Here is a 57671-nt window from a genome sequence, read left to right as displayed (position 1 = left end):
ACTGATAGCCGACACCCTTCACATATTTGTAGGCCTCGGGATCACTGAGAACCACGCCTGCGTAGGCGTCATAATCAGAGGTCTTTTGCTTGATTAACTCTTCCCAGGGGTCCGGCGCATTGATCGTGCCGAGCCAGATCTCTGTATCCAGCCCATGGGCCTCGAACGCAGGGCCCAGATAATCACGGATGAATTCTCTAAGCTGCTCTCCGGTCCAGACACAGGAAGGGAATTTCTGGTCAGCCACCACCTCATTCTGTACATGGACCTGGTGAATGGTGATCCCTTCTTCCCGGTAGGCCTGCACGAACTTCACGAAGTACAAGGCATAAGCAGCAAGAATCTCCGGTTCCCACCGCAGCGTACCGTAATTATAAGCCTTCGGGAACTTCATCCAGGTTGGCGGGCTCCACGGGGAGGCGAACAGCTTCAATTCAGGATTGAGTGCCAGCGCCTCTTTGATATATGGAATCAGGTACTTCCGGTCACGTTCAATGGAGAAATGCTCCATCGCATAATCGCCGTCTGTCTCATTATGGCTGTACCATTCCAGGGCATAGTCACTGGCCCCAATTGGCAAACGGCAGATGCTCAGCCGCTGTTCCCCTTGCGGATGAAACAGTGCGTGCATGAGCTTCGCCCGCTCCTCCTCCGGTAAAACAGACATGGCCTCATAACCCAGCTCGTTGAAGCATCCTCCGAAGCCTTCAAGCGTTTGATAGCTGTCCGGTGTAATTGTCAGATTAGGTATCGTTCCGGCAGGTGCTTGTTCCGGCGCTTTCCGTGCCACCCATTGCGCCTGCTCGGAGCTGGTGTACCATTTCAATGCAGATATTGACATCCTTCTAATCACCTCTTTATATGATTACGCTTACATTGTAACGGATTGGCTTCACTGCAGTATTGGACAATTCTAGGGTCTGGTATTGGAGAATATTAATCTGGCTTGCCCCTTCCTAAGCTTAAGGCAGCGGACTGCATATCCCGCTGCCTCTTAGTCTTCCTGCAAGGAGGGCAAGCTCTATGCCTTCCCGCGGGATAGGTTCTACGCCTGTCCCGCCAGCCTGTTCAGCTCCTGCAGATCCGCTTCCAGATCCGCCTCGCTATACTTTCCCTGGCCGAAGCCGATCATGGCGCGCAGCGGCATATATTTCATCATGGCCAGCAGCATCTCCGGATTGTCGCCAAGCACATCCTCCAGCCCGAACACGCTGCTGAAGCTCTTCGCCTTCTCCTCCGTCAGCGGATTGGCGAGCAAATCGCCGACTGTAGTGTTGCGGTGGAAGCGGCCGGACAGCTTCACTGTGGACTCTACCTCAAGCTCCACGCTCAGGCGGATATCGCGTGACGAAGATCCGACAGAGATCTTGAACATCCCGCTCTCTACATGCCAGTCAGCCAGCTTCACATTGTAGTAGGCAAAGGAACGCTTATCCAAAGTAAAGGTTACGATGCGTTCTTCCCCGGGCTGCAGCTCAATCTTGGCGAAGCCCTTCAGCTCCTGCAGCGGACGGATCACACTGCTCTCCACATCGCTGACATAGAGCTGCACGACTTCCTTGCCTGCTCTGCTGCCGGTGTTCTTGACCGTGACCGATACCTGAACGGTATCTGTGTCCTGAATGCGGGTCTGCTCCAGCAGCAGACGGCTGTATTCGAACTGCGTGTAGCTAAGGCCGAAGCCGAAGGGGAACAGCGGCTCTATTTCTTTTTTATCATAATAACGGTAGCCTACGAACAAGCCTTCCTTATACTCCACCGTATCGCCTTCACCGGGGAAGTTCAGGAATGACGGATTGTCGCTCAGCTTCATAGGGAAGGTCTCCGCCAGCTTGCCGCTCGGGCTCACTTCGCCGAAGAGCAGGTCCGCTACCGCACCGCCAAAAGCTTGACCGCCCAAATAGCCTTCAAGCACCGCCTTCGCCCTATGCAGCCAAGGCATCTCGACCGGCGCGCCGTTGCTCAGCACTACAATAATCTCGCTCTGAACCTCGGCCACCGCTTCAATCAGCGCCTTATGGCTCGCAGGCAGCAGCAGATGGCTACGGTCATAGCCCTCCGATTCGTAGCGGTCAGGCAGGCCAAGGAACAGCACAGCTGCATCCGCCTTGGCTGCTGTATCGCAGGCTTCGCGCAGCAGATCAGCATTGATGTCATCGCTCTCCAGCTCATAACCCTGTGCATACAGAAAGCTGGCTGCATCCCCGGCAACGGCCTGCAATTCGGCGAAGGCATCATCCATCCGGGATGGATTCACATGCGAGCTGCCCCCGCCCTGATAACGCGGCTGCTTGGCGAATTCGCCGATCACGGCAATCCGGCCGCTCTTAGCGAGAGGCAGAATTCCGCCTTCGTTCTTCAGCAGCACCATACTCTCCCGGGCCACTTCGCGTGCAAGCTGATGATGCTTCTCCGGGTCGAAGACCGCTTGCGGGTTGCGGTTTTCGACACTTTTGAAGATAAAGGCCAGCATTCGTTCTACCGCGAGATCCAGTGTCTCCATAGCCAATTCGCCGCTTTTCACAGCCGCTACAATCTTAGCGTCCCCAATTCCAGCGCTTGACGGCATTTCCAGCTCCAGCCCTGCCGCCAGCGCCTTCACCCGCTCATTGACCGCTCCCCAGTCCGACACAACGAAGCCTTCGAAGCCCCAGTCCTCACGCAGCACCTTGGTCAGCAGCTCATAGCTCTCGGAAGCATACTCTCCGTTCACCTGATTATACGAGCACATCACACTCCACGGCTGGCTCTGCTTCACAGTGCCTTCGAAGCTGGCAAGATAAATCTCACGCAGCGTCCGCTCGTCAATAACAGCATCTATAGACATACGGCGGTGCTCCTGATTATTGGCAGCATAATGCTTCAGAGAAGTACCGACGCCCTGGCTCTGCACCCCCTTCACATGATTCGCAGCCATCTCTGAGGCCAGGAACGGGTCCTCCGAGAAATATTCAAAGTTCCGGCCATTCAGCGGAGAGCGCTTGATATTATTGCCCGGTCCGAGCAGAACAGCAACATTCTCCACCTGGCATTCCGTTCCCAGCGCCTCACCTACCCGGAAGATCAGGTCGCGGTCCCACGAGGAGGCCAGTCCGGCCGCTGACGGAAAACAGGTTGCCGGCACACTGTTATTCAATCCCAGATGATCTGCGTCACCCTGCTGCTTGCGGAGCCCGTGGGGACCGTCCGTTACCATCACTGATGGAATGCCCAACCGTTCAATGCTTTTGGTATTCCAAAAATCCAGCCCGGAGCAGAGTCCGGCCTTCTCTTCCAGTGTCATTTGCGAAATGAGCTTTTGCAGCTCTGTTACGTCCTTTGCCATTATATAGCCTCCTATGAATACGGTTTCTTGACTTCATTCTATACGACTGTTCCGGCCAATTATGGTACTCTCTTTCGATCTTTGGTATTCTAAGTATACAATTAAAGGGGGCGGCCCATGGCGAAGCTAAACGGGAATGACGAAGATATACAGTACATCTGCAAGCTGATCTACGAAGCTTACCGGGTCCCGGTCTTGCGGCTGGATGAAACGGCTGCGCCCCGTCTAGCCCTGGCACCGGCTGCACTTAACCGCCCTTCCGTTCAGGGAACGGGTGGCCTGCCGGTTGAGGTGATGGAGCTTGTCCGGGGACGCAGCGGGGCGGCAGGACGGGATGCTGAAGAGGATGGGACGCTTAGCGCGGAGGCAGACGGAACGGCTGCTGCGGCCGCTCCCGCGTTACCGCATCTGCACACAACCGGCTTCCTGGAGAGTTTCATTATTCTCCTGCTTCCCGGTACAGGCGGTGCCATCGTCATCGGCCCGGCGCTGAACGCGCCTGTTACCGGTGATAACGCAGCCAGCCTGCTGCGCGACCACAACATCCCGCCTGGACAGCAGGCAAGCTGGCTGGAGTATTACGGCAGCTTGCCTGTGATCAGCCTGACGCGCTGGTATCACGAGGCGCTGCTGCTCTACACGCTTGTCACCGGGCAGGCGATGTCCGTAACGGAGCTGCTGCTGGCGGCGGGTACGCTGGCGGAACCGCTGCATCCGGCGGACGACAGCCCGGATCTGGACTTGTCCTACCGCCGCGAGCATACATGGCTGCACCATGACCCGATGCAGGAACGCGAAATGTTCCGCCATATTACGAACGGGGACAAGGCGGGGCTGCTGCGGACCCATGCTTCTTTTGCCGAAGAGAGCTACGGAAGGTTGTCCCGTAAAAGCCAGCTGCGCAGCAAAAAAAATCTCGCCGTCTCCTCCATCACGCTGGCGACCCGTGCGGCGATTGAAGGCGGACTGTTCTGGGAGGCTGCCTATACCCTGAGTGATTTCCATATCCAGCATATTGAGGAGCTTCGCGATATTCCGGCGGTAGACAGCGCCATGCTGGCCGCTCTATGCGACTTCGCCGATCAGGTAGAGGGCAGCCGCAGCGCAAGACATTCCCGCATCTCCGACCGGTGCCGGAATTATATATACAATCATCTGTATGAGGAGCTTCCGCTCGGCAGACTGGCTGAATACGCCGGAATGAGCGCCAGTTACTTGTCCCAGCTGTTCAAAAAAGAAACCGGCACCGCCATCAGCGACTACATCCAGCAACAGCGGGTCGAAGAAGCCAAGCGGCTGATCCAGCTGCCCGGTATCACGCTATCGGATATCGCTACCCGTCTGCATTTTAACGACCAGAGCTATTTTACCAAGGTATTCAAGAAGTATACCGGCCTCACCCCGAGACAATTCAAACAGCATTCCAGGTAGTTTCCAGAATTATGGTATGATTCAGCTATGGGGGCAATCCTACATTTGGTTAAAGGAGAGGTTCTGCATGATGGGAAGCTTATTATTCACAGGAGCAGTTATCTTCGTTGCGGTGATATTTATTAATCGCAGTAATCGTAATGCGCGGTACAAAAATTACGGCAATAGAACCCGTTCTCACTCTGGAGATCATTATTTCATCACAGGTACCGGGGCCGATGCGGGCAGCTACAACGAAAACAGCCCCCACAAAATCCATCCAGGCACGGACGGGCACAGCGGCGCCAGCCATCATCATGGTCATCACCAAGGGAATCATTCACATAATCATAACCATGGAGGCAGTCACTGGGATAACGGCAGCCACGGAGGCTGGGACAGCGGCGGTCACGGTGGACATGGAGGCGGCGATTCCGGCGGTGGAGATTCTGGCGGCGGCGATTCTGGCGGTGGCGGAGACTAATAGTTAAAATTGTGGAGCCTCCCGGACTCCCAGAAAGCAGCAGTTTGGGAGGCTCCTGTGCTGAGTATGATTACGTGAACGCTTGCTACGATTAGATTATATGCTCGCTACTACAGTAGTTGGATTTTCTCCACTTGCTCATATAAAAATATCCCCTGCCACAACAACAGTTGGAAAAATTACACTTAAATAAACACATGCCACCCAAAGATGTCGAAACTAACAAAATTAAATGACGTTTTTCCACTTACGTCCCTATAATCATCATAAATAGCTAAATTATGATACACTTTTCCACTTGTTTCCTCTCGAAATGGAAGTCATGTGCGCTTCCAATACTCATTACCGCTAAACACCCACCTTCAGCCACACCAATGGGATTTATCCCTTTCATTCCCGCCTACCGCCAACCTTCAGCCACACCCAAAGGGATTTATCCCTTTCATTCCCGCCTATCGCCAACTTTCAGCTAAACCAAAGGGATTTATCCCTCTCATTTCCGGCTTTCGCCAACTTTCAACTAAATCAAAGGGATTTATCCCTCCCATTTCCGGCTTTCGCCAACTTTCAACTAAATCAAAGGGATTTATCCCTTTCATTCCCGTCTATCGCCCACTTTCCACCTCTCCCCCACCAGCACGCCGGACCACTGGGCGGGGTAGGGGCCAACACTCTTAGCCCCCCTATCCCTACATAGCAAAGACACCAGCCTCCGAAGAGTCTGGTGTCTTGCGTACACACTGGTGTCTTTTATCATCATCTGATGTCCAAGCGAATATGCCAGCGCCCACACGATACTACTTCAACCGCAACCTTCTCTACTTCGCAGGAGAGAGAGTAATCGTGAAGGTTTTATCGAACGGGGTCACGAGGTTCACTTGCACGGTTTTGTAGCTCTTAGGCAGGCCGGGTTCCGGGGCTGTTCTGCCGAGATGCGCCATTTCGCCGCCCGTCAGATCGATCCAGTCTCCGCCATAGGCGTACCGGAGCTGTCCTCCGCTCCATTGGAAGTTGTCCTCGTCCAGCGTCTGCAGCTCACCTGAAGTGAAGTTGCCTTCCCAGCCAAATTTGAAGGACAATTGCGCCAGGACCTGGGCAGGCTCCGCGCAGTGCAGCCGGATCGTCCAGCCCGTCTCTGCACGGTGTACCTCTGTCTCCACAGACAACGTCTGTTCATGGGTCAGCGGACGGCTCTGATGCGGCAAAAGATACCACGGACTGACAGCCGTACCCGCTTCCGGCGGGAGAAGTGCTCCCTCCACCGGACCGTAGTATCCCTTCTTCTGCACGCCCTTCAGAGAATAGCCCTCAGGCAGCCGGGTCATCTCCTGCATCGGCACGAATCCGGGATTGAAGCTGGTATGCAGCTGAACGGCCAGAAGTCTTACAGCACCGTGGCGCATCGCGAAGAACGATGGCGTCTCTGTGATCAGCGTCACGCTGGTCGCCCCGTCTCTAAGCCGTGCTACAGGCGCCCCGAAGTCGGTATGCAGCCGGCTGTGGTAGATCTTCCCCTGGTGACCCGCCGACTCCATTCTTTGCAGATAGCCGTCCCGCAGGAAATCATCGTTCAGGATTTGCTCATACTGCACAGGCAGCTCGGCTGTAACCTCCGGCGGCTGCTGCAGCTCCGGCTCCAACAGCATCCGTACCAGGGCGTTCACCGAGCAGACGCCCGGATTAGACAAGGAGCGTCCAGCCCATTCTGCCATACCGGCCAGCACGGCATCCTTGTCCGAACGGGCAAGAATCGCATACGGCAGATAATAAGGAGACAGATCGTGGAGCACCCCCAGATCCTGCCGCCCGGAATAATCGGTCACGACTTCGCCGGACGGGTGAACAAGGTAGACCATCATGTGCAGGTTCCGGCGCACCGGTTCCAGCAGCTCCGGCTTATCCAGCAGCCGGGCGGCATGAATCAGCATAATATCACTTACGGCGCTGTAGATGCCGTTGCTCCGCTCGGTCCATTCCCCGTCCGGTGTTATATCCATTCCTTCCGCCAGCCATTCATCCGCCCGCTGCCGGGCCTCTTCTCTGCCGAACAGCTCATAGAGAAACCCAAGTGCCGCGCACATTACCCAGCGGTGATTCGGAGTATGGACCCCGCCCGTAAGCATAACGGGGAGGGACTGCTCCAGGAACAGGAGCATGTTGTCCAGCACCGGCTGAAGCGGCGGCCACTCCTGCTTTGCCAGCAGCTGATATAACTGCGCGTAGCCGACCACAACGAAGGCCGTATCCGGCGGCGAATGATAATTCGTCCAGCCCGGGGAGATCGAACCGTCCTGATGCTGGAAGCGCAGTACGAACTCCGTTGCCAGCTTCAGCCGCTCCAGCAGCTCCTCATCCCGGTAATACCGGGAATCCGGGTTCACCAGCGCCGCACCCCAATAACACATGTCCGTCGGGGTGCCGGTGGTGTGATTCACCCAGGCAATCCCCGTATGGGGATCAAGGGTGCCTCCATAATACAGGTTGCTCTGATCCAGCACCTGCCGGGGAATTCCCTCTTCTACTGCTCTGTCATTACTTTCCACCAGTTGCTTATACATTGCGCTTCCTCCTTGCGGATATCTCGGAACTCCCGAAGCTCTCGCCAAATCAGCCTTCTGCCCTATCCCCTGCGCGCCAGCTTGGCTGTAAGCAGACGGTGACTCTCATGAATCTCTTCCGGACGGCAGGCAGCCTTCAGCTCATACACCTTGACCTGTGCCCGCTCAATCATCGGCAGATAGGCATCGTAGAAATCCGGATCTCCGCTGTTCACATAAGGGCACCAGTGGTCGGCAAGGCCGATTGTCTCATGAATATGGACACCGACAATATCATTCATCAGCCCTTCCATTTCCCCTATACTGTCATACAGGCCCAGACGGTCCATCAGAATAGCGTGGCCCGTGTCGTACCAGATGCCTACCGGTGCTCCTTTTAACGCATTGATTATCGTCTTGGCTTCTGCAAGCGTTGGGATCTGCTGCGGCTTGGAGCGGGTCTCGATGCCGAAGCGGATATTCAGCCCCTTGGAGACCGCGCGGTTACACACCTCGTCCAGACTCTCAATAATGGTCTGCACATAGCCTGCACTGTACGCTTCACGCCGCTCCATCAACTCCGCCCACTTGCTGCGGTAAGCTGCCGAATCCCTGCCCTGCCCCTCGTAGATCTGCTCCAGCTCCCCGGAGATATCATACGGGAACGGTACCTCGCCCGGATGCACTACCACGGCTTCGCCGCCGTAACGCTGAGCGTATTCTGCCGAGCGGACCAGCAGGTCTATTGCCCGCTTCCGTTTCTCCTTGTCCTCGAAGCCCAACAGGACCGAATCCGTGCCATAGTCAGGGTCCGGGACATGGGGGAACGTATTATGAACGCTCGATATGCCGATCTCCCCGCGTTCAATCATCGGTTCGATGGTAACCAGCATTTCCTCCGTCACATTATAATTCAGCTCTACCCTGCGGAATCCCAGCTCCCGGATCTCATTAAGCAATCCATCACCTGTAGTATGACGTCTCATGTTCCAGCAGGTTGAGAATGAAAACTCTCCCTTATCCATCTTCTCTGTCTCTCCTCTCGCTGTACCGCAGTGTCGTTAGTTAGCCCTTCACAGCTCCTAGCATAACACCACTGACGAAATATTTCTGCAGCCAAGGATAGACGACCAGAATCGGTACTGTTGCGAAGACGACAGTGGCAGCCTTGAGGCTCTCTGCCGGCAGCTTAGTGCGGGCCGCCCCCTCCAGGTTCGTCAGCTCAGTGATCATATTGTTCTGAACCATCTGGAAGAGCTTCAGCTGAAGCGGATACAAATCGGGATTATTGATGTACATCAGGGAATCCTGGAATCCGTTCCAGCGTCCCACCGCATAGAAGAGCGCGAGTGTAGCCATAACCGGCATGGATAACGGCAGGACGATTTTCAGCAGGGTGCGGATATGTGAGCTGCCGTCAATCTCGGCCGATTCTTCCAGACTCGGCGGAATGCTGCGGAAGAAGGAGATCAGGATAATCAGGTTGAACGGGCTGACCAGACCGGGCAGAATCAGCGACCATACAGAATCGATCATATGCAGATCACGGATCAGCAGGTATTCAGGAATAATACCGCCGCTGAAGAACATGGTGATGATAATGAGGTACATGAACATAGTACGGCCCTTCAGCTTGCTTTTGGTCAGCGGGTAAGCAGCTGCAACGGTGAACAGCATACATAATACCGTAGTCGCAATCGTCAGGATAATGGTGAAGATCAGCGAGCGGATCATCGCATTGTCGGTGAAGACCTGCACATACGCCTTCCAGTTGATCTCAATCGGGAAAATCGTAACTTCCCCGGAAGTGATAGCCCGCGTGGAGCTGAGGGACACTGCAATAACGTGTACAAACGGAGCCAGGCAGAACAGCACGAACAGTGCAATAAAGGTAACGTTAACGATATCGAATATCCGGTTAGAGGTACGTTCACTCATCGTACTCCGCCTCCTTTCTGTATAATCATAGAATGCCGTCGCCGGTCACTTTTTTCGATATATAATTGGAACCAAGGATGAACACCAGTCCAACCACCGCCTGGAACAATCCAACTACAGTCGCCAGCGTATACTGGCCTGATTCCAGACCAATCCGGTATACGAAGGTACTAAGCACATCGGAGTATTCGCGCACTGCCGTATTCCCGATGATGTAAGGACGATCGAAGCCGATGCTGACCATTTTCCCCAGGTTGAGAATCAGCAGGGTAATAATGGTTGGTTTGATACTGGGCAGCGTAATGTAGAAGATCTTCTTCATCCGGGTAGCCCCATCCACTTCAGCAGCCTCGAACAGCTCGCGGTTGACACCGGTAAGCGCCGCCAGATACAGGATGGTCCCCCAGCCGGCACTTTGCCAGACACCCGTGAACAGGTAAGTAATCAGCCATGGATTTTTTTCGGTCAAAAAAGGAATAGGGTTCAGCCCCATACTCTCCAGTACACCGTTCACCATACCGGATTGGTTGCCGAACAATTGATAGACGATCCCCCCGATAATCACCCAGGAAATGAAATGGGGAATGTAGAGGAGGGTCTGTGATATTTTTTTGAACCATACTGACTTCACTTCATAGAGCATAATGGCCAGAAAGATCGGGGCCGGGAAAGACACTACCAAATCCAGAAAATTCAACAAAAACGTATTGCGCAAACTGCTGTAAAACTCTTTCATGCCAAAGACCTCGCGGAACGCATCGAAGCCGATCCACTCACTGCCGTTGATGCCTTGGAACAGGTTGAAATCCTTAAAGGCAATCTGCACCCCGTACATCGGGCCGTAGCGGAAAATCAGGAAATACATAATGGGCAGTGAAAGCAGCGCGTATAGTTGCCAGTACCTTCTGATGTAAGACGCTTTGCTCAAGTTCCTCTCCTCCTATGGAGAAAAAACCGGGCAGAGCAGCATGCAAGCTCCCCCCGGTTTTCACTTTTTTTTAGTTTATTTGGCTGAAATCTCTGTAAGCGCCTGCTCCAGCTCCGCTTTCAGCTTGTCTCCGCCCAGAGACATGTAGTCCTTCATTTCCTGTTCGAAAATAGTATCGAATTGATCCGGCTTCGCCATCGCGGTCTTCACGATAATCACGTTAAGCTTGTCGCTGAGCGTAGTGCCGTATTTTGATTCTGTTTCAATCGGCTTGCCGAAGACAATAGGACCCACAGTATCTGTGTTTGCAATATCAATAGATTGCTTCAGCGCCTCCTGGTTATTAGCAGGGAAGCCCATAATCCAGGCTTTCTCATTGGTGGCCTGATCGCCGAGGTTCTTACCGTTGGAGATAATCGCGGTGTCCCCGGAAGTGAACAGACGGTCTTGGAATTCCTGAGAAACATCAGCCTTAACTACCGGAATACCATCCACCATATCGTAGTTCTCGCCTTCAACGCCGTTGTAGATGTCAATCAGATTGTTGCCGGTTGCCATCCAGTCAAGGTATTTCACTGCTTCCACCGCACGCTTGCTGCTCTTAGGAATCATGATGTACATACCGTTCGAGGCATAGCGGGATTTGATATACTTATTGTCCACCTTGGCATTAGTGAGGACATCCACCGGCTGCAGCTTGCTGCCCGGTACATTCTTGTAGAGATTCTCCAGCGTACCGTCGGCATAGAACAGACTGTCCACATCCTCGGAGAAGAAGCCGACGTTGCCGTTCTGAATGTCCTTGGACACTTGGGCTTTGTCTTCATCCAGACTGAAGTCCTTGCTGACCAGTCCTTCATTGTAGAGCTTGTTGAGGAACTGTGCCGCATCCTTGAAGCCCTCATGCAGCGGCAGCTCGTAGCGCTGGCTGTAAGTAAGGTCGCCGCTGATCGGCTTGATGAAGGAGTAGATCAGCGTCTCCAGCTGAGCGGAGCCGAGAGACATGCCCATCGGAATGGTTTTGCTGCCAAGACCGGCCGGGTCCTTTTCTTTAAACGCTTTCAAAGTTGTGTAGAGCTCATCGGTGTTCTTCGGTACCGGCAGCCCCAGCTTATCCAGCCAGTCCTGGCGGATGTATGAAGTGTAGCGGCCTGTAATCGCCCGTTTACCCGGAATCGCAAACTGCTTACCGTCGAGCTGGCCGAAGGCCATTGTCTCATCACCAATGAATTTCTTCAGCGTCTGGCCGTGCTCGTCGAGTAGGGAACCCACATCGGTCAGCCCGCCCTGCTGGGCGTAACGGTAGAAGACACTGGAATCATAAGTGAAGACAATATCCGGCACATCCGTATTGCTGGCCATCAGTACGTTCAGCTTGGTCACTTCCTCTGAACGCTGCACCGGAACGAATTCTACATTGATATTATTTGGATCACCGAAATTTTTCTGAATCATTTGAGACATGAAGTTATTGGTAATGGTGTATTGCTTCGGCGTTTTACCGCGGTCGAAGATCTCTACCTTCAAGGTTACGCGTTCGGCGCTCTTCCCTGGTGCGTCTGTACCTCCGGCTGAGGAATTCGATTTACCGTCTGAGGAACAGCCTGCAAGCAGAGTAGCTCCCATTACTGCGGTCAAGCCGATGCCGATTGCCTTCTTCAGAACTCTTTGATTTACGTTCACTGTCATTGTTCCATCTCCCTCGCCTTAGCAGGCTATAATGGTGACTGCATGATACCCCCGAGCTTCACTGTGCCCGTACTATTAGTAATGTCCCGTTCAAGCCTGTATTCCCCTCAGTGTTCAAGGCTGCTTGTCGTTCCGGGATGACCACAGTATTCCATAACTTTCGGCGGTCTGACAATAAACCTGTTTCGGATGCGATAAAGTGCCTGAATTCGGACATCCGGTTTATCAGACCAACCATTTTCGTACAATAAACCGCTTTCATATCAGCAAAAACACAGGCCGCATCGCTATTCGCCCCCTCTTTTCAGAGGTTGGCGGAAAAGAGATGCGGCCTGGAGCTTACACGGTTGTAGCAGATGAATCCTATGCTTCACCGGCTAACGGAATTCCTTCCTTAGTGAAGCTTCCTCTAGTCCTGCGGCTCCAATCTGGAGGCTGCTTCGCGGCGTCTGGAAGAACGGTAATCGCCCGGCGTGATGCCGGCAATCCGCTTGAAGACTCTGCCAAACGAAATGGCATTCCCATACCCTACTTGAAGCGCGATATCCTGCAAGGAACAATCCGTATCCACCAGCAGCTGCTCGGCTTCCTTCATCCGCAGCTCGGTGAGGAAATCCACGAACTTCATTTTGAATTCAGTCTTGAACAGATAGCTGGCGTATTTGCCGGAGACCTGGAACCGGTCACTCAGATGCTTCAATGAAAGATCAGGATTGGTGAAATTCTCTTCGATATAATCCTTCATCTCATTGACCATGGCCCGGTAGCTCTTCGTTTCGCTGGCAGAGACATAGGTACGGAATAAATCGGTGACATATTCGAATAGAATGGCCTTCACTTCATGCAGCGCCTCTGCCTCTTCCAGCTGCTTCAGCCGGACTTCTGCATTCTCCGCCGACAGCTCGTCCTGCAGTTGCTCAGACATCACCGCCACTTCCCGGCTCAGCATCTGCAGCATAGCCTGGATCAGGGAACGGATATCCTCGTCCTTCAGGAAATCCTGTTCAAACGCCTCGAAAATCCGCTCCAGCTGCTCCCGCCACTGGCCGCTCGACATGCGGAAGTACTTCACGAATTCAGCGATCATCTGCAGGTATTTATACGTCTCAAGCAGCGGCTGGCGTGCTGCGCCGCTGCCTGCCAAGACGATATCCTCATGAATCAGCAGCTTGTGCTGCATCACATATTCGGCTGCCGCATAAGACTCCCGGATCATCCCCGGCCCGGCAGCGGCGGAGCCGATGCCGAAGCTAAGCGAGATCCGCAGATTCTGCTCAACCCACGAGCGGCAATCCTCCGCGAAGACCCGGATCTTGGCCTCCATCTCCTGATCGCTGCCGGTCACCAGGAAGAGTATCGCTGCGCGTTCGGTTCCCACCCATTCTGCCCATCCCTGCAGCTCCGCATTCCGTGCCAATTCCTGGAATACATTCATCAGGGCAAACTTGAGCGTATTCTGATCCCCCCGGGTATACCGGTCCTCGAATACCTGCTCGTAGCGGTTAATCTCCCCAAGCACAACGATAAAGCGCGAGGAAGCATTCGCACCGGTAAGCGGAGACAGCTCCTCCAGCCGCCGGGTCACCTGCTCCAGCCGCTCGCTGTGCAGCAGATCGGTGAACAGCTTGCTGCGCTGCAGCAGCAGGTTCTCCCTGGTTTTGGTATCATAATCGGTCATATGGTTGATTAGATTCTCCAGCACACCGTCAATTAGCATCATCTCGTCCGGCCTGTCGGTTGACTGATCCATCGTGCGGATCTGATGACCCTCAATCCGGTTCATAATCACCTGGATCGGCTTATAATTGCGCCGGGTTACATAGATCAGATACAATACCGCACAGACCACGGTCCCCACCGCAATCGCTACCCAGAGATATGAGATCACAGAAACCCAGCTGAACAGATTACCCGTCTTGATTCCGCTCTCGAACATCCAGCCGTTTCTCTCCAGCTTAATTGTGTTCAGCAGCTTACCGTCAGCCGCACCTTCCGTATCGGAATGAGCCTGGTACACGGTGTTGCCATTGCCGTCCAGAATGGTCATGAACGAGAGCTGCTGGTTAACCATGCTGTCGATGAGCTGCTCCAAGGCACTCATTTTGATATTAATGACAAGCATCCCCCCGGAGCCGAAAGGAAGCGGCATTGCTTTATTGGTAGTCAGCACACGAATTTCTGTACGCTGGGACTGATCCGAATGATAATCCCTGACCGGTTGCCAGCCTTCCGGTACTGCCGGAGTCGAAGTCATGGCCCTGATCCAGTCCTCGTCGGCGAATCCCTCCAGCTCCTTCAGCCCCGTATCGGTTAGAACGCTTCCACTCACACGGTCATACAAATACACCGACTGGATATACGAGGATTCCTGTATCAGATTGCGCAGACTCTGGGCAACCGCATAGACAGTCCCCCTGTCAGGCTCCCCCTGATTATTGAAATAGAGCTTGTAGGCATCACTCCGCTCTACCGCATCCAGCACAGACAGCTCGGATTCCTTGATCGTCCGGTCCACACTATCTCTGAGATAGCTGGCCGAGATGAGGTCTGCCTTCTTCGTCTCCGTCCGGGAGATATCATTAATAAACACAAAGGAGGCGAAGATCAGAATCGTCACCGTCAGCAGAAATATAGGGAAATAAGACAGCAGCAACCGGCGATACCAGGAACGGAACATTCGACAATCTCCTCCACAACAATCAGGATACCCGGCCACATCCGGCCGCTTCATACACACATCGTCCAAGGCTGCTCTGTGGCGGCTCTCCGACATCAGATCTATCTCAACTGCGGCAACTTGCCAAACGGACCGCCGTTCGAATTCCTGCCATTATAGCACATGCGCTTCCCCTCCAGCTAACCAGATAAAGTCATTCTACACGCAGCCCCGTTCCCCGCCATTCTCCTGTGCTGGTACAAGCTGTAACTGCCTTCACAAACATCCAGTAACTTACCTATTAATTACTTCAGCCGCTGCCCCGGCCACCACCCTGTAAACCGCTCCGGCTCAACAGGTGGATAATTATATCTTAATTATTCGAATTCTTATGAATATACCCAAGCAAGTGGAAAAACAGCATTTAATAGTATCGATAGTGGCACTTTAGATGAAATGTGATTGGATTAAGTGCTGTTTTTCCAACTGCTGTTGTACAAAGGATTCATTTGTCCGGTAGCAGGTGGAGTAATTCCAACTAACTCCGCCCGTAGCTTCCACCTGATCTATGGATTTCATAAAAAAAACGGAGCGCGCACAGCCGCAGCTGTGCACCCCCGCATATTCCTGCCTTGCAGACATACAGGCTTCTACCCGGATTTCCTACAAACCGCTATGTTCCCGGATATACCGCCGCGCCTTGATCGCATATTCCAGCGGATCGGCCAGCGCCGGGTCCTGCTCCGCTTCGACAACGAACCATCCCGTATAGGGGGAGGCAGCCAGTTCGGCAAAAATCTCTCCGAACGCGATGCAGCCATCGCCTGGTACGGTGAAGGCTCCCGCTTTTACCGCCTGCAGGAAGCTAAGGTTCTCCGTCTTCACGCGCTGGACTACCTCCGGCCGGATGTCCTTCAGATGCACATGCTTAATCCGCGACAGATGCTCACGCAGCACCTCCAGCGGATTCTCTCCGGAGAAGGCCAAATGCCCCGTATCGTATAGCAGCGACACTTCATTAGGATCTGTAAGCTCCATCAGCCGGGCAATCTCCGCTGCAGTCTGCACCCCGGTGCCCATGTGATGGTGATAGACCAGCGACATGCCCTTCTCGGCCGCCAGCCGCCCCAGTCCGCTAAGACCTGCGGCAAGCGCAGCCCAATCCGCCTCGGTAAATACCGGCTTGTCAGCGAACAGCGGCGTATCCATCTGTCCCTGAATGCTCCGGCCCTGCTCGGATACGACAATGACCTTGGCGCCCATCTCATGCAGGAAATCCCGGTGCGCACGGAAGGCTTCTGCTGTCTCCTCATACGGACGCACCGTCAGGAAGGCGCTGAACCAGGCACTGGCAATACTCAGACCGCGCAGTTCCAGTGCCCTATGCAAAAGCTCCGGGGAACGCGGATACTTGTTGCCCACCTCGCTGCCCTCATATCCGGCAAGCGCCATCTCGCTGATGCATTGCTCGAACGTATTGCCGCCCCCCAGCTCAGGCATATCATCATTCGTCCAGGCAATCGGAGCGATTGCAAGCCGGACGGCATTGTCTCTGAACATGCTCATGTTCTACCCCTTCCACACTCCCAAGTATGGCAGAATCCTTGATTCACTGTGCGCCGTCTGCCTGCTTCACGCACATGCAGCGCCCGCTTAGTAGCTCCGGGCTGTCTCAAGTCCGCTGCGCTTCCGGTCATAAGCCTCCTGTACGGCTTCCTTACCGGACACTTCCGCAACCCCGACATTCCACCAGGCGCCGTAGCCGTGGGTCATCGTCTTCGGCAGCACTTTGATGTCGATCAGCGTGGAGCGTTCCGACTGGCGGGCCGCCGCCAGGGCCGTGCGAAGCTCCTCAACTGTAGACGCGCGGAAGGTCTGCACTCCATAACCTGCCGCACTCGCCGCATAGTCGATCCGCATCAGCTCACCGCTGAGCTGGCCGTCCGGTTCGCGGTAGCGGAATTCTGTAGCCATACTCTCCATTCCCTGCTCCATCTGCAAGTTATTAATGCAGCCGAACCCTGCATTATCCAGCAGAAGGACGTTGATCTTCCGGTTCTCCTGTAAGCTGGTTACCAGTTCAGAATGTAGCATCTGGTAGCTGCCGTCCCCGACCAGCGCATAGACTTCACGCCCCGGCTCAGCCAGCTTGATGCCCAGCGCCCCGGCAATCTCATAACCCATACACGAGAAGCCGTATTCCATATGATAGGTATCCGGCACCTCCGAGTTCCACATCCGCTGCATATCTCCCGGCAGACTGCCCGCCGCTCCAATGACAATCGCATCCTGCGGAATAACTTCATTAATGATCCCCAGCACCTGCGTCTGGGTCAGCGAAGTGCCTAGCACCTCTGCATATTCCGGGAGCTTCTCATCGAGATGTCCAGCTACTTCCGGGGTGAACGCACCAGTGTTGTCAGTGTTCGCAATATACTCCACGCCAGCTAATCGTTCTCTCTCCGCAGCCCACGACTTCTTCGCCTGGGCGATCTCATCCGTATACGCAGAGCGGTATCCCCGCTCCTCCAGCGCTGCGGCTAAGGCGTTCAAGCCTTCGGCAGCATCGCAGACCACTGCCAGCGCGTCCAGCTTAGCCGCATGATAGGGCGAAGCGTTCAGCGTCAGAAACTCCACCTCAGGATGACTGAACAGACTCTTCGAGGCGGTGGTGAAGTCCGTAAACCGGGTACCGACGCCGATCACCAGATCGGCCTCCGGGGCCAGCGCATTCGCGCAGCCGTTGCCGGTGACGCCGATGCCGCCGAGATTATACTCGAAGCTGCTGGCTACGGCGCTTTTGCCAGCCTGGGTCTCTCCGAACGGAATGGCGAATTTCTCGGCAAAAGCGCGCAGCGCCGCTCCGGCATCCCCATACCGGACACCCCCGCCGCAGACCAGCAGCGGCCGCTGCTTGCTGGCGATCAGCTCAGCCGCAGCCGCGATCTCCTGCGGGTGAGGCAGCCGGGCGATGACCCGGTGAATCCGCTTGCGGAAGAAATCAGCCGGGTACTCCCAAGCCTCGCCCTGCACATCCTGCGGCAGCGCAATGGTCACCGCCCCGGTATCTCCCGGATCAGTCAGCACCCGCATCGCGCTGAGCATTGCCGACATCAGCTGCTCTGGCCGGGTCACCCGGTCCCAGTATTTGCTGACCGCCTTGAAGGCGTCATTGACCGTGATCGACAAGTTATACGTATGCTCCATCTGCTGGAGCACCGGATCAGGCTGGCGGGTAGCGAAGGTATCTCCCGGCAGCAGCAGCACAGGAATCTGATTCGCCGTTGCTGTTGCAGCAGCCGTCAGCATATTTGCAGCCCCCGGCCCTACTGAAGCGGTGCAGGCCATAATCTTCCGTCTGCGGCTCTGCTTGGCGAATGCGGTTGCCGCGTGAACCATCCCTTGCTCATTGCGTCCCTGGTAGACGGTCAATTCACCCGGCGCTTCCTGCAGGGCCTGCCCCAATCCAAGTACATTGCCATGCCCGAACACGGTGAATACACCGTGCACGAAGCGTTCCGGCCCTCCGCCGTAATCCACATATTGCTGATTCAGAAATTTAACCAGCGCCTGCGCTGTTGTTAATCGGATACGTTCCACTTCATGTCCTCCCTTCGCCTTGTCTACTGCCAGCGGGCAGTGACGACTTTTTTGCGCGTATAGAATTCTACCCCGTCGCTTCCGTTTGCATGAAGATCGCCGTAGAACGAATCCTTCCAGCCCGAGAACGGGAAGAAGGCCATTGGTGCAGGCACTCCAACATTGACTCCCAGCATGCCGGACTCGATATGTTCGCGGAAGTAACGGACTTTACCGCCATCATTCGTAAAGATACAAGCGCCGTTCGCAAACCGCGAGCGATTCGCAATCTCCACCGCCTGGGCCACATCCTTCACCCGGATCACCGACAGCACCGGTGCAAAAATCTCCTCCTGCCAGATCTTCATCTCCTCCGTCACCCCGTCGAACAGCGTAGGTCCGATGAAATAACCTTCTCCCTGCACCGCCGCATCCTCACGGCCATCCCTGAGCAGCTTCGCGCCTTCGGCGATGCCCTGTTCAATGTAGCTAACTGTACGCTCTTTATGGCCTTGACGGATCACCGGTCCCAGGAACGTATCCTCTTCCAGCCCATTCCCGATAGTCATGCTATTGCACTCCCGCAGCAGGATCGAGATCAGCTCATCGGCGACTTCCTCCTGTACCGTTACCACCGAGCAAGCCATGCAGCGTTCCCCGGCAGAGCCGAAGGCCGCGTTCACTATCTGGGAGGCCGAGGCTTCCAGGTTCGCATCCGCCAGCACGATGGAGTGGTTCTTTGCTCCGGCCAGCGCCTGAACGCGCTTGAGATGGTCCGTTCCTTTTTTGTATACATATTCCGCCACCGGCTGCGATCCGACAAAAGAAATCGCCTTCACATCCGGGTGCTCCAGCAGCCCGTTCACCACCTCATGCGCGCCGTTCACCACATTCAGCACACCCTCCGGAAGTCCCGCTTCCTCCAGCAGTTCCGCAAGGCGGGCTGCCAGGAGCGGTGTCCGCTCCGAGGGCTTCAGCACAAAGGTATTGCCGCAGGCAATCGCCAGCGGGAACATCCAGCAAGGCACCATCATCGGGAAATTGAACGGGGTAATCCCGCCGACCACCCCGATTGGATAACGGTACATCCCTGACTCAATGCCAGTCGCAATATCCGGCAGCTGCCGGCCCATCATCAGTGTCGGAGCCCCTGCCGCGAATTCTACGCATTCAATGCCGCGCTGGACCTCGCCGTAAGCCTCTTTGAAGCTTTTACCGTTCTCCAGGGTGATGATCTTCGCCAGCGCTTCCCAATTCTCGACCAGCAGCTGCTGATATTTAAACAGAATCCGTGCTCTGCGCGGCACCGGTGTTGCGGACCAGCCTGCAAAAGCTGCCTTAGCCGCCGCCACCGCCCGGTCCACATCCGCTCTGCCGGATAGAGGCGTTCTGCCCAGCAGCTCACCTGTGGCCGGATTCACTACCGGTTCCGTCTGCTCCGTATCGGCTGTTACCCATTGCCCGCCGATATAATTTTTCAATACTTGTGCCGTTTGCTCTGTCATTCTGTCCACTCCTTCTGTTCTATATAAAGTCTGCTGACTCCCCTTCTTATTGCGCTCCTGCTGTAACCTCCTCGTTAGTTCGCAGAAATTCCTCCAGCTCCGCCAGGGTTGGCATAGCATCGGAGCAGCTGTGGCGGGAGATGACAATGGATGCCGAAGCACTGCCGCGCCGCATCGCCTCGCTGACACTGTGCCCGCTCATCAGACTGTGGATGAAGGCTGACGCATACGAATCGCCTGCGCCGAATGTCTTGAGGACCTTAGCCGGGAAAATCCCGCTCCGGTGGCTCCGCCCATCCGCTGTATAGCCGATCGAGCCGCTGCCGCCATGCTTAATGACCACCAGCTCTGCCTGATGCGAGAACCAGCGGGCTGCCGTGGCCTGATCATCAGCGCCAGCCAGATTGTACAGATTCTCCATCATGTCGAATTCATCACGCGTGCCGATGATGCAGTGGCTTTTCTCGGCAGCGAGGTTATAGTAGACCGCCGTTTCAGCGGCTGATGTCCAGGTATAAGGGCGGTAATCGAGATCGAAGAACACGGTCACATTATGCTTGCGGGCAAATTCCAGTGCCAGGAACACCGCTTCACGGGACGGGCTCTGCGCCAGTGCAGTACCGGAGATAAGCAGCGCTTTGGAGCTGGCGATGTATTCCTCGGAGATCTCCTCTGTGTTCAGCAGCAGATCGGCCACATGGTCGCGGTACATTAGAATGCTGCACTCCTGCGGGCTCTTAATTTCTGTAAAAGCCAGCCCCGTCACCGCACCCGTCCGGTCCACACACACCTGGCTGTCATCGATGCCATCCTTGCGCAGATAGCTGCGGATGAACCTGCCCATCTGGTCGTCGGCCAGCTTGCCGATGAAGCCGGTACGCATGCCGAGCCGCGCGGCACCGATGATAATATTGGCCGGAGAGCCGCCGACATATTTGGTGAAGGTCATCGTCTCTTCCATCGGCCGCCCGGTCTCATTGGCGTTCAAATCAATACATAACCGGCCAACAGCAACTACATCCAGCTGCCGGTCAGGGTCGAACTGTAAACCGTTCATAGTGATGCCTCCTTGATCAAGCTAGGGAAAAGGTAGTCCGTTCGGTAATACGAATGGCTGTAAATCGTTGTGAATTGGACAGTGAAGCTGTAATTCGTACAATGAAGCTATAAATCGCACAGTGAAGTTGTAATTCGTACAGTGAAGCTATACATCGCATTAGTAAGGTTAGTTTAATATGCTGCTGTAAGAATCATTTGGCGTATAACTTGGCGTGTAGGTTGAGTATTTCAACGTTTAATTGTTGCCTTTGGAACAGAATGTTTCATTTCATCTCTGGGGAGAGGGTAAGCGCTTAACCTAATTTTCTACTTTAGTATAGTTTAGAAGCGTGCTTTTGGCAATCCTCAATTTGAAAGCGATATCAATAATCGGGTGCAGGCATTGAATTGGAATATTCCCCTCGGAAAAACAGGTGGAAAAACGCAGCTTATTTCCGTGTTTTTTGACGATTAGGAGCAAGCAAGTGGAAAAACAGCAACTACTATGATTGATTTTGCCGCCGAGGTGGATATCGGGATTATTTAAGTGCCAGTTTTCCAACTACTATCCCTCCGGGGGGCAATCGTTCCTCAGTAGTTGTAGTAAATCCACTTGTTCTCCGCCTTAGCACACGCTGCTCCCTAACGGGGAGAGTCGGCTGGCAGATTGTGTTCGGTTTTTCGCATACATTTCGTATACGTCCCCACGCACACTCGCTCTTCCCCCACTACAGCACGCAAAAAAGACCCGCTCCCAGCCGCAGCCGGAACAGGTCTTGAATAAATAGGTGTGGTTAGTGCGGAACCGGCCCCGTAGAATGGCGGATGACCAGCTCGGGCATCAGCATGATTTTGCGCTTGGGGCTGGTGGAGTTGCTGATCGCTTCATTCAGCAGAAGCATCGCCTGCTCGGTCATCTCGCGCAGAGGCTGGGCGATACTGGTCAGCGTGGGATGGCAGATTTCCGCCAGCATCGTATTGTCGAAGCCCACTACGGACAAGTCGCGGGGAATCGACAGGCCGGCGCTGCGCGCCTCCTTGAGCACCCCGATTGCCAGCAGGTCATTGCAGGCAAAGATGGCGGTCGGGCGTATGTCCTGTGCCTGATTCAGCATCTCTGCCGCTGCCGTGCGTCCGTTCTCCAGCGTAGCCGAGGTGTGGATCATATTCGCCGGATTGTCAAAAGAAATCCCCGCCGCCTTCAGCGCATCCAGGAATCCCTCCACCCGCAGCCTGCTCCCCGGCAGATTGTCAGAGATCACTCCCAGCCTGCGGTGACCGAGAGAAAGCAAATATTCTGTGGCTTGATAGCCGCCTTTGTAATCATCGACGGTGACACTGTTCCCCTCCAGCATACGGATATCGGCTGAGAACAGCACGAGCGGCACATGATCGGCCACCATTCCGCGGATCAGCTCAGGGTTCCCCGTATGAGAGGCAATAATCAGGCCATCGACCCGTTTGCGCAGCAGCAGCGAGATATACCGGGCCGCCTTCTCATCGCTGCGGTCCGTACTGCAGACGATTAAGTCGCTGCCCTGCTCCTGGGCGTAATCCTCGATACCGCGGGCTGTCTCCGCAAAGAAAGGATTGGCAATATCGGGGATCATCAGCCCGATGGTCCCCGTCCGGCGGCTGGTCAGGGCAGAAGCTACCAGACTGGGCTGGTAGTTCAGCTCCTCCATGACCCGTCCTACCTTTTCCCGCGTCTTGTCGCTGATCCGGCCGCTCTTATTCAATACCTTGGACACCGTAGCGATAGAGACGCCTGCTTCCCGTGCCACATCATAGATTGTAGGTTTCATCGTTATTAAGCCCGCCTTTGCGTTCATGCCTTCTTATCCTTCGATTATAAGGAAGTCCACCTATGCTGTCTATCTACCGGGTACGTGTTTCTTCTGCAAACCAGCTATCAAAATAACCCCACAAAGTGAAGCTTTAGCTTCGATGATGACTCAGGTACTTTGCGGGGGCCCCAAAACATATAAGTTCTTATCTATCTGAAAAAGGCTCCCGCTGCGCGGAAGCCCCATAATCATCCATTCGCTTGTTGCCAAGCTAGAGAACCTTCTACCCTATTAGGCTCTATTCACTCTGTCGTTGACGCTGCCGCAGACCCGCTCTGTCCCGGCTTGAACAGCCACTCATGGTCGGGATCATTGTGGAACACCCACGTGCGGACAGGTCCGGCCATGACGTTAAGATAATACGAGTCATATCCCGGCGGCGCAGAGACAGGGTGATACCCCTCCGGCACCAGCACGATGCTTTTATCAGGAACAGCAATAGTCTCGTCGAGGCTGCGGTCATCATTGTAGACCCGCTGCACCACGAAGCCCTTAGCGGGATTGACCCGGTGATAGTACGTCTCCTCCAGGTAGGATTCCGCCGGCAGGTTATCCTGGTCATGCTTGTGCGGCGGATAGCTGGACCAATTGCCGCCGCCCGTGCGCACCTCGACCACCAGCAGGCTCTCAGCTACGCTGTGTTCCGGCAGGATATTTACGACTTTGCGGGTCATGCTGCCATAGCCGCGGTCCTCGATTGCCGCATCCGACGGGGTAATCAGCCGTGCCGGATATTTACCGCTTCCCGGAGCAAGGCAGACCCCAAGCTCCAGCTCTGTCAATGCGCTAACCTCATAGTGCGCTCCCGCCGGAACATATACAGCATAAGGAGCCTTATCTTCAAAGACCGACATCCGTCCGCCGATATCGGCGAACCGCTCGCCATCCACCACTACATCTGCTTTGCCCGCCAGCAGTACCAGACAGATCTCGCTCCCTCCGCTATCTCGCTCCAGAGTAGCTCCGGCCTGCATTTGGTACACCTCGAACCCGACATATTTCCATCCGGCGCTCTCCGGGCTGACCGCAGCGATACAGCCATCCTTATCCGGCGCTCCGGCCTTAATCAGTAGATCAGACATCTTCGTTCATCCTCCTCTGTCTTCAGAATCTGTATCCGCTTACAAGGCTTGCAGTTCAGAAAATCCTGCTTCCGCAGCAGTTACAGACAGCTTGACGGGAAGTCCGCTCAGATACGATTCTCTAGCTGCTTCAGCAATGAGCTGTGCGGCTTCGCCGTCACGGCCGCTGCAGATCACCGGCTCCTGTAGCCTTACCGAACGGGCAAACGCAACAATCTCCTCCATAAATGCCTGGTTATAGCGCTCCAGGAAGAAATGCTCCGGCTGATCGCGGGTAACCGAAGTCGCGGTGGATACCTCCACTGTTGTCGGGCGGCAATTGTCGGCGGTCGCTGAACCCAGCGTCCCGAAGACCTCTACCCGCTGATCATAGCCGTATACGGCCTTTCGGCTGTTGTCGATCACACAGATCGCCCCGTTCACGAACGTCAGTGTAATGACGGCGGTGTCCACATCCCCGCAACGGCCGAACATCGGATCAATCAGATTCGCCCCCCGGGTGTAGACCTCGGCCACTTCACTGCCTACCAGATAACGGGCCATATCGAAATCATGAATGGTCATATCCATGAACATCCCGCCCGAAGACCGTACATAAGCCTCACCGGGAGGCTGCGGGTCACGCGAGGTGATCTTTACAATATGCGGATCCCCCAGTTCTCCGGACTCCACCAGACGCTTCAGCTTGCGGAAGCTGGGGTCCATCCGGCGGTTAAAGCCGACTTGCAGCAGCACACCAGCGTCCTCTGCCACCTGCAAGGCCCGCTGGGTCTCTTCCGAGGAGAGGCTAATTGGCTTCTCACAGAAAATATGTTTGCCCGCGCGCGCAGCCCGCTCAATCCAGGACGCATGCGAATCGGTCGGTGTGCAGATGAACACCGCTTCTATCTCAGGATCATTCAATATATCTTCACCCGCAGCAAAAACAGAGCCAAGCCCCCTGCTCTCTGCCCAGGCCAGCAATTCCTCACTCATCATAGCTTCAGCTATGGACTTCAGCTTGAACGACGGCATCGCACGCAGATTGTCTGCGTGCAGGCGTCCAATTCTTCCCGCACCGATAATGCCAACTACAATTGGTTTAACCATGTTCGCTTATCCTCCTCAGAGGGTAAGCGCTTAACCTTCCCGAGAACAGTATACTTCATGCCAGGGAAAGCTTCAAGCAAATCTTTTCTCAACAAGATCAGATAAGCGTAGGCCGAAATAAAATAGGAAATGGATACCGTGAGATTTCTCTTTATCAATTAAATGAATCCTATATTATGCAAGTTAGAACAGGAAAAGAGGTGTCTCATGAGCCAAATTAATTTTACCGAAAGCCTTCTTCGCGTCATTATTTCTCTGATCGGACTTCCATTCACATGGATTCAAGCCGCTCTGTCCAAATATTCTCTACATAAATATAAGGCTCCAGGAGAAATGATCTCAGTGGGAGCACACCATCTTCATGCAATTGTTACCGGCAATGACACAAGTAAACTTCCGACGATTCTATTAGAAGCAGGAATGGGCGGTTGTGCTCTGGATTGGTCATTAGTGCAACCCGAATGTTCCAAGCACACCAAAGTCCTCTCCTATGACCGGGCCGGATTCGGTTGGAGTACTAAGCCCATTAAAGAGCCGACTTGTGAAGGCTATGTTTGTGATCTGCGCAAATTATTGACGCAGCTTGAATTAGAACCCCCGTACATCCTTGTAGGGCACTCCTATGGCGGAATGATCATGCGGCTGTTTGCTGCTAAGTATCCTGAAGAGGTCTCCGGGATTATTCTTGTGGACTCCACGCATGAGCAAAGATTCATAGAATCCACTTTTAATCAAATTAGATATGAAGAACGGCTGCGGCACCTGAGACGACTAAGAATGGGTTATCTTTTATCCCCTATCGGGTTGCCCCGTCTATTAAAACAACCTATTGGTGCCAAACGGCTGCCTCCACCAGTTCAACATACAGTGGATACACTCGGCTATCGAAATAATGCGTATAAAGCGGCCTATCTGGAATCTCTCTGCACTATAGAAAGTGCCCTCCAATTAATAGAGTCAGAGCCTTTAGTTCCGGAATTACCAATCATCGTATTATCCGCCGGAAGGCAAAATGAAGATTGGCAACAATCACAGAAGAAGCTCCTCCAGTTAACCGCAAATACCCGGCAGATCGTGATTGAGGATAGCTGGCATTCCATTCAACTGTATAAGCCGCAAGCTGTCGTAGATTCTGTGCTGAGTCTATTAAGAGATAATCACCGCAACCAAACAGACAAGCAGGCGTCTATTTAGTAGGAATATATATCCATTAAGAAAGGTGAGCTATAATGATTGGGAGATTCATAAAGGTTCTGGAAGGAAGCCCCAGACTCGTTATTAGCATTTTTCATCCGGCCATCGGGGGAGATCCGGTGAAGGGTATAGACCTGTACGCACCTTGCCAGGCAGAGGCAGCTAAGCTTTTGACAGAGATGGCCGTTGATCTGGACAACCTGAATGTTGCCAGTGTAACAACAGGCGGGGCATTAGCTCCAAAAACAGAAGGGTATCCCGTCATCCTCTTCTCCCCTGGATTCGGTGTTGAACGTGATATGTATCTCGGAGTGATTTCCAAGTTAGTCGCCAAAAACTACGTGGTAGTTACAATTAGCGCTCCGCGTGAGTCCGTGTTCACCGTATTTCCAGACGGCAGCTATCTCAAGCAGGCACCTGAAATGGCGGAGCTGGCAAGCAGTGACTACCCCAGCTGGTCCCGTCTGCTCCACAACCGGATTCAATTTATACACGCAGTTATGGACGTCCTTGAGATGCTTAACCGCTCCGATGATGCTGAGCTCGCCGGGCTGTTCGACCTAGCTAAGGTTGCTGTCATGGGACATTCGCTCGGAGGTGCCGCCGCCCTGGAGGCCGCCAAGCAGGATCACCGGATCAAGGCTGCTGTCCTGCTCGATCCCAGTTTTCACCTCTTACGCCGGGAAGACGTACAGTCTTCTGTTCCAGTTCTGCTGCTGCGGCAAGAAGCTTCGGCGTACCGGGAGATGGCAGCATCTATGAATGAGACTATTGCATCCGATTATATCGATGGGCAGCGCTATGCCTTCAACTCTCTGAACAATGCCCATTTCTATCGGGTAAAAGGGGCTCAGCACATGTCTTTTTCGGATATTCTGCTTCATTACGGTGATCAACACACAGTTCCCGTTCATGCCGTTACCGCAGAAGCTGCAACCGCATTCATGAAGGCGGTGTTTGATAAGGGTGCGCTGCCTCCGAATGCAGCATCTCAGCTGAGCGAAGCCGTCATTTCCATCAATTCAGAGGGTGAACCTGCAGAAACTTAGCATGAATGGATACCCAAACATCCATTAACCTGGGAGGGCAATTTGTATGAAGATCAGACTTAGCGGCTATAATCCAGACTGGATCAGACTTTATCAGCAGGAGGCTGAATTTTTAACTACTATTTTCACAGATGAAATTGTACGTTTCGAGCACTTTGGAAGCACCTCAGTACCAGGCCTGAAGGCCAAACCTGTGATTGATATGATGTGTATTGTAAAAGACATAGCCAAAATCGATTCCTACAACGATAAGATGACACTGCTCGGATATGATGCAGGTGGAGAATGGGGGATTCCCGGCAGGAGGCTTTTCCGCAAAGGCGGTGAGGCACGGAGTCATCACCTTCATTGTTATCAGGCAGACAATCCTCAGATTGAACGGCATCTTATATTTAGAGATTATTTGCGTGCGAATCCGGAAGAAGCGGCAAGATACAGTCAGTTCAAGCAAGAATTAGCGGATCGCTTCGAGGATACCAGTCAGTATAGTCCAGCCAAAAAAGCATTTGTGAGCTCGATGGAACAACAGGCGCTGTCTTGGTTCGCAAGCAATGAAGTGAATTCAAAAGGAGGAACTCAAATGAAGACAATTATGCGCATGATGGACCATCTGTACTGGGCGGATGGGCAGATCTTGGACGCGCTCGAAGCGAGTCATACGAAGGACGCGGAGCTTCTGAAGCTGGTGCGGCATGTGGCGGTGGCAGAGCAAGTCTGGCTGTCACGCTTGCAGGGCAAGAGCAGCATACAATATTGGCTATGGGAGGAAGCGGAAGACCTGACGGCGGTCCGGCGGCTGTTCGAAGCGAATGCAGAGCAATACCGCAGCTATGTGCAAGAGCTGGAAGAATCCGCGCTGGACAGGATGGTTGACTATACAACTCAGAGCGGAATTCCATTCCTGACCTCCGTCCGGGACATCCTGCTGCAGGTTCTTTTACACGGGCAGTATCACCGGGGGCAGATTAACCGTGCCCTCCGGATGGAAGGAGCAGAACCTGCCCCTGTTGATTACATCACATTCGTGAGGCTCTAACCCTACAACTGCTAATGAACAAGGAGCGAAGATAAGAAATGGAGATCAGAGCATTACATACGGGTGAACAAGCACCTACCGAATTGCTTGTATTGGCCGACCCTGCACCGAAGCTGGTTGAGGATTATGTAGCAAGAGGGCAATGCTTCGTTGCTGAAAAGGATAACCGTGTAATAGGTGTCTATGTATTGCTGCCTACCCGGCCGGAGACCGCCGAGTTGGTCAATATTGCAGTGAATGAGGCGTTCCAGAGCCAGGGAATCGGGAAGCAACTGGTGAATCACGCCATTCAGGAAGCCAGACGGCTCGGCTTCAAAACTTTGGAGATAGGCACAGGCAACTCCAGTATCGGCCAGCTTGCGTTGTATCAGAAATGCGGCTTCCGGATCACCGGGATCGACAAGGACTTTTTCATCAGACATTATAGTGAAGAAATCTATGAGAACGGGATGCAGGTGGTGGATATGATCCGCCTGTCTCAAGATCTGTAAGCCAGTTCAGGGCTGCGGAACAGCTTCACGAACGATAGCGCAGCTGCAGAAATTATCGCGGGAGGTAACGCATCTTATGCAAGCACAAATATTGCAATTTCTCAATAACACCTATCCTGTTCAACTCTCCAGTATGGAGGCCGTTACCAATGAAATGTACCGTTGCCACTCGGAAAAGGGGATCTTCTTCGCCCGAATTACGAATTATAAGACCTATGAAGAACAATTAGCTGAAGTGAACTGGACTACTTATCTGTTCAACCGGGGCGTACGGGTGCCAGAGGTTGTACCTAATGAACAGGATTTACTTATCAGCACCCTGCTGCTGGATGAAGAAGCGAAGTTCGTGGTCTTGTTCCGGGCGGCAGCCGGAATCCACCTGCCCCGGGCCAAATGGGACAAAACCATACTCAGAACCCTGGGACAGCAAATAGGCAGAATGCATCAGGTGAGCAAAGAATATCAGCAGACTGACGCTGCCCAGCCGATTCCGCATTGGTATGATAACGATGAATATGATTTTCTAAAGCATATTCCTGCCGAAGAGCGGGCCATACGGGATATTGCGAAGGATGTGCTCAAGCAGATCCGAATGCTGCCCAAAGATGAGGCGAACTACGGCTTAATCCACGGTGACCTGTGGCTGAACAATACCCTGGTGGACAGTGACTCTGCGCTGACGATGATTGATTTTCAGGATTGCGAGCGGCATTATTATGCCTACGATTTAGCTGTGCCAATCTATTCTGCGCTAGAGTACTCATTCGCGGGCGGACAGAACCTCATAGACTATAAGCGCGCGATAACTAAGGCAATCACGGACGGATATAAGGAAGAGCATCCCTTCTCCGCTGAGATGTCCAGAAAACTGCCGCTGTTTATGAGACTGAAAGAGCTGTTTGAGTACAACCTGATGCATATGTATTGGAACTTCGAGGAGCTTAGCGAGGAGCAGGTGCGGATTCTGAATTTGTACAGAAGCAAGATTGAGTTCATGCATACGTGAGGTGAGTGAAGTGTATGACTACATCAGCATCCATTCACGGTTTACGGTTTGCTATGCAAAAACAAGCGGCAGCCGAGGACGATTCGTCCTTGGCTGCCGCTTGTTTAATTCACAGACCTTCCGCCTCAGCAGTAATGCAGCGCTTCGCCCAACGCAACCAGCGCCATCGCCTGGCCATAGGCCATAGGGGCAATGATGATCCCTTTGTAGTCCTCCTTGGCTGCGCCGATCGGAGTACCGCCGGACACCCCGAGCACAGTGCCTTCACCGTCGATTCTGTCCAGAATGGCACGGATTGCCCGCAGAGCAGGTTCGCTATAGGCCTCCGGGAGCAGCCCCCGGCGCACACTGTTCAGAATACCGGCGGCAATCGCAGCCGAACCGGAGGTTTCGGTATAACTGCCAGAGTCATCCAGCAGGGTATGCCATAGTCCGTCCCCGCTCTGACATGCGAGCAAGGCTTCGGCCTGGGCCTGTAATGTCTGCTGGAGATAGCTGAAGACTCCGTCTTCCAGATAGGGTCGCATCAGCTCCAGATATTCCGGCAGGCCGAGGGCGAACCAGCCGTTACCGCGGCACCAGAAGGCTTCACTGAAGTTATGGCGCTCTTCAAAATGCCAGCCATGGAAGAAGAAGCCGGTTTTTTTGTCATACAGATATTTAATGTGCAGCAGCAACTGATGCAGTGAGGTCTCGCGCCACTGCGGGTTGTCGTACTTCACACCCATTTTGGCAGTGAACAGAATCGCCATGAACAACGTATCAATCCAGATCTCATTCTCATGGAGTGAGACCTCATGCTTCTGAGTCCCCGTAGTCACATGCTGATAGCCTTGCTCCAGCGTCCGGGGCAGGCCGTGCATTAGCCATTCTATCCATTCGAGACTCAGCTCTCCGGCCTCCTCCAGCTCCATCAGCGACAGGAGCGGCGCAGTCGTATTAATATTCCGGCTGGGTAGTCCCTTTGTAAGCTGCCGGGCCATCCACGGCTTGGTGTATTCCGCGTAACGGCCATCCCCGAAATGCCGGTCAAGCTTTTGCAGGCCGTACAGCCCCACTCCCTGCGGCCAATCCCACTCTTCCATCCCGAAGTCCCTGGCAAAATACCCCCGGCGCTCCGCATCCTCCCCCAGGTTCTGCAATTCAGCTTCATTATCCGGCCGGCCCAGCTTCAGCAGCTTATTCGTGACCAGCTCCAGCTTCTGCATAACCTCTTCCTTGCTCACACAGCTAACCGGCACCGCTTGCTTCTCTCCTGCTCCCATCCTGGCTTGCTCCCCTCTCAGCTCTGCGCCCCGCGCAGCTTGATTCTGAACGTTCTAATCTCATACGGCTTCACCTGGAAGCTCAGCTCCTCTTCTTCCTGCCAATCTCCCAGCGGCTCCTCCATCAGGTTGCACTCCTGCCAGGAGGCTATAGAGTAAGCGCTATCTACAGTAATCTGTGTCCGCGAACCGGCGTACTCATGCAGCCGTAGCACCACATCTTTACCATCCTCCGAGCGCTTGACCGCATCCACCGTCACATGTGCGCCGTCAACATAGAGCAGCGGGTTCCCTTCCAGCTCACCTGCCACACTGCGCAGCGGATGATTCAGCTCCCACGCCTCCTGGACCACCCCGCCTTCAACGAAATCACCGGTATGCGGATAGAGTGCATACGTAAAGGCATGATGCCCCTGATCCTGCTGCGGATCGGGATGAACCGCCGACTTCAGCAGCGTCAGCCGGAGCACGCTGTCCTTGATGTCATAGCCGTATTTGCAGTCGTTGAGCAGCGCTATCCCATAGCCCTTCTCGCTGACATCCGCCCACTGATGGCCCACCGTTTCGAAGCGGGCGTAATCCCAGCTCGTATTCCAGTGTGTAGGACGCTTCACGTTACCGAACTGAATGTCATAAGTAGCCTCCAGCGCATGAATATCCACCGGGAAGGCCACCTTCAGCAGCTGGTTATGCCCGTACCAGTCCATCTCTGTACGGAAGTCAATCCGCGCGGTATCCCGGTAGAAGATGATGTCCTGCGTTACCGCTGTGCGGTGATAGGTCCAGGTCATATGCAGCACCGCCCGCAGCGGGCCGTTCTCGGTCAGTTCACATCCGGTCAGCTGAGTGATCTCAGTCATCTTTTCCTGGTAGAAAATATCGATATCCCACGCTTCAAAATCCAGCGGCTTATCCTCGAATACCTGTAGTACATTCCCGCGCTGTCCTGGCGCCAGCAGCTCACGGCCGCTCTTCCGGTCGATCATTGAAGTGAAGTGGCCCTGCTCATTCCATACCACTTCCACTAGCGGTGTGCTCAGCCTGTTGCCGGATACAGCTGCAAGTGGCTGAATCTGCGCCTCTCCGGAGGCCTCGACTGCTTGTCCATGTACTACCTTCAGCACCGCCGTGCCCAGTGCAGGCACAGACGGAACGTAGACCAGCATTTCCCCGTCTGCCGTCCGCTGCTGCCATAGCCGGTTCCCGTCAGCGTCATGAACCTGTACGGAATCAGCGGCATCTATAGGAAGCAGCGCATAACGAGGACGGTTCCAGTTCGTGCTGTTCAGCAGAGTGAATGCTTGCAGCTCCGGCTTATTGCCGCTATTAGCATCAGCCACACCGTTAATCAGAGCCAGTGAGCGCGCCTCGCCTTCTGCATATTCAGCATCACTGTCCTCGTAGACCTCAGCGATCGACGAACCGGGGATGATGTCATGGAACTGGTTGCGCAGCAGAATCTCCCAGATCCCGGTCATTTCAGCCGCAGGATAAGCGGTTTCAAGATTCCCCTGTCTTACCCCCATCAGCGTGTGCAGCCACTCGGCATCGCGCAGCAGCAGCTCCAGGCGGCGGTTATATTTCTTATTGCGGGCTTGTGAGGTATACGTGCCCCGGTGGCATTCGAAATACAGCTCACCGTTCCAGGTGTGTACGAACGCCTCCGTCTTCCCGATCCGTTCATGCAGTCCGGTGAAATACTCTCCGGCACTGCCCATTTCAATCTTCGGAATACCCGGAAGCTTGTCGAAGCGCCGGCGAAGCTCCAGCATCTCCCGCGTCGGCCCGCCGCCTCCGTCACCCCAGCCATACGCAAACATCAGGTGATCGTTGATCTCCTTATCCTGATAGGAATTCCAGATTCCGCGCAGCAGTCCTGCCGTCATCCGTCCGTTATAGGTGTATTCAGCTCCATCCTTCTCAGAGGTCGTGATGAAATGCGTCAGCACCTCCGAGCCGTCCATCCCCCGCCACCAGAAGGTGTCATGCGGCATCCGGTTGAACTGGTTCCAGCTGATTTTGGTCGTCATGAACGTGTCGATACCTGATTTGCGCAGAATCTGAGGCAACACCCAGCTGTATCCGAAGACATCCGGCAGCCACAGGTACTTGCTCTCTACGCCGAATTGTTCACGGAGGTAGCGTTTGCCCAGCATAATCTGGCGGACCAGCGACTCACCGGACGGGATATTGCAATCCGACTCCAGCCACATCGCCCCTTCCGCTTCCCAGCGGCCTTCCTTCACCTTCTCGGTGATCCGCCCGAACAGCTCCGGATAATCCTGCTCTAGATATGCGTACAACTGAGGCTGCGTCTGCAGGAACTGGTACTCCGGGAACTCCTCCATCAGCCGCAGGACGGTGGAGAAGGAACGGGCTGTTTTTTCACGGGTATGCTTCAAGCGCCACAGCCAGGCAACATCAATATGGGTATGGCCCACAGCCGTAAGCGTTACGTCAAAAGTCTGCGGCATCGCCTCTATCGCCTGATTCAGACTGGCACCTGCCTGATACAGCGAAGCGGTATGCTCTGGTGAACCCGGCTCCGACCAGTCGATCAGACGGAAGGCTTCGTTCAGCGCTCTAAGCAGCCACTGCTTCTCCGGCTGGTCTCTGCCAAGGTAACGGAAGGTGTCAAGCGCCGCCTTCGACATATAGAACAGATCATCAATGCCCTCGTCCAGATAGCCGATGAATGCTTCGCTGAGCCGGTGCTCCTGAATTCTGGGCACTCCGCCGCCCTCAAGTCCCGACCACAGCCGGAAGGCCAGCTCTAGCGTCTGTCCGCCCCATTCATCCCCGAAGATTACCTCCCGATGGTTGTTATCTACGCCCTGATAAGGCGATCCGTTCACGAACAGCAGCGATTCGAAGCCGGAGTTATTGAAATCCCCTGTTTTGCCAAAATCAAATCGGCCGGCAATTTTGAACCCTGCCTGACTAGGCGGCAGTACAACCTCCGTGCGCAGCCAGATGTAACGGTCCCGCCCGCGCCAATGCTCCTGAAGTCTGATGATGCCATCAAAGGATACCGATTCCGGGTATACTCCGTTAGCCCCTTCCTCATCCTCAGCGAATGCGAACTCTGTAAGCTCCTGGACCTTAAGATATCTATACTTTTCCACTTCAGCCTGGCGTTTGATTAGCTTTTCTTCTGTGAATAACATTCCTATCACTCCCTGTATCCGCTTTCATATGGTCACTATAACAAACCTTCCACTCCAAAAACTACCCTACTCTTGCTGTATTCCGCTCTATTCATTGCATATTTTGCTTTTTTGGGCCTATAATATACAGGTGGAAACGGCTCAGGCTTCTTTAGTAAAACGCCAACGGTGAGGAGAGAGGCTATGCTCGACAGCGACCTGTTATACGAACAAGGATATAGTATACGTATCAATACTCCGGCTGATCCGCTCTTTTACTATTTTGACTACGATCAGCGCTCTCACGACATCAATATGGAGTTTCAGCACGATCATGACTTTTATGAGATTCATATTCTGCTGGATTCCAGCGCTACTCATATTATTGAAGGTAATATACATGCTCTGCAGCAATATGACATTGTTCTGCTTGCTCCGTACCGGCTGCATATGACCCAGTATCCCGCAGGTCCGCCGCATAAGCGGCTGATCATCAACTTCAACCTGCCCAGGAATATACCCGGACTTGAGATCGCTTACAATACAATGCTGCAGCCGTTCGCCGAGGAGGTTCCGATCTACCGGTTCACCGGAGGCCCGCGCAGCGCCGTGTTCGAGCCGCTCAATGCTATTTTCAACTGTTCCCGCAGCGCTTCACCGCTGAATCCTGTGCTGATTCACAGTCTGTTCCAGCAGTTCCTGTGCAGTCTGTCCCAGCAGAATGACAAGAATGCTTACGTGCTGGAGGAGATCGGCAATGCCATGATGCAAAAAATCTATTCAATCACCGCCCACATTCACAGCCATTACGGCAGTGAGCTGTCCTTGGATTTAATCTCCAAGGAGTTCTATATCAGCCCTTATTATTTATCGCACCAGTTCAGAACCGTCACCGGCTTCACCTTGACCGAATACATTCAGATGACCCGCGTCCGCAAAGCCCAGCAGCTCCTGCTCCACACCCGGCACAAGATCTCTGACATCGCCGGACAATGCGGCTTCAACAGCTTCTCCCAGTTCAACCGCATCTTCAATAAGCAGAGCGGCATGTCCCCTTCCGCGTTCCGCAAGGCGCAGGGGGCGTCTGGCGGGGCTTCGACTTTGAGTTCGTATTAATGGCTCGACGTGATGGGCTGTACGGTTGAAATCATTTATGACCCGGCAGACACCACCGAGCTGACAATTGAATACGAATGCCGAGCCCCGTGGCGGGTGAGTGAGATGGAAATCGGTCAGCTGGCGGGAACAAGGCCGGCGCTACCGGAACACCTGGGTGCTTCTTTGACAGACACCTCGAGACTGCTGGAGGCCGAAGAAACCCGACACCAGCGCCGGAAGGAACGGGAAGCACCGGCGGTGACGTACCGCCAGGTACAGAGGGAGGACTAAGATGTTTGAGTCCTTCAATGAGTTGCACCACGCACCGTTTTCCAGAGATCCTTGCCGTCACCGTGCTCTATGCGTCTGCGTCGCAGGGAGAAACGCTCGGGCGTCTGGCCTATATGTCGCGGAGCGTCAGTGTTTTGCCGTACTTACGGGTGACTGTGGGAACGGGAAAACGACCACGATCCGGCGGCTGAGCGAGGAACTGGATGAGGCTCGCTTTAAGCTGATCTACCTGTCGAATTCCAAACTAATCCCACGTCATTCTTACAAAGGGCTTCTGGAACAGCTTGGGTGTGAGTCGAAATTCTACCGGGGCGACGCCAAACGGCAACTGCACCGGGAGATTGAGCTGATGCGGAGGATTCACCGACTGTAGCCCGTGGGGGGGGGGGGGGGGGGGATGAAGCCCATTTATTGGACCGGGAGATGCTGGAGGAGCTGCACTTCCTGTTGAACATGAAAATGGATTCAAAGAGCCCCATGGCCTTGATTCTAGTTGCACAAAGTGAATTCTGGGACCGTCAGGGGCTGCAAGCGTACGCGGCGATCCGCCAGGGAATCGATATGCAGTGTTATCTTCCGCATATGGACCGAGCGGAACTGGGGGCCTAGATGAAGAGACATCTGAATGCAGCAGGTGCCGAACATGAGCTATTCACGGAAGCGCGATGGATGAAATCTACCGTGTTTCCAGTGGAGCCGCCCGGCTGGTGAACAAACTATGTACTCATGCCTTGATTTACGGAGCACAGAACAAGCACCGAATTGTTGACGACCATAAGGTCAAGCGTGTGATTCAGGGAGAATTGTTATGATTCTCCCTATTTTTCTCCCTTGCTGCGGACAGATTGACCGTCAATAGCAGAACAACTCATGCCGTCAACCTCTGGACATTAGGGGCTAGCAGTAACATTCCTGCTTCTTTTTCAATATTGTGAAAGTATTAATCACCTATTTTATAGGACGATAAAAATACCCGGATGATCTTTACGCCTTAATAAACTTTATTAGGATTTTAGAATATTAATAAACTGTAGAAAGAAGCTTCTGAACCGCCCAAAAGGACTTTCAGAAGCTTCTGTACTATCCATATCGGCAGCTGGACACTGTCGAACTCATTGAACAGCACTAATCGAGAAAGCTTAGCAGTGTTCAAATCTCAAAAATGTGGAAGACTGGAAATTAACAGTACATCAATACACTATCCCATTCAGGGCTCTCATCTGAAATCAATGATGCCAATACTAATGCAACTCCTGCATTTCCATTTAAAAAACCTGAATCATTAATTTTTTCGAGTTTGTCGTTTATTATATTTATTTCATAAAATCCAAATATAGATTCGGGTTCAAACATGTTTAATATACTGATTATAAGTTTATCTCTTATAGATTCGAGTCTCTTATCCTTTGTTTCTGAATATAACCGCTGAACTGACTGTAACAAACCTGCTATACCATGACATAATGTAGCTGATGCTAATCCCCCTAAATTTGTAATCCGTTTATCTATTTCAAGAAATGAATTCAAAGCCAATTCTGTCCATTTTTCGTCATTTGTTGCAGTACCAGCAAGCCAGAGTGCACGAGCAATACCTGGTACACCATAGCACCACGAATCTCTATTGAATTTCTGGTTCTCCATAGTTAATTTACCGCTTTGTGCCTCTTCAAAAGAAACTCTACCCGGCCAATAAGTCCCCACATCATTTTGAATTGTCCAGATAGATAGCCATTCTGATAACCTGCAGATATCTTTTAATACACTATCACTCCCCAACCCTTGCAATACTGATATACTCATTAAGCTCAATGGTCCTGAAATCCCATGGGATAATCCTAAGTTAAAATTACCATTTGGGTACTGTAATGTTTCATGTTTTTGAAACTGATTGGAAGCTGTAATATGCCATCTTGGTATTGCTAGATCTGCTATATCCTTTTCTCCACAAAAAAAATGGAGCAACTCCTCGATATCACTCCATATCTCCCTCATTTTTGGACGGTCTAAAAACATCAGCACTACCCGCGCTATGCCTGCTAACCCCGATATAGTATCATAATCACCCATTTGAATATCGCCTGAATTCCAACGTTCTTTAAGTGATCCAACACTTTCTGCAAACATGTCCTCATATAGACTAGCAAGTGTGTCCAACATCTGGGTATAACGTGTTCCGTTACGAGATAAAGCGCGAACTCCTACTAAAATACCAGCCAATCCATTATAAAGAGATAGATCATTAATGCCATTTTCTTGCATGTGTTTATTAAGAAGCACTAAGTATTCATGGCCTATAACATCCCAGTCCTCAGTTGGAAATAGCTGATCTAATTGGCCAAGAAGCAGACAAATTCCAGTAAGTCCACTTCCCAGACTAACTCCTGTCTTATACTCTACCTCAGTAACATTGCTGTTTTCTAATGTAGTAATCAAAGAAATCAATTTCTCTGGGTCTTTATATTTAATGATTATTTTACGCAGTACAATTAATATTTGTTCTCTTAGTTCTCCTTCAACAGGAATCCAGTTATGATCCCTTTTTTCTACAAATGTCATTTTTGAACACCTTCCTCTTTATCAGAAAAGGAACTGACTTGAATCCGGTACATCTCTGCATACATACCATTCCCCATCATCAATTCTAAATGAGATCCTTGCTCAATAATCTGGCCTTCCTCCATTACGATAATTTTTTGAGCTAAACGAGCAGACGTTATACGATGAGTTATGAAAATCCCAATTTTATCTTTCATAAGCTCCATAAATATTTCGAGCAACTCTTTTTCAGCAATAGGATCTAAAAACGAACTAGGTTCATCCAAAATATATATATCCGCATTTCGCATGAATGCTCTAGCAATGGCTATTCGCTGCCATTGCCCTCCAGATAATTGATATCCTTCTTCAAACCACTTCCCAAGCTGTGTATCTATTCCTTTTGGTAATTGCTTGATTAAAGTTTCAATTAAAACTTTTTGAGCAGCCGTCATTACTTTAATTTCATCATCCATTTCTTTCAGAGATCCAAACCCTATATTATGACGTGCTGACATTTCATATTGCATAAAATCCTGAAAAACCACCCCTATTCTTTCTTGAATTTGTTGCAAATCATACTCTTTTATATCGACACCGTTTATACTTATCCTCCCCCGATAATCTCCATATAATTGCATTAGCAGTTTTACTAATGAGGATTTACCCGATCCGTTTTTTCCAACAATAGCAATCGTTTCGCCTTTATTTAGTTTTAAATTGAAATTTTGTATTACATCATGAGACTTACCTGCATAGCGAAAATATATATTTTCCATAGAAATTGTATTTATTTCTTTTTCCAAATTTAGTCTTTGAGAAGAACTGTTTTTTTGTACATAGATGGGATCCGTAGTTGGTAACTCTAGAAATATCAGCATTTGCTCCATGTATAGATTGTTTTGTGAGAACCGTATTAAACCTTGTATAATCGAAGTCATTTGACTTTGTGTTAATGTTATAGCTTGTATGTATCCATACAGACTTCCCACTTGAATTCTATTCATGAAAGCTTCAAACAAGGCAATCCAAATTAGAACACATAAACTAATCAGTTCTAGAACATCATATAAAAAAACTATACCCACACGCTTAAACAGCATTTTTCGATCCGTTTGAAAAAACGATTTCAAAAAATTACGATATCTATCTAGTAAATAGGGAGCAAGCTGAAAAATCTTTACTTCTTTTACTGCTCTATCGTTCGTAAGTAAATACGTCAAATACCATGATCTTCTGATTAATGGTACCCGATCCATATGAATTTGAAATTGTTCACGATTAATTTTGAGAATTGAATAAATGGAGATTGTTGATGATATAACGATTATAATAATAATCCACCATTTCCACATTATAAGTATTATTGCTGAAGATATAAGAGTAATAATACTGGTAATAATACTGGTGATTTGATTGTACAATTCGTACGGCCTGTATGATGCTTCTTGAGTTGCCCTTTTTAATTGATCATTAATTTCAGAATTCTCATAATCTTCTAATCCTAGCTTAACTGACTTTTCGCATATTAATATGTTCATAGTATTAGAAAGTTGAGACTGGAGATTACCTTCGACATAAGTATTCAATCCGCTTATTAATACTTTAATAAAATACACAATGCTAAACATTAAAAAGCTATGTAATAACCATCCTTCCCCTCTATTCGAAACTGTAGAAATACCATTAAGTAGATTTTGAGTAACTAACAAAACAGCTACAGGTAAAAAACCTTGGACTATATTTATAATAATACTTGGCACCATATAATGTTTATTCAATTTAAAAATCAGCTTAAAAAGTCTTAATCCATTTAATATTGTTTTAATTAATGATTTTAATTCTCCCTGTTGATTATTTTTTTTTTCAGATTTCATATTTCTTCCTCCGATATTGCAACAAACTATTTATGGAGTGACGAGCCAAAATCATAACTTTCCGTTCTTTGGATCGGTCTGTTCCTAATAAGCGATTTAAATGCATGTGAACAACACTAAATATAATATCTTCTTTATCGTTCATTAATTGTTTGTCTTGTTCTTTTTCTAAAACTTTAGTGAAGTAATATTTAGTAATACCTTCTCTTTTGATAAAGGTTTGATAAAGAATTTGTTTTTCAGCATTGTCTCCCACTTTACTTACTTCAGAACTTTTTAATAAGGATGTTATTAAAGAACGATTCCCCCTAAACTCATCCAAATATTCTTTAAAATCATAATTCCGATTAAGAAGATCATGTATTTCATCTAAACTTAACCCAAACTGATTCAAGATTTCAATCACACTTATAACAGCAATAATTTCTATATCCGTCTGAATTTTCCGAACATTAATCATTTCTATTAGATCAGTAACAATTTCACTATCAGCAGAAAAAAGTTGTTCTACGGTATTCATTAATTCTATTCCACCATATCTCTCTACTTCAGGTTCGTAAGTATCTATGGTTACATTTGTAATTAACTTTTTGTTCAACAATTCACTTGTCCATGAATAGAAAAAGGTTAGAAAACTAGATAATGCAACTTGCTCCTGCAATTCAAACCGTGCACGAATATGTACATTAGGATCTAGAAAACGTATGAAATAAGCTTGGCTGATTAAGTTTTTACTTCTGCATTCTTTAATAAAATCATTCCAATATGATCCAATAAACTCATTTTGTCGGCTATTTAAGCCATACAACTTTACATATGTCCATCTACCACCAGGTAAATATACTCGATCTTTATTATCTATTTTCCATGTATTTATTTTTCTAAGTGCATCATCTCTTTCTTTTTTTGCATTATCAGCCTCTTTATTAGATTTAACGCGCACCAGAGGAAAAACAAATTCTGCAGCCAAGAAACCATCATCCCGCTTTATTAAAGGTTCAGCAAACCCACCAATATGCTCTGTTAAAATAACACGACCATTCTTTATCAATTCATTGTGTATCATTTCAATATGCAGCGGGTGATCTAGATCTACTAAAATACGATTATCTGTTTCTGTAATAAAAACATATCGTGGAACTTTCCATTCTTCTCTAAAATCACTAAAAAACCGTTTCATTTCGTCTTCTGAATTTTTTTTAATTTTCCAATGAATATTCCACGTCGCAGGACAAAGTACGGTTTTACTATATTTTAGTCTAGGCGTATATGGAGACTTAAACATAAAATCTAAGTTTAATCCCTGCCACATTTTATAGCCATCCATGCCAGCTTCAATTAAAAATCTATAAATATTAGGAGTTAACTGATGATTATACATATGTCCAGCTGTAGGGATAACTTCCTTATTGTTACTCTTGGATTTAATATAAAAATGATTATTCCTAACACCAACAACCAAATCAGATACAGCGATTTGCTTATTTTTTGGCACAGTATGATTAGTTCCAATTGCAATTTCATAATCTCGAAAATTGTCGGTTAGTAAAATATTAGACGATCTTCCATAAGAGGGAATGAACGAAACTTCCGCATGTAACTTCTCAGGATTCAATTCCCGCTCCAGCTTATCTATAAACATAAATTTATTTGCAGCAAAAGAAGGCTCAAATAAATCAATGAATCTACCAAATGTCTTCCCGGCCCCATATGAACCTGGGTTAGGTCCTAAAGTCATCGTATAATTCCCCTGATCCAGCTCATATTGATTTCTTGCATTAATCAAGAAATATAATTCAATTGATGGTATAAAATCACTTTCATTAAGTGGTTCATCTTCTAGAAGTTGCTGAATCATATTCTCTGTAAGTATAAGCTCACTTTGTCCTTTATTGAGACAAGAAATGAACCATTGGTATAATAACTGTGCCTTTTGGTTAAATTTCGAGCTTTTTTTCACACTTCTAGAACTAGGAGGGTAACTATATGTTGCAGGAGCACCTAAACCACTCTCTGGGTCTAACAATTCAAGGAGCGGTATTTCTCGATAAGGCCCATATTTCTCCAAGAACTCTTCACGGTATTCCTCCATATGTTGCAGCTCAATAGGAAATGATCGTGCAAGGAACTCAGCCACCTTTTCTACTTCCGCCCTAACATTCTGGTTAAGTGTAATTGCTCTATCCTCTAATGATAAATCAATTTGTAGTGTATTCTGTGTTTTCATAAGATTTTTCATTTCACCCTGTAATATCAGTAATTGTTCTTCTCCTTCACCAATAGATAGTTTATTGTACTCTTCTATATCCGTATAAATTTCATATAGTTTTGACTTTAAAGCATCTATTCCTGTTACTGGTGCTATTTTAGTTATAATATACTCCATAGGTGTAGTTATTGTTGAAGGAGGACGTAACTCCGTGAACAGAAACTCCTGGACAAATAATTCCCATACATACGATGATATAGTATCAATACTAGCGTCACTAAATTGATCTTTCACTCTGGTTAGGAGATTTGAATACAGAATGGGTTCCTCAGTCTCATTCATAATAAAATCAAACACAGCCGTTGATCGAACAGAAACACTATCGTTTTCACCCTTCAGTACATTTCCATAACGGATTTTGTAAGGGATACTTGCCCTGTCTCCCTGCTGAAGTATTAACTGATTTCGCCGTACATGCAACTGAGCAATTACACCTGACTGTCCCTCCACGAATTCAATTATTTTTAGTAACCACTCCATATCCGGTCTTGCCCTTTTGCGATACGTATTGAGACCCTTCATTCTTACTTCTGACTGTTCATTAAACATTCCATATGTAACACCCGAAAACAAACCGAATGGTGTTGGACGAGACATCATTCTTAGTAAAAAGCGCATAAATCCATTGAGAACTTGTTTTTTCTTGCGAGGGTTATCATCACTATATAAATAGGGTAAAGATTCCAGCATACTAGGACTAGACACTGCAATTGCTTCCCTAATTAATTTATTTTCGGAAAATGTAATAAGAAGATCAGTAGAAATTTTCCTCAAATCTTGTTCATTAGTGAAATTCTCAGGAAATAACTCAGTATACTCATTAATAGATAAAACAGGAGTTCTAACCATAAAAAAATCTAACGATTTATAAAGAGTTCCTCTAATGTTAGTATCCGTCATATTCTCTTTCCTCTCAATCACTTGAATTAAATGATTTCTTAAACATTAAACCATTGTTCTCTGCCACTTAAAAAAGCTAATCAGCGTACAAAATACAATAATCCCTAACGTGGAAATCCAAAATTGTGTGTAGACCTCTCCTCTGAGAGCAAGTAATATTTTCTGAAACGGATCAAATAATATAACTAGAGAATTGGAAATTTTAGAATATAAAAGAAACGAAAGCACAAAAATTGTTATATAAGCAAAAAGTGGTCTCGTAACAAATAAACAAATTGCACTACAAAACATTAATTTAGCTATGCTCACTAGTGCAAACAAGGCATAGAAATTAAAGTTAAACATAATTGCCTTAGTTACGCTAACTGGTTCATTAGATCCATATAAAGTTACTACATTAGATTTGGGAAAAAAAATCCACGAAGTTGCCATAGCAAAAATGTATGTAAACCCGATTAATATTATAGTTGTTGCAGCCAATGCCAAAAGCTTGCTTAGTAAGATTTGAACCCGAGAAAACGGGCGCAGCATATATAATCGATAAGCTCCAGAATGAATATCACCACTTAAGTGATTTACATAAATTACAGGTAACACAACTACTGTAAGCACAAGAGATATTCCATCCATCATATACCAAGGCATATTAAGATTATTGAACTCGATCCTTCCACCACCAAATCTAAGGTTTCCCGATCCGTTTAACATAGCTCCCCAAGTATTAGCAGCTAATAAAAGTATGAAAATCAAATATAAAATAAGCATCGACTTACTTTTCCATACTCGTTCCATTTCGCTGATCCAGATCCCAAACATATATACCCCCCTAGTACAAATAGTCATCTACTACAAATCGACGGTATGCTGTCCATACGAAAATAACCATATACGATATTAAGATTAAAGCCATCGGCAAAATAGAATGTAAGTTTCTCTCATTCAGTAATGAGTAGAGGCCTGTATGTTGCATATAGGGAATTAAAACATAGGCTACCAATTCATGCATGAATGATCCACTCACAAAAAGGTTCGCAAAATGTAAATATATCCCATCAAATAACAATGACATAAGAACATAACCTACAGTTATGCCTAACATGAATGTTGTATTTTTACTTATAAGTGATATATATGAAAAAAAGCATGAAATCGCCATCAAAGTTAGATATGCTAAAAAATAATACTGGACGATAAATCCTAAATCAACTATTAAAGAAATTTGTTTTTCTCCGTCATGAGGAAATTGAAATAGGCCTATAACGCTTAAAGAAATGCCCATAACCACTAATAAAGCTATTATAATAATATTAATAACCAAAAGTTTACTAAAAAAAATTTTAGCCCGTGAATACTGACGCAAAAACATTAATCTTAACTGACCTCCACGATATTCCTCTGTATAAACAGCAGCAACAATAGCAGCAACCGCTATATTACAAGGCAAAAATAAGTTTTCCCTTAAGCCTGCGATCACAAATACACTAGTGGATACTATGTCAGTTGGATAAAAACTTTGAATATATCCTTTTGTTAAATAAGCAAGTAGAGGTACACAAACGAATAAACACCATATCAACTTATTTTTTGACAGTCGTTCCAGTTCACAAAATATTAGTTTACTCATTGCACTAACTCCATAAAAGCATCTTCAAGTCTTTGTCCATCCTTGACAATATTTTCCGTTAACCCCTTCCAAATAATTGATCCTTCACGAATAACAATAAGTTCATCGCACAATTGTTGTAATTCGTCAAGCAAATGGCTCGAAATAAAAAAGGCTAAATTTTCAGTCTCCCGCAATTTAAATATAATATCTCTCAGTTCTCTCATTCCTATGGGATCAAGTCCATTTGAAGGCTCATCAAGTAACAACAGTTTCGGCCCACCTAGCATGGATTGAGCAATTCCAAGTCTTTGCTTCATCCCTAAAGAGTATGTTCGTACTTTATCCTCTCCTCTTTTTTCTAGACCGACTGTTGTTAGCAACTTTTCGATTTGTTCTTCTCTTTGAGATGATTTTATAGTTGGATGTAAACGGGATAAATTACGCAATACCTGCCTCCCCGTCATATATTCAAAAAATATTGGCGACTCTATAATACCGCCCACTCTAGAAATTGCCTGTTGACGTTGCGTCTGAACATTGTATGAATCAATGCGTACCTCTCCGCTTGTCGGTTTAATCAATCCGGTCATGATACGCATCAGTGTCGTTTTCCCTGCTCCATTAGGTCCTATAAATCCATATATTTTCCCTTCTTCTAATTGAAAAGATGTTTCGTCAATAATCACTCGCTTTCCAATAGTCTTGGTAATCTGGTTTACTTCCAATATATTAGCCACCGCCGTACCTCACTTTCCAATTTAAACATAGAAGAAGGGATCATATTGATCCCTCTCCTTACATTACTTTTTAGTATTATTGTAAAGTTTTAAATTCAACAAAGAGTGCCAATATTAGAGAAACACTTTCCGCCAGTTGGAACACAGTTTGCTGCAGTTTGTCCCGTACCACAGCCACTAGTACACCATACTATACTTGTAACATTTGGCTGTACAGAAGAAACTGTAGTCTTATTAACTTGCACATCCAGATCAAATAAGTTGTTTTTCATATCAACCATCCTTTCTCTAATATAAGCTCTTCACAAAATATGTAACAATAATATTGCTTTGTTAATTCAATTAACAAAGAGTACCAATATTAGAGAAACACTTTCCACCAGTTGGAACACAATTTGCTGCAGTTTGTCCCGTACCACAGCCACTAGTACACCATACTATACTTGTAACATTTGGCTGTACAGAAGAAACTGTAGTCTTATTAACTTGCACATCCAGATCAAATAAGTTGTTTTTCATATTAACCCCTCCTCTCTTTTTCAGGAATAAAATATAACCAAATGTAATAATATACATTCATTACCTTGGCATAAACCATAATAACACACCATATATTGTATATCAAATAAATTACATATAAGTAAAAAAACAATATCATTGATTACTATATATAATATAGTTACAAGGGAAAAAATGTATAATCTATGAATTTTTCGTTCTATATTTTCCATACTATCCTTTGATATTCAAAATTATTATAAAAAAATAGTAATCTAAAAAAAGACTTCTAACGGGCGTTTCCTCTCCCCCTTCTCTTTCGAGGCTTTATAACAACGCCGCAAGATTCACTTGACATTACAGGCTGGTATTTTATTCGTCGCTCTCTGACAAGCACTTTGTCGACTCGCTTTTAGTACCACTTTTGCTATACACACAAGAATCCTAGCTACGTGGGGTCTTAGTCCCTTGATCGACTGGAACTTCACCGGCTAGATGATGCGTGCTTAACTAGGCACGCTAAATTCATAAAAAAGCTTCCGGACCGCCCTAAGGGCCATCCAGAAGCTTTTTTCACATCTATACAAGGGTCCCGCTACGCAAGAACACCTACACTGTAAACTGAATGCGGCTGAGCAGAATCTCACCCTGCAAGACAAGATACACATCTGTAGTTCCAGCATCCACATCTGCTATAGTGGACTGGCTGTGCCACTGTTGAACGCCGCCTGACGGAATGGCAAGTGTAGCCGCCAGCTTGCCGGACGGGCTGCCGATCCGGACTTCAACCACGCCTCCTTGGACAGAGGATACCAGCATTTCGACACCTGCTGCACCCTCTGCAAACCGGACATTATGGAACGCGATCCACGCCCCGCCCTTCACCGGATGTACCGCAGCGCCGCCAGCCTTACATTCATCGAGGAAGACGCTATCGTAATCATCGTAATTCTCAGCCTTAACCCGCGCATACAGATCACGCGGCGGAACAGCCTCGCCATGCACCCTGATGGTGGCTGCCAGCCGGATATCTCCTGAGGAGCGGCCTACCATTAGCTGGTATTCCCCATCCTCCACACAGTACTGTTCGCGGCTGACGTCCCAGAAGGAGAGTTCAGCGGCGGGTAAGGTAAAGGTGACCGTCTGCTTGTGTCCGGCAGCCAGCCGGATTTTGACGAACCTCTTCAGCTGCTTAAGCGGCCGCTTGATCCGGGTGGACAAGCACTGGACATACAACTGGACGACCTCGTCACCGTCAACGCTGCCGCTGTTCTCAAGCTCTACGGTCAGATTGATATTACCGTCCTGCTGTATTTCCTCCGCTGCCAGCGACAGGTTGTTATAGTTCACCTGTGCATAGCTCAGCCCATGACCGAATGGATAGAGCGGCTCACCGTCGAAGTACATGTAGGTTCTTTTGCCTTTGATAATATCGTAGTCCATGAATTCAGGCAGTTGGCTGACGCTGCGGTACCAGGTCATATTCAGTTTGCCGGACGGGCTGTAATCGCCGAACAGGACATCTGCAACGGCATGGCCCAGCTCCTGCCCGCTATGCGAAGTGTACAGCACGGCTGGAATATGCTCGTCGATCCAGGTGGAGGAAATCGGATAGCTGCCGACGATCACCACAACGGTGTTCGGGTTGGCGGCATAGACGGCCTTGACCAGATTCTCCTGTTCTGCAGGCAGTACAATATCCGGCCGGTCAATCTCCTCCTTGCCGTTCAAGAGCGGATGGTTACCGACGAATACGACGGCAACCTCAGCGGCCCGCGCCGCTTCAACGGCTGCTTCTACGCCATCCACTACCAGTTGCTTATGGAATATCGGTGCTTCGGAAGAGGGCTCCTCTTCCGAGACGCGGAGGGTTCCGTCTTCGGCACTGATTGCAACCGGCTGATCATTCCAGGTACGCAAACTGACAGCGCCTTCGCCTTCCTGAACCAGGTTCAGCGATCCCTTCACATACCAGCCATAGATTTCATCCGCAGAAGCAGTCAGTGTACCAGCATCTGTCAAGGTAACATATTGTCCCCGGCTGGCAGATTCAAGGGTATGAGCGGTCCAGCCCCATGCCGTATGGCGGAACATCTCCCCGCGTTCCGGCAGATCATGCAGCACCGCTAGCCGTCCGTCCTCTCCCGTAAACCCCACGGCTTGTCCGCTGGCAGCGGAGGTCAGTATGATCCGGTCATCCCCGCTCTCGAAGGTGACCTGCTTGCCTGACAACTTCTTCGTGATTCCCTGCAAAGGGGTCACCGCATAGGGCAGCGTGCCGGAATACCAGTCTCTGAACGCTTCGTCCCCCAGCGGGCCGATTACAGCCACCTTGGACAACGAGGCTGCATTCAGCGGAAGGGCAGCGTTGTCATTCTTCAGCAGCACGATGGATTCCTTTGCGGCTTCGAGCGACAGCTCGCCATGCGCTTTGCTGAGAATAGCCGAGTCGTCGATCTTCGTATACGGATTGCCTTCCTCCGGGTCGAACTCACCGAGCCGGAAGCGGACGCGGAAGGTGTTCGCCAGCGCGCGGTCCAGGTCCGCCTCGGTCAGCAGCCCTTCACGGAGCGCCTCGTGAATAACCTTAATGGTCTCCTCCGTCTCTTCGGTCACACTGTCAATGCCATTCTTAATAGATTCCGCCATGGACTGGGCGAAGGAATCATAATACTTATGGTCCTTCACAATGCCGAACAGGTCTCCGGCATCGCTGACAATGAAGCCGTCCATCTCCCATTCGCCCTTCACAATCTCCATTACCGCCGGATGGAGGATAACCGGCACACCGTTCACGGAGTTGTAGGCGGTCATCATGGATTGTGCACCGCCTTCCTTGAAGGCAGGCTTGAAGGCTTCCAGGTAATATTCGCGCATATTGCGCGGGTCAATGCTGGACGAAGCCACGCCTCGGTCAATCTCATTATTGTTCCCGAGGAAATGCTTCAGGGTCGCTACCGCTTTCAGATACACCGGATGATCGCCCTGAATTCCCTGGACAAGCGCTGTACTCAGCCGGCCTGTCAGCTCGGGGTCTTCCCCGTAGGCCTCCTCTGTTCTCCCCCAGCGCGGGTCCCGTTCCATATCCACAGTCGGTGCCCACAGAGTCAAGCCGTTAATAGTAGGGTTCTTGCGGTAAAAGGCCCTGGCCTCATCCCCGATTGCCGAACCGATTCTCTGCAGCAGCGCCGGGTTCCAGGTACAGGCAAGCCCGCTGGGCTGCGGGTACGAGGTGGCTTTGCCCAGCCAGGAGATCCCGTGCGCACCCTCCGTACCATGCTTGTAACCGCCTACACCCAGCCGTTCAATGGCTGCCTGATATTGCGGCATCTGACTAACCTTCTCCGCAAGCGTCAGCCGGGAGAGCAGATCCTGAACACGTTCATCTAATGGCAATTCAATTTGTCTAAACGGATATGCAGCAGCGTCCATATGTAATCTCTCCTTCATTTTTTCATGATAACGGTTTCATCTCCAGCCAAGCCCGGCGTCCTCTTGCCTCCGCACAGCCCGGCTGTCCTATCCTCCTCCATCTTAGATGATTCTCCCTGACAGTAACACCTGAACAATTGGCCCAAAAATCCGTTCATTATTAGGGATTACGTAATGTATAGATGCTAATCAGACACATCCTATGCTATTGACGTTATACTATAATTAAATCAAAGAGAAGACTAAACGATGCTGAAAGGAAGTCCACACACTCTATGCTCAAAAGAACCTATGCTCTGCTCCTCATTCCAACCTATCCTATATTCCTGCTCTGCATGCTGTTCCAGGGAATGGCCATCTCTATCAGTGCTCCATTCCTGGCGGTCTACTTCACAGAAAAACTCGGCGTTACTGCCGGAACCTTCGGAATATTTACAGCGGTAACCCTCCTTAGCGGGGTAGCCTTAAGCATGTTCATCGCCAAACGCTCCGACGCCGGGCTGAACCGCCGCAGGCTGATGGTGATCTGTATGATGTTCAATGCTGTTGCTTTTTCCGGATACATATTCATTCATGACTTCTACCCGCTGCTGGCTTATATGACAATATTCACCGCAGCCGGCGCCCCGGCGATGCCGCAATTATTCGCCAGCGCCAGAGAAGCTGTGAGCGCCAGCAGCTCTCCTGATCATGCCTTGGCTAACTCGGCCCTGCGCTCAATGTTCTCCCTTGGCTTTATCAGCGGTCCGCTGGCTGGAGCCGCGCTCCTGAGCCGCTTCGGATTTCAGGGGATTTTCTCAACGACCACACTGATCTTCCTGATCAATGCCCTTCTGGTGTTCAGCTTCGTACGGCCTTCAGCCGCTAAGCAGCAGCCCGAGCGGCGTGTCCAGCAGCCCGCCGGGCTGCAACGGAATGCCAGGGTACTGGTTCCTTTTCTTATCCTGACCCTGCTCTATACCGGACACTGGGCCAATAATCTGAATATCTCCTTGTTCATTGTTAATACGCTGGGAGGCACTACACAGAATGTAGCTTCGGTGGCTAGTGTCTGCGCGTTAATGGAGATTCCGTTCATGCTGGTGCTGGGGCTGCTGTCAGCCAAATACGACAGCAAAGTGCTGCTGGGCTGGGGAATGGCAATGGGGGGGATCTATTATGCGCTGGTGATGGGAGTAGGTGAGCTGTGGCAGCTCATCGCCGGACAGGTGCTGCTGGCTTTTTTTGTCGCTGTGATCTCTGCGATTGGAATCAGCTATATTCAGGATCTGCTGCCGGACCTTCCCGGCTATGCCTCCACGCTGTACACCAATGCTACAACCATCGGCAGACTGGCCGGAAGCCTGGCGGGAGGAGCCGCAGCCCAGTGGTTAGGATACCGCCATTCCTACCTGCTCTGCGTAGTTCTGGTAGTCTGCTCACTGGGACTGCTGCTCTGGCCCCGCCGCTCTCCGGACGAGAAAATTACAGCTCCGCTCGCCTCTTAACATGTGAGATGCTGGCAATCCATATATTTAAACCTGATGCTGCACTAGCTAGCCCGAGTATCCCTATATCTCCATATCCTTACCCGTATAATCCACGAATCTGAAATGACCGGACGGCTCGGCTCTCTGCCCGATCAGGTCCAGAATGCCCTCGGCACTGGTGCGCGGGTGAAGCGGTGCCTTAGCTCCGCCCATATCGGTAGGCATCCAGCCGGGATGGACGCTGAGTACGTGGATGCCGCGATCCTTCAGTGTGACATGGAGCTTCTGCGTGAACATATTGAGCGCAGTCTTGGAGATCGTATACGGATAGCTGCCCGGGTAAGCATTGGTGATACTGCCTGCCTCTGATGAGATATTGATGATTGAAGCATCCGGCCCGGTCAGCAGCGGCAGGAGGTGCTTAACCACCCGCATCGGTCCGTACAGATTGATATCCATGGCATTCTGCATCTCTTCTATATCCAGCGCTTCAAGTGCGGTGTCCGTGGCATTCAGCACTGCGGCATTATTGATGATGACGCCAAGTGTCCGGGCCTGCTCTGTCAGGCTGGCGGCAAGCGCAGCTATTCCAGCCTCGTCTGTCACATCAAGTGTCGCTAGAGTCAGCTTGTCCCCGTATACTGCCGCCAGATCAGCTAATGCTGCCTGCCCGCGCGTCAGATCCCGCACTCCCGCAATAACAGCATGCCCACGCTCCAGCGCAGCCGCCGTTAGTTCAAGGCCCAGTCCGCGTCCCGCCCCTGTAATCAGAATATTCATTGTACCGTTCCTCCTGTAGTAATTCTATTTGTATTAATGACCTTTATTGTTCGGTATTGTTACACCATACCTAACCCATGAAAGGGCTGTCAAGTTCACCGCCAGGACGCCCGCCCAAAAATAAAGAGAATGTCTCCACGACACTCTCCCTCCGCTATGCCTCATTCACTTAGCCCCTTAATGGGCGATAAAAGCCTCGACTTTGTAGCCTGACCCGCTGCTGGTTAATGTGGCGTTATAGTACCCCATGTTCCCGCCGGGCTTACATTTGTAGTCCCCGGAGCAGCCGGTGACGAAGAATTTGGTTCTGGTGTACCCCGGATAGATGTTGCTCAGCTTCCGGTAGAATTTGTGACCATGATGCGTGAAGATCGCCAGCACCTTCTCTCTGGCTTTTGCCGGAATGGCCGTGAAGAACTTGGAGGTCTCGGCCGCGCTGAGCACATGGCTGGAATCCACCGTAATGCCCTGCACCCGGAGCGGCCAGTGGAAATCAATAATATAGAAGTACCTGTCATCCAGATTCCGCAGCAGATTGAGGCTTGCCGGTGTGAACTGGCCCAGTGCGCAATCCAGCCACACATATCTCACCTTGCCCTGCGTTCCCGGGAAATTCATCTGTCCGGCCACCGCCCCTAAATACTGCGTGAACAAGGACCGGGTACTGGCTTCCCAATTCCCTATAGAGGCCTTGTAAGGGATGCTTCCCAGCGTGGCAGTCACTGTATCCTTGAAGTCCTTATAGTAGGCGTTAGCGTTATTCCCGTGATCCGCTCCCGCCTGGGTATTATCTCCCCCGAAGATGATAAACCGTTTGTTCCCGCTGCTCACCGCCTTAGGCAAAAGACTCTTAAAGATGCTCAAGCTGTTACCGTATCCCACATGACTGTCACCAAACACCGCAAATTCAACCGTCTGTGCCTTGATTCTGCGCTTCACTCCGGGTACAGCCTGCCGCTTGGCGCGAAGCACCCGCTTTCGTGCCGGTCCTGCCTGTCTCCTCATCTCGTACCACCCCATCCCATCAAAAATAGCTTCAGAATATATAGTAGTCCCTACTATTTATATGCGGGAGGAATTGGCTGCTCTTGGACCTATGAATCCATCAAGAAGGAATGCTTCGGGCAATTAATTCGCCCGCAGTGAAGTAATCTGCTTCGCCAGATACTGCGGTGTATACGGCATGCCCTCCCGAAGCCAGGCGATGATGGTACCAATGAGGGCCGCCGAGCCGTACCACACAGCGATATCCTTCTGTACCGTTACTTCCGAAGCATCATGTGCGGTAACCCTGCTCTCCACCCGTGCAGAAATAATGTCTGCCATCAGTTTAAAAAGCCGATCCGTAAATATCGTACTCTTCCGCGACGTAAGTACGATTTTGTAGAATTTGGCGTTCGCTGCAATATGCACAAGCAGGTGCTCCAGCATCGGCCACTTCTGTTCTTGTGCGGCTTCCGTAAAGTCCGTATCGTCTCTCACCACTTCCAGAACTTCCTCCGCCATATCATCCGCCATTTTCTCCAGCATATCCGGGATATCCCGGTAATGCAGATAGAAGGTCACACGGTTAATTTGGGCCCGCTGCGCCAGGCGGTTGACGGTGATTTTCTCAATGCTCATCTCTTCCATCAGGTCAATCAGAGCCTCCTTCAGGAATTGGCGTGTACGAAGGACACGCGGATCTGTCCGCTCGGCAGGATTAGTCATTTCTGTTCTCTCCAATCTGTCCTGCCCAAGAGCAGGCTACAATTTCAGTCAAAAGTGTTGTTTTTCAACCACATACACTACACATATCCTCTAAGTGTAAACTAATTTACATTTTCCCGAAAATCGTTGCTTGATTACATGAAATTTTCATCTATAATCTACTTTATACATTGTAAACTATACGACATATTGTAAATTTAGTCCATGAGTTGGCGGTTTGAAAGGATGAAGACTAGTGAGTATCAAGACAGCAATCAAAGAAGCCCCGTCCATTCCCAAGGGACCTATTCTGTTCGTAATGATTCTGGGTGCCTTTCTGGCTACACTGAATCAGACCATCATGAGTGTTGCTACACCGGAGCTTATGCATGACTTCAATATTACGGCGGCCACGGCCCAGTGGCTGACTACCGGCTATATGCTGGTTAACGGTGTGTTGATTCCAATTACGGCCTATCTGATGCAGCGCTTTACTACCCGGGAGTTGTTCCAGGCCTCGATGTTTATTTTCTTTGCGGGTACCCTTGTATCAGCACTCGCAGGAAGCTTCCCGGTACTGCTTACCGGACGGATGATTCAGGCTGCCGGTGCCGGCATTATTATGCCGCTGCTCACCCAGGTTATTTTGACCCTCTTCCCGCGTGAAAAAAGAGGAGCCGCCATGGGGATGGTAGGGCTCGCCATTATCTTCGCCCCGGCCATCGGCCCTACGCTGGCCGGATATATTATGGAACGTTATTCTTGGGAGATGATGTTCTATGGCATGCTGCCGCTCACGGTTATGGTCATCGTATGCGGTTTTATTTATCTGAGAAATGTAGCTGAGCGTTCTTTTCCCAAAATCGACATCACCAGTGTGATCCTATCCACCATTGGATTCGGTACCCTATTGTACGGCTTCAGCCGGGCAGCCAGTGCAGGCTGGTCCAGCGCAGAGGTGTTATTGTCGCTGGCCGCAGGCGCTATATCACTTGGATTATTCATATGGAAGCAACTCACTTCCAGGAGTCCGCTGCTTGATCTGCGGGCCTTCCAGTATAATATGTTCTCCTTGACTACCGTCATCAGTGTGGCAGTTACGATTGTGATGTATGCGGATATGATGCTCCTGCCGCTCTATCTGCAGAATGCCCGCGGCTTCACCGCTATGGAATCCGGCCTGCTGCTGCTGCCCGGCGCAGTGATTATGGGCGCGCTGATGCCCGTCACCGGTAAGCTGTTCGACCGCTTCGGAGCGAAATGGCTCGCCATTATCGGCCTGACGATCACTATTCTGACCACACTCAGCTTCGTGAATCTTACAGACTCGACAAGCTACGGTTATCTGATGCTGATGTCCACCGGCCGCCGGATCGGCATGGCCCTGCTGCTGATGCCTATTCAGACCCTCGGGCTAAATCAACTGCCCACCAGGCTGAATTCACATGGCACAGCGATCTCCAATACCGTAAGGCAAGTCGCCGGTGCAGTAGGTACTTCTCTGCTGGTCACCGTGATGACCAGCCGCACCGCCACTCACTTCCAGAATATCGCAGCCAGCAGCGGAACTGCCGGCGAGACTCAGCAGCATATGCTAATGGAGTCTTCCATCCAGGGCATCAACGATTCCTATCTGGTTATTGTGGGCGTCGGAATTATCGGGCTCTTACTCTCCTTCTTCATTAAGCAGGTGGGTCAGGCTAAGGAACCGGGCACGCAGCAGAAGATCGTTGTCGCCGAGGAAATCTAGGGAGAACATCTGCTGTTTTTTATTTCATAGACTGCATTTAGAAGAAGACCCGACGGAGCGCACTCCATGGGTCTTCTTCCACATCTCGCATATACGTTGCGCTTATAGTACAATGATATCCTGAATGCTTATCATTTTAAGAAAAGTAAGAGGTGCCCGAATGGCTATCAGCTTCACGAAATCAATGCTTAACCGCCTGACTCAGGAAATCACAGAGATGGAAGCCGGAATGACAGAGCTGCAGAAGAAGACCCGCAAGACCAAGCTCAAGATCAACCAGCTGGAAAAAGACTGCAAGCTAAGCTCATCCCCAAGCTCCCTCAGCAGTAAAATGAGCCGCATCACCAAGCTGCAGGCTGAACTCAAAAAAATCTCCCAGCAGCAGTTAGAGCTGTCCAAGGAGATTAACAAAAAGAAAACGCTACGCGCTCAGCTGCCTTCTACGGAGTAATCCCAGACTGCTGCTCCGGCTGCTCCCAATGCAAGCGGCGGCTGTTATTTTGAGGGACTTAGCCGGGCACGCATCCAAATTAGCAGGTAAATGACGCATAAGAAAATCCAAAATTCGTTGGCGAATATACTCTGCTTCAACACCAGGGATAGTAGAATATGGTATATGCAAGTGAATACCAGCAATGACACTAATCCCACCGTCATCGTTCTGCCGGATACCTGCTGCGGAAGACTGATTTTGGAAAGAAAATAAGCAGCGGCTACCGCTACAGTGATCGATAATACGATTCTCAGATTCTGATTCTCTAGCACATCGTGCAAGGTAATAATTAACGCCAGCATAAGAAAACCCGCAATGACCTGCAACTTGCCTCTGGTCTTCATTTGATCCCTCCTGGGTACATGATTTTACGATTGAATAAATATATCCCTAATAAGAAATACCCTGCCGATAGCGTCGCCAGCACAAGAACCTCAGGGAGAACCTCGCTAAGTCCGGCATTGTTTATCAGAATCTTGTTCATCGCGCTTACGGCATCCAGTGTCGGCACGAAGGTCAGCAGCTCGATCTCTTTGCCCATCACCGTGAATAGCTTAACCGGCGGAACCTTGAAAAATATCCCGGCCAGGAACATCATCGGGGTTACGACAACATTGCCGAGGATAAAGGCCTCCAGTGACGTCCTGCAGAACGCGGCGATGATTAGGCCAATTCCTATAGCTGAGAAAGTGGCAATCAGGCTGACCGCATAAGCCAGCATATAGGAGCCGGAGGACGAGAAGCCCATCAACAGGCTGGAAGCAAATACTAGAGGCAGCATGATTGCCGCCAGTACCATCTGCGAGAGCGTGATGCCTGCACAGAACTCGAACGCGCTGGCTTTTGACAAAACAATCCGCTGAATCGTCCGGTTCTCCAGCTCTCTGGTCACCACCATTGCACTTAGAATCAACAGAAAAAACACTGAAAATACCATCAGCCCCGGTGCCATATTGGCAAATTCCGATTGGGCCTTCGAATGGCCAGTCTCCTCATATACAAGCTGTACCGGATTGCCTGCCATACCGTTATTCCAGACAAAATTATGAATGTAATTCTCCACATAGCTGCTGATGATGCTGTATGTCAGATTTGCCGGATTGCCTAGCAGCTTCATCTGTACCGGTGAGGACTCGCCGGACTGTTCATGGCGGAGCAGCGAGTTACTGAAGCCGGGTGGAATATACAAATGGGCATCGTAAGCACCTGTTCTTACTTGCTCCCTTACGTTCCCCGTATGATAATCCGCTGGCATAGCCGCAAACATCTTATTTCCATTCGGATATTCACTGCCTGCAATCTGCTGCACCAGTCTGTCCCCAAGCTTCCCATGATCTTCATTGGTTATTCCCAGCGAATACGTATAGAACCCCTGCCCGAAGGCCAGGCCAAAGATAACAATGAACACAATCGGAGACAGAACGGTCAGCAGAACAGCCTTATAGTCACGGAATTGCTCTACCAGGCTTTTTTTGAATACTGCCCACAGCCTCATTCCCGCAAGCTCCTTCCAGTCAGCTTAATGAATACATCCTCAAGTGTACTCTGCCTCAAGCTGAACGTAAGCGGATTTCCGTATAGAGCGGTCAGCCGGTTAAGAATATGCGGGACCGATTCTGTTAGACGTTCTCCAGTGATCCGAAGGCTTGCATCCTTGAACTGCACGCTATACTCCAGGGCGTTCAGCTCCGAGGTCTTCTGCACCGGCTCCTGGTAATAGACCTCCAGTGTCTCCTCAGGGGCGATCCTCTGCTGAAGCGCAGCAGGTGTATCACAAACCAGCATTGTGCCATGATCCATCACTGCCACTCTTGATGACAGACGCTGTGCCTCATCCATATTATGCGTGGTAAGCAGCACTGCACTGGTACGGGACAACGAATGAATGAACTCCCTGACCCGTATCCTGCTCTGCGGATCAAGCCCGGCTTCAGGCTCATCCAGAATAATCAG

45 protein-coding genes and 1 pseudogene (2 of these 46 only partly in view) are annotated in these 57671 nt (G+C 50.4%); 14 read left to right on the top strand and 32 right to left on the bottom strand.

Annotated elements, in window-relative coordinates; all coding sequences use genetic code 11:
- Positions 1–841, bottom strand: the 5' portion of a protein-coding gene (locus MKZ07_RS32010; RefSeq protein ID WP_036697881.1) for a glycoside hydrolase family 30 protein. The gene continues 506 nt to the left of window position 1, outside the view; only the first 841 of its 1347 coding nucleotides appear in the window; it begins with the start codon at positions 839–841; the stop codon falls past the left edge of the window.
- A 204-nt stretch (positions 842–1045) separates the two neighbouring features.
- Positions 1046–3325 carry a glycoside hydrolase family 3 C-terminal domain-containing protein gene (locus MKZ07_RS32005; RefSeq protein ID WP_036697879.1) on the bottom strand — a complete coding sequence of 760 codons (2280 nt, stop codon included), beginning with the start codon at positions 3323–3325 and terminating at the stop codon, positions 1046–1048.
- A 117-nt stretch (positions 3326–3442) separates the two neighbouring features.
- Between MKZ07_RS32005 and MKZ07_RS32000 the strand changes: the two genes are divergently transcribed.
- Complete coding sequence (locus MKZ07_RS32000; RefSeq protein WP_036697876.1) at positions 3443–4756, top strand: helix-turn-helix domain-containing protein; 1314 nt, start codon at positions 3443–3445, stop codon at positions 4754–4756.
- Between the two features lie 140 nt (positions 4757–4896).
- A complete protein-coding gene (locus tag MKZ07_RS31995) occupies positions 4897–5226 on the top strand; it encodes a hypothetical protein (RefSeq protein ID WP_156949686.1) in 330 nt (109 codons plus the stop codon).
- 811 nt (positions 5227–6037) lie between these two features.
- On the opposite strand, the gene MKZ07_RS31990 is transcribed toward MKZ07_RS31995, so the two are convergent.
- The 13 genes from MKZ07_RS31990 to iolG form a co-directional block, all read right to left on the bottom strand.
- Positions 6038–7777 carry a hypothetical protein gene (locus MKZ07_RS31990; protein ID WP_341029537.1) on the bottom strand — a complete coding sequence of 580 codons (1740 nt, stop codon included), beginning with the start codon at positions 7775–7777 and terminating at the stop codon, positions 6038–6040.
- Between the two features lie 62 nt (positions 7778–7839).
- Positions 7840–8781, bottom strand: coding sequence for a sugar phosphate isomerase/epimerase family protein (locus tag MKZ07_RS31985; protein WP_076155448.1), 942 nt, complete (start codon positions 8779–8781; stop codon positions 7840–7842).
- 40 nt (positions 8782–8821) lie between these two features.
- Positions 8822–9694: a carbohydrate ABC transporter permease gene (locus tag MKZ07_RS31980; protein WP_036697866.1), complete on the bottom strand. Its 873-nt coding sequence runs from the start codon at positions 9692–9694 to the stop codon at positions 8822–8824.
- Positions 9695–9719: 25 nt separating this feature from the next.
- Positions 9720–10559: an ABC transporter permease gene (locus tag MKZ07_RS31975; protein WP_235218502.1), complete on the bottom strand. Its 840-nt coding sequence runs from the start codon at positions 10557–10559 to the stop codon at positions 9720–9722.
- A gap of 138 nt (positions 10560–10697) precedes the next feature.
- Positions 10698–12311 carry an extracellular solute-binding protein gene (locus MKZ07_RS31970; protein ID WP_076155445.1) on the bottom strand — a complete coding sequence of 538 codons (1614 nt, stop codon included), beginning with the start codon at positions 12309–12311 and terminating at the stop codon, positions 10698–10700.
- Between the two features lie 409 nt (positions 12312–12720).
- The gene (locus tag MKZ07_RS31965) at positions 12721–14988 is read right to left on the bottom strand and encodes a helix-turn-helix domain-containing protein (RefSeq protein ID WP_341029531.1); all 2268 of its coding nucleotides are present in this window, start codon (positions 14986–14988) and stop codon (positions 12721–12723) included.
- Between the two features lie 642 nt (positions 14989–15630).
- Positions 15631–16527: a myo-inosose-2 dehydratase gene (gene iolE, locus MKZ07_RS31960; protein WP_341029826.1), complete on the bottom strand. Its 897-nt coding sequence runs from the start codon at positions 16525–16527 to the stop codon at positions 15631–15633.
- Positions 16528–16620: 93 nt separating this feature from the next.
- Positions 16621–18567 carry a 3D-(3,5/4)-trihydroxycyclohexane-1,2-dione acylhydrolase (decyclizing) gene (gene iolD / locus MKZ07_RS31955; protein WP_341029529.1) on the bottom strand — a complete coding sequence of 649 codons (1947 nt, stop codon included), beginning with the start codon at positions 18565–18567 and terminating at the stop codon, positions 16621–16623.
- A 23-nt stretch (positions 18568–18590) separates the two neighbouring features.
- Positions 18591–20051 carry a CoA-acylating methylmalonate-semialdehyde dehydrogenase gene (locus MKZ07_RS31950; protein WP_036697844.1) on the bottom strand — a complete coding sequence of 487 codons (1461 nt, stop codon included), beginning with the start codon at positions 20049–20051 and terminating at the stop codon, positions 18591–18593.
- 46 nt (positions 20052–20097) lie between these two features.
- Positions 20098–21108 (bottom strand): 5-dehydro-2-deoxygluconokinase, encoded by a 1011-nt coding sequence (iolC, locus tag MKZ07_RS31945; protein WP_341029525.1) that lies wholly within the window; start codon positions 21106–21108, stop codon positions 20098–20100.
- Between the two features lie 775 nt (positions 21109–21883).
- A complete protein-coding gene (locus tag MKZ07_RS31940; protein ID WP_036697840.1) occupies positions 21884–22894 on the bottom strand; it encodes a LacI family DNA-binding transcriptional regulator in 1011 nt (336 codons plus the stop codon).
- A 284-nt stretch (positions 22895–23178) separates the two neighbouring features.
- Positions 23179–24018: a 5-deoxy-glucuronate isomerase gene (gene iolB, locus MKZ07_RS31935; protein WP_341029521.1), complete on the bottom strand. Its 840-nt coding sequence runs from the start codon at positions 24016–24018 to the stop codon at positions 23179–23181.
- Between the two features lie 39 nt (positions 24019–24057).
- The gene (gene iolG / locus MKZ07_RS31930; RefSeq protein ID WP_036697836.1) at positions 24058–25107 is read right to left on the bottom strand and encodes an inositol 2-dehydrogenase; all 1050 of its coding nucleotides are present in this window, start codon (positions 25105–25107) and stop codon (positions 24058–24060) included.
- A gap of 207 nt (positions 25108–25314) precedes the next feature.
- On the opposite strand from iolG, the gene MKZ07_RS31925 reads away from it, so the two are divergent.
- From MKZ07_RS31925 to MKZ07_RS31900, 6 genes and pseudogenes are all read left to right on the top strand, one after another.
- Positions 25315–26301: an alpha/beta hydrolase gene (locus MKZ07_RS31925; RefSeq protein WP_341029517.1), complete on the top strand. Its 987-nt coding sequence runs from the start codon at positions 25315–25317 to the stop codon at positions 26299–26301.
- A gap of 35 nt (positions 26302–26336) precedes the next feature.
- Complete coding sequence (locus MKZ07_RS31920; protein WP_341029515.1) at positions 26337–27350, top strand: alpha/beta hydrolase family protein; 1014 nt, start codon at positions 26337–26339, stop codon at positions 27348–27350.
- Between the two features lie 46 nt (positions 27351–27396).
- A pseudogene (locus MKZ07_RS31915) lies at positions 27397–27906 on the top strand (GrpB family protein); the annotation flags it as partial.
- A 24-nt stretch (positions 27907–27930) separates the two neighbouring features.
- On the top strand, positions 27931–28386 hold the full coding sequence (locus MKZ07_RS31910) for a DinB family protein (protein ID WP_036697853.1): 456 nt from the start codon (positions 27931–27933) through the stop codon (positions 28384–28386).
- Between the two features lie 38 nt (positions 28387–28424).
- Positions 28425–28877: a GNAT family N-acetyltransferase gene (locus tag MKZ07_RS31905; RefSeq protein WP_036697831.1), complete on the top strand. Its 453-nt coding sequence runs from the start codon at positions 28425–28427 to the stop codon at positions 28875–28877.
- Between the two features lie 76 nt (positions 28878–28953).
- Complete coding sequence (locus MKZ07_RS31900; protein WP_036697829.1) at positions 28954–29883, top strand: phosphotransferase enzyme family protein; 930 nt, start codon at positions 28954–28956, stop codon at positions 29881–29883.
- 125 nt (positions 29884–30008) lie between these two features.
- Here the strand turns inward: MKZ07_RS31900 and MKZ07_RS31895 are convergent, their stop codons facing one another.
- Positions 30009–31148, bottom strand: a complete 1140-nt coding sequence (locus tag MKZ07_RS31895) for a glycoside hydrolase family 88/105 protein (protein ID WP_341029512.1) — start codon at positions 31146–31148, stop codon at positions 30009–30011.
- Positions 31149–31165: 17 nt separating this feature from the next.
- On the bottom strand, positions 31166–34315 hold the full coding sequence (locus MKZ07_RS31890) for an alpha-mannosidase (RefSeq protein ID WP_341029509.1): 3150 nt from the start codon (positions 34313–34315) through the stop codon (positions 31166–31168).
- A gap of 183 nt (positions 34316–34498) precedes the next feature.
- Between MKZ07_RS31890 and MKZ07_RS31885 the strand changes: the two genes are divergently transcribed.
- The 3 genes from MKZ07_RS31885 (at position 34499) to MKZ07_RS31875 (ending at position 36292) form a co-directional block, all read left to right on the top strand.
- On the top strand, positions 34499–35410 hold the full coding sequence (locus MKZ07_RS31885) for a helix-turn-helix transcriptional regulator (RefSeq protein WP_036697826.1): 912 nt from the start codon (positions 34499–34501) through the stop codon (positions 35408–35410).
- A gap of 274 nt (positions 35411–35684) precedes the next feature.
- Complete coding sequence (locus tag MKZ07_RS31880; protein WP_327196391.1) at positions 35685–36056, top strand: AAA family ATPase; 372 nt, start codon at positions 35685–35687, stop codon at positions 36054–36056.
- A 38-nt stretch (positions 36057–36094) separates the two neighbouring features.
- Positions 36095–36292 carry a hypothetical protein gene (locus MKZ07_RS31875; protein WP_341029505.1) on the top strand — a complete coding sequence of 66 codons (198 nt, stop codon included), beginning with the start codon at positions 36095–36097 and terminating at the stop codon, positions 36290–36292.
- 570 nt (positions 36293–36862) lie between these two features.
- On the opposite strand, the gene MKZ07_RS31870 is transcribed toward MKZ07_RS31875, so the two are convergent.
- The 9 genes from MKZ07_RS31870 to MKZ07_RS31830 form a co-directional block, all read right to left on the bottom strand.
- Entirely contained in the window at positions 36863–38239 is a 1377-nt protein-coding gene (locus MKZ07_RS31870; RefSeq protein WP_036697821.1) for a lanthionine synthetase C family protein, read from the bottom strand.
- Complete coding sequence (locus MKZ07_RS31865; RefSeq protein WP_036697819.1) at positions 38236–40095, bottom strand: ABC transporter ATP-binding protein; 1860 nt, start codon at positions 40093–40095, stop codon at positions 38236–38238. Before MKZ07_RS31865 ends, MKZ07_RS31870 begins: the two co-directional genes overlap by 4 nt.
- Complete coding sequence (locus tag MKZ07_RS31860; protein WP_036697817.1) at positions 40085–43264, bottom strand: lantibiotic dehydratase; 3180 nt, start codon at positions 43262–43264, stop codon at positions 40085–40087. Before MKZ07_RS31860 ends, MKZ07_RS31865 begins: the two co-directional genes overlap by 11 nt.
- A gap of 45 nt (positions 43265–43309) precedes the next feature.
- The gene (locus MKZ07_RS31855; protein WP_036697814.1) at positions 43310–44080 is read right to left on the bottom strand and encodes a hypothetical protein; all 771 of its coding nucleotides are present in this window, start codon (positions 44078–44080) and stop codon (positions 43310–43312) included.
- Positions 44081–44090: 10 nt separating this feature from the next.
- On the bottom strand, positions 44091–44888 hold the full coding sequence (locus tag MKZ07_RS31850; RefSeq protein ID WP_036697811.1) for an ABC transporter permease: 798 nt from the start codon (positions 44886–44888) through the stop codon (positions 44091–44093).
- On the bottom strand, positions 44885–45607 hold the full coding sequence (locus tag MKZ07_RS31845) for an ABC transporter ATP-binding protein (RefSeq protein WP_036697807.1): 723 nt from the start codon (positions 45605–45607) through the stop codon (positions 44885–44887). The genes MKZ07_RS31850 and MKZ07_RS31845 overlap by 4 nt, the downstream gene beginning before the upstream one ends.
- Before the next feature lie 95 nt (positions 45608–45702).
- Positions 45703–45879, bottom strand: a complete 177-nt coding sequence (locus MKZ07_RS31840; RefSeq protein ID WP_341029497.1) for a gallidermin/nisin family lantibiotic — start codon at positions 45877–45879, stop codon at positions 45703–45705.
- A 70-nt stretch (positions 45880–45949) separates the two neighbouring features.
- Positions 45950–46126: a gallidermin/nisin family lantibiotic gene (locus MKZ07_RS31835; RefSeq protein WP_341029497.1), complete on the bottom strand. Its 177-nt coding sequence runs from the start codon at positions 46124–46126 to the stop codon at positions 45950–45952.
- 588 nt (positions 46127–46714) lie between these two features.
- A complete protein-coding gene (locus MKZ07_RS31830) occupies positions 46715–49537 on the bottom strand; it encodes a glycoside hydrolase family 3 protein (protein WP_341029494.1) in 2823 nt (940 codons plus the stop codon).
- Between the two features lie 275 nt (positions 49538–49812).
- Between MKZ07_RS31830 and MKZ07_RS31825 the strand changes: the two genes are divergently transcribed.
- Positions 49813–51024, top strand: a complete 1212-nt coding sequence (locus tag MKZ07_RS31825) for a sugar efflux transporter (protein ID WP_036690945.1) — start codon at positions 49813–49815, stop codon at positions 51022–51024.
- Between the two features lie 63 nt (positions 51025–51087).
- Here MKZ07_RS31825 and MKZ07_RS31820 read toward each other — a convergent pair whose 3' ends face one another.
- The 3 genes from MKZ07_RS31820 to MKZ07_RS31810 all read right to left on the bottom strand — a co-directional run bounded on the left by MKZ07_RS31820 (position 51088) and on the right by MKZ07_RS31810 (position 53496).
- Positions 51088–51786, bottom strand: a complete 699-nt coding sequence (locus tag MKZ07_RS31820) for an SDR family oxidoreductase (RefSeq protein WP_036690947.1) — start codon at positions 51784–51786, stop codon at positions 51088–51090.
- A gap of 177 nt (positions 51787–51963) precedes the next feature.
- The gene (locus tag MKZ07_RS31815) at positions 51964–52791 is read right to left on the bottom strand and encodes a metallophosphoesterase family protein (RefSeq protein WP_036690950.1); all 828 of its coding nucleotides are present in this window, start codon (positions 52789–52791) and stop codon (positions 51964–51966) included.
- Between the two features lie 123 nt (positions 52792–52914).
- Positions 52915–53496, bottom strand: coding sequence for a TetR/AcrR family transcriptional regulator (locus MKZ07_RS31810; RefSeq protein ID WP_036690951.1), 582 nt, complete (start codon positions 53494–53496; stop codon positions 52915–52917).
- Between the two features lie 298 nt (positions 53497–53794).
- Here MKZ07_RS31810 and MKZ07_RS31805 point away from each other — a divergent pair, with 298 nt between their 5' ends.
- The gene (locus tag MKZ07_RS31805) at positions 53795–55225 is read left to right on the top strand and encodes a DHA2 family efflux MFS transporter permease subunit (protein ID WP_051493181.1); all 1431 of its coding nucleotides are present in this window, start codon (positions 53795–53797) and stop codon (positions 55223–55225) included.
- 160 nt (positions 55226–55385) lie between these two features.
- The gene (locus MKZ07_RS31800) at positions 55386–55676 is read left to right on the top strand and encodes a hypothetical protein (protein ID WP_036690953.1); all 291 of its coding nucleotides are present in this window, start codon (positions 55386–55388) and stop codon (positions 55674–55676) included.
- A 44-nt stretch (positions 55677–55720) separates the two neighbouring features.
- On the opposite strand, the gene MKZ07_RS31795 is transcribed toward MKZ07_RS31800, so the two are convergent.
- The 3 genes in view from MKZ07_RS31795 to MKZ07_RS31785 are tightly spaced (each overlapping or abutting the next) and all read right to left on the bottom strand, a layout consistent with a single transcriptional unit that may run on beyond the window.
- Complete coding sequence (locus MKZ07_RS31795; RefSeq protein WP_036690956.1) at positions 55721–56062, bottom strand: hypothetical protein; 342 nt, start codon at positions 56060–56062, stop codon at positions 55721–55723.
- On the bottom strand, positions 56059–57213 hold the full coding sequence (locus MKZ07_RS31790) for an ABC transporter permease (RefSeq protein ID WP_341029489.1): 1155 nt from the start codon (positions 57211–57213) through the stop codon (positions 56059–56061). The genes MKZ07_RS31795 and MKZ07_RS31790 overlap by 4 nt, the downstream gene beginning before the upstream one ends.
- Positions 57210–57671, bottom strand: partial view of an ABC transporter ATP-binding protein gene (locus MKZ07_RS31785; RefSeq protein ID WP_341029486.1) — the 3' end only. It continues 465 nt past the right edge of the window; the window shows 462 of its 927 coding nt (coding positions 466–927); the start codon falls outside the window, past its right edge; the stop codon is at positions 57210–57212. The genes MKZ07_RS31790 and MKZ07_RS31785 overlap by 4 nt, the downstream gene beginning before the upstream one ends.

It is taken from the genome of Paenibacillus sp. FSL P4-0338 (genome assembly GCF_038002365.1).
Taxonomy (GTDB): domain Bacteria; phylum Bacillota; class Bacilli; order Paenibacillales; family Paenibacillaceae; genus Paenibacillus_AQ.
The sequence above is the reverse complement of the archived record's forward strand: the minus strand, read 5'-3'. Positions and strand labels throughout refer to the sequence as shown.

Bases quoted from the DNA above. Each gene is read 5' to 3' on its own strand.
- MKZ07_RS32005 (WP_036697879.1), bottom strand. From the start codon at position 3,325: ATGGCAAAGGACGTAACAGAGCTGCAAAAGCTCATTTCGCAAATGACA.
- MKZ07_RS32000 (WP_036697876.1), top strand. From the start codon at position 3,443: ATGGCGAAGCTAAACGGGAATGACGAAGATATACAGTACATCTGCAAG.
- MKZ07_RS31995 (WP_156949686.1), top strand. From the start codon at position 4,897: ATGCGCGGTACAAAAATTACGGCAATAGAACCCGTTCTCACTCTGGAG.
- MKZ07_RS31990 (WP_341029537.1), bottom strand. From the start codon at position 7,777: ATGTATAAGCAACTGGTGGAAAGTAATGACAGAGCAGTAGAAGAGGGA.
- MKZ07_RS31985 (WP_076155448.1), bottom strand. From the start codon at position 8,781: ATGGATAAGGGAGAGTTTTCATTCTCAACCTGCTGGAACATGAGACGT.
- MKZ07_RS31980 (WP_036697866.1), bottom strand. From the start codon at position 9,694: ATGAGTGAACGTACCTCTAACCGGATATTCGATATCGTTAACGTTACC.
- MKZ07_RS31975 (WP_235218502.1), bottom strand. From the start codon at position 10,559: ATGTATTTCCTGATTTTCCGCTACGGCCCGATGTACGGGGTGCAGATT.
- MKZ07_RS31970 (WP_076155445.1), bottom strand. From the start codon at position 12,311: ATGACAGTGAACGTAAATCAAAGAGTTCTGAAGAAGGCAATCGGCATC.
- MKZ07_RS31965 (WP_341029531.1), bottom strand. From the start codon at position 14,988: ATGTTCCGTTCCTGGTATCGCCGGTTGCTGCTGTCTTATTTCCCTATA.
- iolE (WP_341029826.1), bottom strand. From the start codon at position 16,527: ATGTTCAGAGACAATGCCGTCCGGCTTGCAATCGCTCCGATTGCCTGG.
- MKZ07_RS31950 (WP_036697844.1), bottom strand. From the start codon at position 20,051: ATGACAGAGCAAACGGCACAAGTATTGAAAAATTATATCGGCGGGCAA.
- iolC (WP_341029525.1), bottom strand. From the start codon at position 21,108: ATGAACGGTTTACAGTTCGACCCTGACCGGCAGCTGGATGTAGTTGCT.
- MKZ07_RS31940 (WP_036697840.1), bottom strand. From the start codon at position 22,894: ATGAAACCTACAATCTATGATGTGGCACGGGAAGCAGGCGTCTCTATC.
- iolB (WP_341029521.1), bottom strand. From the start codon at position 24,018: ATGTCTGATCTACTGATTAAGGCCGGAGCGCCGGATAAGGATGGCTGT.
- iolG (WP_036697836.1), bottom strand. From the start codon at position 25,107: ATGGTTAAACCAATTGTAGTTGGCATTATCGGTGCGGGAAGAATTGGA.
- MKZ07_RS31925 (WP_341029517.1), top strand. From the start codon at position 25,315: ATGAGCCAAATTAATTTTACCGAAAGCCTTCTTCGCGTCATTATTTCT.
- MKZ07_RS31920 (WP_341029515.1), top strand. From the start codon at position 26,337: ATGATTGGGAGATTCATAAAGGTTCTGGAAGGAAGCCCCAGACTCGTT.
- MKZ07_RS31910 (WP_036697853.1), top strand. From the start codon at position 27,931: ATGAAGACAATTATGCGCATGATGGACCATCTGTACTGGGCGGATGGG.
- MKZ07_RS31905 (WP_036697831.1), top strand. From the start codon at position 28,425: ATGGAGATCAGAGCATTACATACGGGTGAACAAGCACCTACCGAATTG.
- MKZ07_RS31900 (WP_036697829.1), top strand. From the start codon at position 28,954: ATGCAAGCACAAATATTGCAATTTCTCAATAACACCTATCCTGTTCAA.
- MKZ07_RS31895 (WP_341029512.1), bottom strand. From the start codon at position 31,148: ATGGGAGCAGGAGAGAAGCAAGCGGTGCCGGTTAGCTGTGTGAGCAAG.
- MKZ07_RS31890 (WP_341029509.1), bottom strand. From the start codon at position 34,315: ATGTTATTCACAGAAGAAAAGCTAATCAAACGCCAGGCTGAAGTGGAA.
- MKZ07_RS31885 (WP_036697826.1), top strand. From the start codon at position 34,499: ATGCTCGACAGCGACCTGTTATACGAACAAGGATATAGTATACGTATC.
- MKZ07_RS31880 (WP_327196391.1), top strand. From the start codon at position 35,685: ATGTTTGAGTCCTTCAATGAGTTGCACCACGCACCGTTTTCCAGAGAT.
- MKZ07_RS31870 (WP_036697821.1), bottom strand. From the start codon at position 38,239: ATGACATTTGTAGAAAAAAGGGATCATAACTGGATTCCTGTTGAAGGA.
- MKZ07_RS31865 (WP_036697819.1), bottom strand. From the start codon at position 40,095: ATGAAATCTGAAAAAAAAAATAATCAACAGGGAGAATTAAAATCATTA.
- MKZ07_RS31860 (WP_036697817.1), bottom strand. From the start codon at position 43,264: ATGACGGATACTAACATTAGAGGAACTCTTTATAAATCGTTAGATTTT.
- MKZ07_RS31855 (WP_036697814.1), bottom strand. From the start codon at position 44,080: ATGTTTGGGATCTGGATCAGCGAAATGGAACGAGTATGGAAAAGTAAG.
- MKZ07_RS31850 (WP_036697811.1), bottom strand. From the start codon at position 44,888: ATGAGTAAACTAATATTTTGTGAACTGGAACGACTGTCAAAAAATAAG.
- MKZ07_RS31840 (WP_341029497.1), bottom strand. From the start codon at position 45,879: ATGAAAAACAACTTATTTGATCTGGATGTGCAAGTTAATAAGACTACA.
- MKZ07_RS31835 (WP_341029497.1), bottom strand. From the start codon at position 46,126: ATGAAAAACAACTTATTTGATCTGGATGTGCAAGTTAATAAGACTACA.
- MKZ07_RS31830 (WP_341029494.1), bottom strand. From the start codon at position 49,537: ATGGACGCTGCTGCATATCCGTTTAGACAAATTGAATTGCCATTAGAT.
- MKZ07_RS31825 (WP_036690945.1), top strand. From the start codon at position 49,813: ATGCTCAAAAGAACCTATGCTCTGCTCCTCATTCCAACCTATCCTATA.
- MKZ07_RS31820 (WP_036690947.1), bottom strand. From the start codon at position 51,786: ATGAATATTCTGATTACAGGGGCGGGACGCGGACTGGGCCTTGAACTA.
- MKZ07_RS31815 (WP_036690950.1), bottom strand. From the start codon at position 52,791: ATGAGGAGACAGGCAGGACCGGCACGAAAGCGGGTGCTTCGCGCCAAG.
- MKZ07_RS31810 (WP_036690951.1), bottom strand. From the start codon at position 53,496: ATGACTAATCCTGCCGAGCGGACAGATCCGCGTGTCCTTCGTACACGC.
- MKZ07_RS31805 (WP_051493181.1), top strand. From the start codon at position 53,795: ATGATTCTGGGTGCCTTTCTGGCTACACTGAATCAGACCATCATGAGT.
- MKZ07_RS31800 (WP_036690953.1), top strand. From the start codon at position 55,386: ATGGCTATCAGCTTCACGAAATCAATGCTTAACCGCCTGACTCAGGAA.
- MKZ07_RS31795 (WP_036690956.1), bottom strand. From the start codon at position 56,062: ATGAAGACCAGAGGCAAGTTGCAGGTCATTGCGGGTTTTCTTATGCTG.
- MKZ07_RS31790 (WP_341029489.1), bottom strand. From the start codon at position 57,213: ATGAGGCTGTGGGCAGTATTCAAAAAAAGCCTGGTAGAGCAATTCCGT.